Source organism: Ensifer sp. M14 (genome assembly GCF_003355565.1).
Classification (GTDB): domain Bacteria; phylum Pseudomonadota; class Alphaproteobacteria; order Rhizobiales; family Rhizobiaceae; genus Ensifer.
The window spans coordinates 2,391,988-2,445,714 of record NZ_QJNR01000004.1 but is presented as its reverse complement, the minus strand read 5'-3'; the positions used below and the strand labels follow the sequence as shown (position 1 = coordinate 2,445,714).

Below are 53,727 nucleotides of genomic sequence, written 5' to 3'. Positions count from 1 at the left end.
CTGGCTCGACGATTTCGATCGCACGCCGGATGACGAGCACCTGCTGCCCGCCTTCGTGCGCACGTCACACGCCTGGGAGCGCTGGTGCGCCGATTTCAAGCCGCCGACCGGCGACCCCGGTCAGACCGTGCCCTTCCGCCAAAGGGGCCACGGCACGCTCAACCACCGCCAGCAGTTCGGAGCTTAGGCCCTGATGGATATCGCGCTCGACAAATCAGCCCTCTTCGCCGCCATGGAAGCCTTCTGGCAAACGGAAACCGGCAACGACAAGGGCGTGGAAGCGGCGATCACAGCCTATCTCGACCGCATGGGCCTAGCCCCTTTCAACGAGATGGCCGCCCGCAAGCGCCAAGCCCTTGCCGCCTCAACCGCGCGCAAGCCGGAAAGGGCGTAGCACGGCCGTGAACGCCCTCTCGCACCGACGGCTTGAGAGCAGCGCCAAGCAATCTGCCATGGCAAAACTGGCGATCGACGCTTAAAGCTGGAAATCCCTGTACCCGCGACACGGGTGGATTTTATGCGCCTCAGCGTAATTGCATCTGGAATCGTTGATGAAAATCAGAAGTGCCACCCTTGCCGACTTCGACACGCTGGTCGCCCTCGATACGATTGCCGCTCACGATCCTGAGCGGCGGGATCATATCAGGTCGTGGATCGAGGCAGGGTGCTGCCACGCCGTCGAAACGAACGGTTCCGTCGGAGCCTATGGTGTGCTGGCCTACCATTTCTTCGGAAACGGATTTATCGAAATGATCATGGTCGCGGAGCACTTTCGTCGCCAGGGCCTTGGAATGGCGCTCGTCCGACATTTCGCAGCCGTCTGCACGACGCCCAAGCTCTTCGCGTCGACAAACCTGTCCAATCGGCAGATGCAGACGCTGTTGCGCACCGCCGGCTTTCGCACCAGCGGCTACATCGACAACCTCGATGAAAACGACCCCGAAATCGTCTTCTGTTTTCATGCGGCGCAGTTGCGCGGCTGATGCCCGATCCATGAGTTGATAGGCTCAGAGTTTGCCGTTCGCTCCGAAACTCTCTTCGCGGTTGCCAAGCGATACCCCTTTGCAAACAACAGTGTTGAACGTATCGGGATTTGTGCGGATACCTTCAGCATCCGGTCGTCAAACTGTCGGCGCACCAGGGCGGTTGCGACGTCCTTCGACGAGCGCCCTTCGCACGAGGAAGGCAGACGATGCCCACTGAAACGAACACGCCGCTGCTGAACGAAGACGATCTGCGCCAGATCGCGCGCTGGGCTGCCGCTTGCGCCGAGCGCGCCCTGCCCCTTTTCGAGGCGAAGGCCGCTGATGATACTCGTCCGCGCGCAGCGCTTTCGGCCATCGCCACCTTTGCGCAGGGCGGCGGGCGAACCTCAGTGCTGCGCAAGCTTGCCTGGGCGGCCGGTCAGTCGGCGCGCGAGGTCGGCGATCCCGCAGCCTCGGCCGCTGCCCGCGCGGCGATGGCAGCAGCCGGATCCGCCTACACGCATCCGATCGCAACCCCTCATCAGGTCAATCATATCATTGGCCCTGCGGCTTACGCCGCGCAAGCGGCAGCGCTCGCCGCCTACGACCCGGCTGGCATCCTCGAAGCGGAGATCCGCTGGGTAATCTCGCAGGCATCGCCGGAAGTCCGCCAGATCGTCCAGCGCATGCCGGCGCGCGCGCCGAGCAACGGCCAGTTCCACGCATTGCTCTACCGGCTTGATACCGCCTTGCGCGCATGACAACAGTTCCATCGGCACCTGACAGAGAAAACGGCATGGAAATTCTAGATTGCACTGTTCCCTATTTCAGCCAATGGGAAAGCCCTGAGATGACATCGGCGGTCCTGTCTGAGGGCGCCTCGGCGCTTCAGCGCGATCCGCTCTGGCGCAATTCGGGCGCCGAGACGATTGAGGAATATGCGCGCTGGGCGGTGAATGTCTGCGGCATGGCCTGCCTGAAGATGATCCTGGCCGCGCGCGGCGAGTTGCACCCGATCCTGTCGCTTGCGCGCGGCTGCACGGAGTATGGCGGCTATGTCGTCAACCAGGCCGATGCCTCGATCAAGGGCCTGATCTATGCTCCCTTCGTTACCTATGTCGGCGAGCGCTTCGGGCTTTCCGCCCAAACGCTGACGAACATCCCGACGACGGACATTCCCGAGGTTCTGTCCGAACGCCGCGTCTTCATCGCCTCCGTCAGCAGCGCCATACGCTGGCCCGAGCGCGAGCCGCCTTCCAAAGGCGGCCATCTCGTGCTGGTCACGGCCGCCTCGCGGCAGAGTGTCCGTTTTCACAATCCTTCCGGCCATGACCGTGCCAATCAAGCCGACGTCGTCATGCCGCTTTCCACCTTCGACCGGTTCTTTGCCAATCGCGGTATCGCCGTCAGCGTCTGATTTCGTGAGGCTGCCCAAGAAATACCCAATAAAGGCAGGCAGCAATCATCTGCAAAAATGCTAATAATCAAGCGGGGCAGGAACAGAGGGGGAGATACTCCATGCCGCGCCTAGCACAATTGTACTTCAAGACTGCGATCATCTTTCTGATCATCGGTATAGCCATGGGCCTGCACATGGCCATCGGCCAGGATCACAGCGCGATCGGCGCCCATGCGCATGCAAACCTTTTGGGATGGGTGACGATGGCGATCTTCGGGGGCTATCACGCGCTGAACCCGGCCAAGGCGCAAAAGCGTCTGGCGATGATCCAGTACTGCGTCTACACCGGCGGCGTCGTCCTGCTGATACCGTCGCTTTACCTGATGCTCACCGGCAGCCCGCAGCTGGAGCCGTTGGTCGCCATCGCGTCGGTCATCATCTTCATTGGCGTCCTGCTGTTCGCCGCCATCATTTTCGGCAGCAGCGAAACGGTTACCCGCTCGACGGCCGTGCCGTCGCGCTAGCAACCGGCGCGGTCATTCGCTCCATTGGCTCTGCAAGGCCGGGCGTTCTTTATTGAGCGCCCGCCTTCAGGACGCGGCGCGTCGCATTGTCGACCGCAAGGCCCGTCTCGGTGCCATCCTTCTGAAAACCGCGCATGGTATTTCCGCAGGCCGACAGGCAAAGCAGCGCCAGACACATGAACGCGATCGTGGCCTTCGACATCCTCATCTCCATCTTGGTTTCATCGTCCTGATGAGATGACGCACCTGCCGGTAAATTCCACGTATCACGCAACAAAAACAGAGACAAAGCCTGCCATGCAAAGGCGATCTGCGGCTTTGTGACCCGACGGTTTCCCGCAGATCGCCACGCGCTTCGGGCCGTTTGACGCCGATAACCTCCACTCGACACCTCCTAAAACTTGGCGCAATCTGAAGGTTGGTGTTCGAGAGGATTTCATGATCAGGTTTACGCGAAAGAGTGGAACCCCTTTGGATCTCGAGGCGAGCCAGGTGCTGCGCATCCGCAAGACGGATCCGCGCCTCGATGACGATCTCGGCAACACGCTGATCAATGCCGGCCAGACCTTTTTCGTCCAGGAAGAGTCGACGGCCGTCGCCGCCGCCGTCAAGGCCGAGCTGCCGTCGCTCTATCGCTTCACCCACCGCCTGGGCGCACCGGTCTGGATCAACGTGCATGCGGCCAAGGGGCCGATGCCGCTGGCACCCAACCACCACGTGCCCGGCCTCAGCTCGGCACTCGATATCGGCGGCAAGCGCCAATATGTCCGCGAAAGCCCGGAAGAGGTCAGAAGTGCCATCGCGGCCGCCGGCGGCGATGTCCAGCCGATCCCGGAGGAGAGCCTCTGGGTGCAGGGACGAGAGACGCTGCGGGAAATTCTCGGAAGCCTGGAAGCCTGGGACGAAGAATTGTCAACGCTGGAATAGCAGCATCCGGCACCTTCAGCCTTGCCCAGCGGCGCCCCTCTGCCGCACGGCCTGACCCCGCACCTTATTTATTTCATCAAGCGTACCGGAATCGCCGAATCGGACCTTCCCCAGCCCAAGGCCGGCATAGTATTTACCGTACCGCGCAGTACGTTCCTTTATGGACTGCGCTTCCCCGCACCTGAGCCATTTTGGGTGCTTGCTTGCCCCGCCATCGCGCGGGGCTTTTTCTTCCGTGGCTCTGCAGCCGTTCAATCGACCTTGAAGACGGCATCGCCGACGAAGACGATCACGTATTGCCCCTGCACTTCAGGCTCACGCGCCCAGCGCGAAAGCTGCTGCGAATAAGGCTCGCGGTTCCAGATATCAGGAAAGTCGGGATCGACCAGCACCGTGATCTGCGGCCCTTGCCGGTAGATCATCATGTGCGAGCGCGCCGGATCCCATTCGGATCCGAGCCGCTCGTCCGTCATCCAAAGACAGAGAAAATCCCGGCAAAGCTGCGGCCTGCGATCATAGATCCGGCAGCCCTGCCCCTCGATGCAGTTCTCGCACCAGGCGTTGGCCGGCTTTGCCAGCGCATCGATATCCGGCAGCCGGCAACAGAGCGTGCAGGCACCGCAGGCGCGATCGGCAGATGAGGTCTCGTTCATGCGCGCGTCCGTACCATCTTGCTCGCGGACGCGACAGAAGATTCGACCTTTCCGCCCGCGCGCCTTGCAGCCGCGCGTGGACGCTGCGGCAAGGTCCAGATCGCTGGCCGCGCCGCCCTCCTCGCCGTGCTGCACGCGTCAGACGACGGCGCTTCCGGCCATGAACGCCAACACCAGGAAGATCAGGAAGACGGCCAGGGCGATGTAAAAGAGGATCTTGGCGATGCCGGCCGTCGCCGCCGAAACGCCGGAAAAGCCGAGAAACCCAGCGATCAACGAAACCACGAAGAAGATGAGAGCCCATTTCAGCATCGCGATACCCCTGTTTTCAGTTGTCGCTACAAAAAGTCGTAGGCCGGCAAAAAGTTCCCGCCCGCGTGGCAGCGCCGCCATGCGCCTCCACCTCGCAATGCGGCCGAGATACCGTTCCAGTCATTGCGCTACACTGCAGACCCACACCAAGTCTCGATGATAGGCCCCCTATCATCGAGACTTGGTACTAGCCAGAAATCCGGCCCGATACTCAGATAAGGCTAATGTCCCGGCACGGCCCTGCATTGTAGGATGCGCCCGTTGGTTGCGACCTTGGGGGCGGCAATGTTTCTGCAACGAACCGAAATTCGCGAACAGACGATCGAGATCAGGGAGTTTGCGGGCGAAGGCAGGGTCGAAATCGACGAGCGCATCCTTTTCGACGACAAGGATTCGCATATCGTTGTCCTCCTGGAGATCCTGGCAGGCGACGTCACCTTCACGCTGCGCGGGCCGGAGGTCGAAAACCTCGCCAAGGGCTTGGGTGATCGCGTGCGGCTCTATGTCATGCCTCCCGCCCGGCGGGCCTATGATGCCTTTCTGGAGATCCGCGCCAAGGCCGGCAGCCGGTTTCGCGCCATTATTGCCCGCATCGGCAGCACTTTTGCCGCCGCCGCCAGTGAATTGCCCTGCCGCGCCTGCAAGCAGGTCTGCAAGCTCCTGGTGTCCACCGTGCTCGCCACCGTCGGCGTTCCCGACCTGCAAGACCTCGCCCCAGGCGACCTCTTGCAGATCACCGCCGAGCAGTCATATGAACTCGACGAGGGGCTCGGTCATGCCGGCATCCACGGCCCGCTGGCGGAGGGCCCGATCGGAACATTCCTAGCTTTGTTTGCCGACAACGTCAGAAGTGTCGTCTGGTCCACATTGCAGACCGCGCAGCAAGTCTTCCAGCCCCCCGACAGGATCTACACATTCGCCTGCAGACGCCTCGGTTGCTGCCCCTGACACCGCGTTTGACACCGCGTTCCAAGGTGACACTTGAGCCGCCCGCCGCCTGCGTCGTTCCTCCCATGCAGCCAGATTGCCCGTCCGGCAACGCGAAGGCCGCTTCCAATTCCCGGCAAGGCTGATCACCATCCGGCACCGGAGGCCGGATATATGATTCGACGTGCACGCCTGCTCCTCATTGTACCCCTCGCCCTCATCGCCTCATGCGTTACCGGCATCTCCGAGGACATGCTCGACGCCGGCTGGTGCCGCAGGATGGAGGCGGCAAAGGCTGATGCCGACGACAAGGGCCGGCGCAACCTGACCCTTGCCATGGTCAAGCACGATTGCGGGCGCAAGCTGCGCGAGGCGGGCAGGAAGGCTGCGCAGCGCGCGCCGTGATGTCAGCTTGGGCCGCTCGCGGACGGAATGCGCATCTGGGGCAAGATGGCAGGAAAAAACCTCGCCTACCGTGCCCGGTCGACGAGGCGCTGTATTTCCATCCGCGGAAGGACCCGATCCGGATGGTCGATCAGGAAGCATGCGGGCCTTCGTACTTGCGAGTGAAACGTCGGCCCGGCGCTTTGGTTCCAGCCATACGACTGCATAAGGCCTTAAAGCGGAACCGGTTTGCGGAGAATACAGCGCCCTTTGCGCGTCACGTTTGACGCGCGGTCATCCGGCGCCGCGCCGCGTATGTGCGGGATCTTTGTTGGTTCTACCGCAAGCGCAGGGCCAGGCGCCACACTCCATCGCGCATGCGGAAAAACAAGAGCTTAAAGCGCGGTCAGCGAACTCTGGCGATCACGACGCGCCTTATGTCTGCTCACCCCGGCGCGCGGCCCGCTGCCGCAGGAAGGCGGCATCGGCTGGCGAACCGGCAAGAGCGATCGCCATGGCATAGGCCCTGGCTGCGTCTTCGGCCTGCCCCATCCGCACCAGCAGTTCCGCCCGCGCCGCATGGTATGGCTGGTAGTCGCGAAGTTCGCCTGCAAGCGCGTCGAGCGAGCGCAGCGCCGGCTCCAGCCACCCCGCTTCGCAAAGCGCCACTGCCCGATTAAGGCGGATGACGGCCGTCGGCTCCAGCCGCAGCAAGCTGTCATAGAGCAGCACGATCTGCGCCCAGTCGGAGCGTTCACCCTTAACGTGGCAGGCGGCAATGGCCGCCTTGATCTGGTATGGTCCCGGCGCGCGGCGTCGCATGGCGGTTTCGATCAGTTCAAGGCCTTCGTCGATCTGCGCCCGGTTCCATTTCGCCCGGTCCTGCTCAGCCAGCGCCACGGTCGTCCCGTCCGCATCCACGCGCGCCAGGCAACGCGCATGGGTGATCAGCACGAGCGCGAGGCACCCCTCGATCTCGGGATCGCCAGGGCGAAGCCGGTTCAGCAATCGGCACAGAAACAGCGCCTCCTCGGCCAGGTCCCGGCCCTGCCCGGGCCCTGCGGCGTATCCGGCCGTAAAGATCAGATAGATGACGGCCAGCACCGATTGCAGCCTTGAGGCCCATTCCTCCTGGCCCGGCACGGCATAGGGTATGCCCGCCGCCGCGATCTTGGCCTTGGCGCGCGAAAGCCGCTGTCCCATCGTCGGCTCCGCGTCGAGAAAGACCCGTGCGATCTCCGTCGTCGACAGGCCGCCGATGGTTCGAAGCGTCAGCGCCACCTGCGACTTTGCCTCCAGCGCCGGATGGCAGCAGGTGAAGATCAGCCGCAGCCGTTCGTCCGGGATTTCATCCGGCTCGTCTGCAGCTTCGCCCTGCGTCAGCGGCCGCATGTCCACCATCTTGCGGGCTTCGGATTTGCTCTGGCGGATGCGGTCGATCGACTTGCGGTAGGCAACCTGCAAGAGCCAGCCCTGCGGCGCGTGCGGCACGCCGTTGCGGCCCCAGTGGGAAACGGCCGACACCAGCGCGTCCTGCAGCACTTCTTCGGCCAGCTGAAAGCTGCCGAGGCGGGCGATCAGGGCTGAGAGCAGCCGCCCCCGGTCGTTGCGAACCAGGCTATCGAGAGCCCTGGTCGCAGCAACGGCACCGGAGGCGGCAGAGTGCATGTTATTCGCCCCCGGGATTGTAGGTCATCAGCGGGCGAACCTCGACGGTTCCCCAGGCAACCGACGGCACCATGGCCGCGTAGCGCAAAGCACTGTCGAGATCGGGAACCTCGATGACATAATAGCCGCCCAGATGCTCCCGTGTCTCGGCAAAGGGGCCGTCCATCGTCTCCACCTTGCCGCCGCGCGTGCGCACCGACGTTGCCGTTTCGACGCCCTGCAGGCCCTCGCCCGATACGAGCACGTTGTCGGCCTTCATCCGTTCATTGAGCGCAAAAAAGCCGCCCATCATGGCTTCGAATTCCGGCGTGCCATAGGCGGGCTCTACCTTGGGGTCGTTATAGATCAAGAGCATATATTGCATTTTCGTGTCTCCTCCGGTTGCGGTTATGGCGGTTTGTGCCTGCAGCGGCAACGTCGCTGCGATGGTGAAGATGAGCATGGTCAGCAGAAAAACGCTGCGCCGGTGAAGGCGAACGGAAGCGTCCCGAAAAATCAGGGTCATGCGAGGCTCCGTACTGTTGACGAGAGCATTTCCAGAAGAAATGCGAAGCGGCACGTCGTCAGGAAATGCCGGCGGTCCTGGTTTAGAACCCGGTGAGGATCCGCAGCAGCGCGATCGCAAGCACCGCAACGGAAAGGATGTTGGTGCCGTTGCCGAGATAACGCAGCGGATGACCGGCATTGTCGATCGGCAGGCCGAAGGGATGGGCAAGCCGGCCGACCAGCAGAAGGATGCCGGCGGCATGCAGCCACAGCGCATCGGTGCCCTGGGCCTCCACGAGCACCATCAGGACAAGCGTGAACGGCACCCATTCGATGAAGTTGCCGTGCTGGCGGATCTTCTGCAGCAGCTTGGGATCGCCGCCATCGCCAATCGAGCAGCTGAGGGCGGTGCGGACGTTGCTCACCCTGATCCAGAGAACGAACCAGATCGGGATGAGCAGAAGGGCATAAAGAGAAGTCGTCGTCAGCGTCATGGGTTATCACCGGTTTGAGTTGCTTACGGCCCAAGAACGGAAGCCGCCGCTGGATTTCGACATGGCGCCGAAATATTTTTGAAAGGACTGGAGAGAAAGTCGCGCCAGACGCTGCCGCTCAGGAAGGGCACCCGCTTCGAGCAGTTGCCAATTGCCGGGCCGGCATGTCCCGGAGGGGTTCATGCACTGCATCGCTTCTGTCGAACGGGAAGCGCACCGACGAATGATTTGGTTGCAAAGGCCTCGCAGCAATAACGATATACAATAAAAATATCTCTTACAATCAAACCATTAAGGAGCTTTTACACACGGAATACGGGTTGTATGCGCAACTTTTCCAACCGCGCCCGTGAAGGAACCGGCCCGAGACGGGCGCGCTTGTGCGCCATCTCGTGCCGAAGAGATGAAAACCGGGAGCCGCAACCGGTCCCCCGGCGCCGGGCGCAGCAAAGCAACCGGCCCCCATCCCTCCGCCGAGCGGATTGCCGGGCGCGAATGAAACGCGTGCGCTGTCGTTTCGCTCTTCCGGCCGGCGGCGCCCGCCATAAAAAGACCCCACCAACCGAAAACGGCTGATGGGGCCAGACAGACCGCTTGATGGTACACGGTCTAGAAGCGTCAGTAGTAGGGCGACATGCACTGCGCCCTTACGCCCGCCCTCGGCACATAGGTGTTGTCGTAGGGCCGGTAGCTGCGGTAGCGCGACAGGCACCAGTCGACATGGGCCGAGCTGTATTCGCTCGGCTGCGGACGATACTGAGGCTCGCGATACTGGGGCTGCTGGCTGCCGATTGCCCCGCCGATGATGGCCCCGGCGCCGAAGGCTGCCAGCGGATACCACCAGCCGTCATCGCCGCGGCGATAGCCCGGACGACGATCCTCGTAGCCGCGATAACCGTTGTGCCAGCCACGTCGCCTGTCGTTCCGGTCCCACCGGCGATCGTCGCGCCGATACTGCACGGCCTGCACGTCCGCCTGGCTGAGGACCCGGTCGTTGCCGATGACAAGCGACGCGGCCTGGGCAGGCACGAGGCCGGCAACCGCTGTCGCTGCGGCGACGAATGTGACCATGATCTTCTTCATTGATATTCCTCCTGAAACCATCGTTTCGCATTTGAGCATGAAGACCAAACGCCACCGCCTGCCATTGGTTCCTGAAGGATTTTTCTTTGCGGTGCGTGCGCGGCGGCGGCAGCGAGCCTCCGCCGGATCTCCGCCGCCACGGTCGCACGACACGCGCTGCCGTCGGCGCGACGGCCTCCGGCCGCACTTTGGCAAGACGTCGAAGCGGGTTGGATTTCGGAGAAAGAGATGCGAAGGCTGATGGCTTTTGGAGCGCCCCGTGCCGTCCCGGCAGGTACGCCCAGCAGCTGACCCGGCCGTGCCGGCGATCAGTCTAGTCACGGCTCGCCCCCGCGCCGCCGGCCGCCGCCGGGCGGGAAAATCCGCAGCTTCGGTGCGTCGGCCTACTTGATGGTCACGCCCAATGTGGGAGAGCCTTCGCTCGACCAGCACGAACAGGGCTCGCCAGCCGGACCCGCGCCATAGCTGCACTGCTTTTTCGGGGTCTTGCACTGCCTTGGGCTGCGCGCATCGGCCAATGCCTGTGCCTCAGCCGCGGCTGCAGCCTTGCCCTTCCTGCCGGTGGCGGGCTTCGGCTTTGCCTTCTCGGTCAGCTGAGCTTTTTCTATTCCAGCCCGGCCATCCCCGGTCGGGCCAGTTTCGCTGCAGGACGAAACAAGCAAGAGGGCAGCAACGGCAAAGGCGATTCCGGTGACGATCTTCATGGAATACCCGGTAATCCGACGGCCGCGAACTTTCAAGATGGGAGACGCTTAGATTTGCACCCCGAACAGCACGCACCCACACGCTTTGATTGAGACTGTAGCGTGTTTGTCACGGCAATCGCGATTGTGGTGCCTAGTTGGACGAAGGCACTCCAGCAACACGACGGAATACAGACACTGACGAAATGCTGTCGGGCACTTGAGAGCACGCAAGGGTTGATTTGGCCACAATTGAGCAGCCTGTAAACGCAGTCACATGATAAGCGTCAGCGTATTGCCGTAAGAGCTTCGAAATGCAATCAACGCGCCATAGGAAAGGCTTTGATATTACAAGCCTCTCCGTACTTGGCAGCGCGCTGAACACAGTCACAAGCCGTCTCCCATTGCGCTACGAACCTGTATTGGCTTTCACCTGCGCCAAACATGTCAGTGCATTCAGGCTGCTCTGTGGGTCCAAAGAATCGTAGGCTCCCCGTCGCATAGTCACGATCGACAGCGCCCATATAGCGCCACGTAGCGGAATCGGTACGCGCGACGTCCGCATCGGTGACGTCAAATGGCTTGCCGTCTTCCGGCATCGCGATAAACGCGGCAGCGCCACCTGCTCCCAAGGCAGCAATCCAGCCTTCCGACGTCACGTACAGACCCGTACGCTGAGCGGGTCCCCAATCGGTCCACATCCACTTTTCGAAGCTTCCATTTGGCGTGGTGACGCTGACATAATAGTCATCACCGTCTCGACTGACGCGAACGTGGCCAGCCTTCTCCGGCAAAGGCACATCCACGACGTCGCAACTGGGTATGAACGACAGCGTGACGCATACAACGATCGTACTTGTTATTTTATTCCGGCGGATCAGCTTGACGGAAATCCCAGCGGTCACGATGTCTCCTGCAGCCGAGCGACGGCCAAGCCGGACGGTGAATTGAGTACCGTTTCCAGCTTGGTGAAACCGCCAGCATCATGCAAATGTAAATTTTTGGAAACAAATCAGCGACTTAAAGAAGTTTTGGTGGGTGATCACGGGCTCGAACCGTGGACCCGCTGATTAAGAGTCAGCTGCTCTACCAACTGAGCTAATCACCCATCCAGACCGCTTCGGTGTGTGTCGCCAAGGACCGTTACAAGAAGTCGATCTTGAAGTTAATGCGAGGCTGATATAAGTCCCGCCAAGTCGTTGTTTTGGTGGGTGATCACGGGCTCGAACCGTGGACCCGCTGATTAAGAGTCAGCTGCTCTACCAACTGAGCTAATCACCCATCCGAACCGCCTCGGCGTTTGCCGCTGCGGTCTGGAGGGGCGTATAAAGGCGTTCCCTCACCTTGTCTAGCGTCGATTGCAAAATTTCTGAGAAAAAATTCCAGCGGCCCGGAAAGCCGGCATTTCCACAGGCGCCTGCCGCACCCTTGGCGCGTTGCGCCTGGGACGCTGACGGCCAACTCACTGAATCGACACGTCCTCCTTGCCAAAATTTGTCCGCCGCGCCGCAGCCAGGCTGTTATCTGCCTGCGGCCGCATGCGCTGCGTCAGAGCAAAAGCTCGCCTGCGGCGATCTTCACCGCATGGCCGCCGATGCGCGCCGAGTTGATCTGGCCGCCCGCCACATCGAGATGAAGATGGATGTAGGACGGCCGGCCCATTTCCACCCCCTGCTCGATCAGGAAGGGATGGTGGCCGTCGACCAGCTGGTCAAAATGGTGGATGGCGCCGGAAAGGGCCGCGGCCGCAGCCCCCGTTGCCGGATCTTCGACGATGCCCATTTCAGGCGCGAACATGCGGGTGTGGAACCGCGCCGTGTGATTGATGCCGCCGCGACAGTAGAGATAGGCCGAGGCCAGCCGACCTTCGGCAAGCGGCGCCAGTTGCTCCCAGCGCTGCGGGTCGAACTCGACGTTGGCGGCCGCCGAGACATCGTGCAGCGGCACCATGACAAAGGGAACGCCGGCGCTCCAGAACGACGGCGCATGATTCTCGAAGCCGATCTGCGACGTCTTCAGGCTCAGCGCATCGGCCAGCGCCTGTTTGTCGAAGCGCGCGTCGAGCCGTGCCGATTTGCGCGGCAGGTCGAATTCGGCAAAGCTCGCCTCGCCGGGCTTGATGCGCACGGCGCAGCGCACCGGCCCCACCTTCTCCTCCAGCACCTGCACCAGATCGGCGCTCTCGTCTGCCGCGCCGTGGGCGGCTTCGGCAATCGCCACCGCCGCACCGACGGTCGGGTGTCCGGCAAAGGGAAGCTCGCGCCCCGGCGTGAAGATGCGCAGCCGCGCCGTGTGCGCAGCGCCCCCCGGCCGGCGGATGAACACGGTCTCCGAAAGGTTGAACTCCTGCGCGATCGTCTGCATCGCCTGATCGTCGAGCGCATCGGCCCCGAAGACGACGGCCAGCGGATTGCCCTCCAGCCGGTTCTGCGTGAAGACATCGTAGATCGCGTAGCTGAGCGGCATTTATTTCCCCTTGCGCATATACTCCGGCCACGAACTTGCAATGTCATCGGCCGGGCGGCAAGCGCAAAAACGCCATCACGCGCAGCACTCACCGTTATCGGGGTACTCCCTCCCCATCGCGCCAAAAGTCGACCCGAGCCTTTGCCACCATCGACTTGCCGCCGCGTGGCGGCAAACACAATTGTGTGCGTACGCCCAACGAATGCCGGAGAAATGACCGGCGCGACCGACAAGCCTCGACGGCGCACCCGATTTGGTGTTGATCTCCTGCAGATCGCACGAAAGCATGGAGTGGTCTTTGGTCGCGGCATCGATCATGCGAGAAGGCGAAACGTTTCCGGGACAAGCGCCAGGCGCCTCTCCGTCGAGAAACACTTGAAAACTAAGGGACAGTGTTCCCGCGGCACCGTCGCAACGGGAAACACGGAAAAAAGGCAGAGCGCAGGAAACCGGTCTTGAACCACGTGATCGAGCGGATGCGGCATGGCGCGCGCCCGGCGGATGACAGGACGATCCGGTGGGCAGTGGCGCTCGCGCTGGCGCTGCATGCCTTCGCCTTCACCGCACTCTCGCGCCTGCCACAAAAGGAGATGCCCCCGCTGGGCGACGTCGACAGCATCGAAGTCGAGATCCTGGCGGGCGTGCCGGAAAAACCGAAACAGGCCCTGCCCGCGGTTGAAGCGCGCCAGCCGAAGGCAGAACCGCAGCGCGAGGATCTGACTGCACCGGAAAAGTCGACCGCGGAGCGCCCCGCGCTGGCCAGGCGCGCGCCGCAGACCCCGCCCATGGTGCGCGCTCAAAAGCTCTATTCCGCCGGCATTCTTGCGTCGCCGCGCAGCCGCCAGGTGCGCAAGGGTTTGACGCAGCTGGATCCGGAAGAACGCGTGGTGCAGCTCTGCAATCTTGAAGCGATGGAGCAGGTCCACCGTTGGAAGCCCGATTTCAATCCAGACTTCCTCGTCGCCTATGCATTTTCGGGCGTGCGGTTTTCCGGCGAAACACTGAAAGCCAATGGCGGCGCGTTTCGCAGCAGGCGGAAATGGTTTCGCATCGCCTATTCCTGCACGGCCACACCGGATCGCAACACGATCGTTGGCTTCGATTTCAAGGTCGGCGATGCTATCCCACGGGATCAGTGGCAGGAGCTCGGCCTTCCCATCGCCGACATCGCCGCGCACTGAAGACCGCAATTGCACGTTCTCTCCTATCGCGAGCAAAGAGACTGCAGCGCGCCTACCCGACGGGGACGGCTCATGCCAGACCGTTATGCCGGCGCGGCCATCCGCCACGCAGCAGGATATTGCTGCACATTAAGTACACCGTGCAATTCCTTGAATCGATTCAGGCATTTACGACATCGCAGAAGCGCTCCTGATGCATTCTTGCGACCAAGCCTTGCGCTGCCCGGCCGCTTCCAGGAACACCAACCCCACCGTCACACAGCATTGTCATCGCTTCCCAAGCCGGCGCCAAAACCCGTTGGAATTCAGAGACATTGACGAATACCAACCGTATGGTATGTTTTCAGCATGCCCAGACCGACCAAACAATCCCCCGAACGCGGCAACGCCCGGCTCCGGCTTCTCGAGGCGGCGCGCGACATCATCCGCGCAAAAGGCTTCGCCGCCACCAGCGTCGATGATCTCTGCCGCGCGGCCGATGTCACCAAGGGCGCGTTCTTCCACCATTTCGCCAGCAAGGACGCGCTCGGCGTCGCAGCCGCCGATTTCTGGGCGGAAACGACGACCGACTTTTTCGCCGCAGCCCCCTATCACGCGCCGCCCGATCCGCTGGCGCGTGTTCTTGCCTATGTCGCGTTCCGCAAGGCAATCATCCTCGGCGAGATTGCCCAATTCACCTGCCTCGTCGGAACCCTGGCGCAGGAGGTCTATTCAAGCACACCCGAGATCCGTGAGGCTTGCGCCCGCAGCATCTTCAGTCACACCGCCACACTCGAGGCCGATATCGAGGCCGCGCGCAGCGACCGCGGCATTGCCGATGACTGGACGGCCGAAAGCCTCGCCCGGCACACGCAGGCCGTCATCCAGGGCGGCTTCGTGCTCGCCAAGGCCGGCAACGATCCCGCGCTTGCACGTGAAAGCCTCGACCATCTCGACCGGTACATCCGGCACCTGTTTCACGTCACGTAAGGAGGATGCGACATGAGCGATACCACCCATATCGGATGCGCCTGCGGACAGACGCGGCTCAAGGTGCAGGGAGCGCCGATCCTCGTCTCCGAATGCCTGTGCGACAGCTGCCGGGCGGCAGCCAGCCGTCTCTCGGCCCTGCCCGGCGCCCGCAACATCCTGACGTCCTATGGAGCCACCCCAACAGCGGAGTATCGCAAGGACCGGATCACCATCGTCTCCGGCGAGGAAACCTTAAGCGAATTCCGGCTGTCCCCCGGGGCCGGCTCACGCCGCGTCGTCGCCACCTGCTGCAACACGCCGGTCTTCCTGGAGATGAAGGGCGCCCACTGGCTGAGCCTCTACTTGCACCTCTGGCCCGCCGACACGCGGCCGAAGGCCGAGCTGCGCACCATGGTCGGCGACCTGCCCGATGCTTCGAGGCTGCCGAAGGACATTCCCAACCTGAAGACCCACACAGTGTCGTTCTACGCCAAGCTTCTCTGGGCCTGGATCGCCATGGGTTTTCGCAATCCGAAGATCGCGATTGTGCGCAAGATCGAGGCCTGACGGCGAAGGGCGGATGCGTCGGCGGCTTGCTGACCACCCGCCGGACGCCGCCGTGGCGCTGGAGGAATTTCGGAGCTTTCCGCCCGGACGAACCGAGGCCGACAAGTTCGTCTTCGGATTGAAGTCCGCCACCGGCGAACTCGTCGGCATGCTCGCCTGCGACCGCAATTACCCGCAGGCGAGATCCTGGTGGATTGCATTGCTGCTGATCGACCCGGCCCATCGCGGGCAAGGCGTCGCGAAAACCCTGTGCGCCGGCTTTTTCAGCTGGCTGAAGACACAAGGCGCCGACCGCGTGGAACTCGCTGTCTTCGCCGAGAACAAGGCCGGACTTCGTTTCTGGGAGGGGCAAGGCTTCATGCTGGTTCGAACCGCAGGGCCAGTCAGCATCGGCACGAAACAGCACAGCCTGCAGGTTTTGGCCCGGGCGTTGTGAATGGCCGAACGCCGCAAGGCTCGACTGGAATACTAGTCGTACGCTTGAAAAGCAGCTCGCTTGACCGAAACAGCGCCTACGGTTTGCGTCTATTGGCCGACATCCGCGCGTCGCATGCGCATGGCAGTGACCTTTACGCCCTGCCGAAAGCGCCGCGAAGCCCACGGCCACGTTTCCAGAGCGCGGCAGGGGCCGCAGCAATGCGCTGCGTCCACGTTCCCCGCCCATCCCGCGCTTCCCCGAGGATCAGCGCTTGCCGTCAAACAGCCAGGTGAGGATCGGCAAAATGAACGGCGGATAGTTGTGTGCGCCCGGATCCGGCCCCCAGATGGCGATCGCCTCGTCGATCTCCGGTTCTGGATCCGCAGCGATATGGGCCGCCACCTTTTCGACCAGCGCTTCCGCCGTTTCCGCCACCCGGTAGAGCCGGAACACCGTCACCGCTCGCCCCATATGCAGCACGTGGTAGCCGGGCTCGGCTGTCGCCGCATCGAGGTCGATGCCGGTTTCCTCCAGCGCCTCGCGGCGGATATTGCCGGCGATATCGCAGGATCCGTCGACGATGTCATCAGGCTCCAGCGAGCCTGACGGGCTGTAGACCCGGGCGGGATTGGCCGTGTGCGACCCCATGCGCACCAGGATCAGGGCGCCGTCGGAAGACACGATCACCGGCATGGCGAACAGGTGGAAGGCCGCGTCCGTGCGCGTCTTGCGCCACCACAAAAAGGTCGAATAGGGCACCACATGCCCCTCCCCCACCACGCGGCCGTTCTCGATGCGAAGCGCCCGCTGCAGGACCATGCGCCCGTCGAAGAGATGCGGGTTGGCGGCGATCTCCGCCCGCCAGTTTTCCTGCGCCTGATCCAGCTGGTCCAGATGGAAGGGATGCGGGCCCTGGTCGACCCGGATATCGACGCCCGAGATCGGCAGGATCTCGCCTTCGTCGGGCCAATGGGCAAGGTTGCTTTCAAGAGCGTCCATCGTCACACGTCCAGCGTCATGACAACAGGGCAATGGTCCGATGCCTTCGGCCGGTCCCAGCCGGTGCGCGGGTAGCGCTCCACCTCCTGCCCCGGCGGAAAGATCGTGCGGAAAGGCTGGCCGCCGCGGATGATTTCCGGAACCTGGGCCGCGTTGCGCCGGGCAAGCGCGGGCGACAGCCAGATATAGTCGAGCTGGCAGAGGTGCCGCTCCTGCGGCCCGCGGCTGTGAAACAGCGTCCAGCGGTCAAGCACCGGCCGGCGCAGCATCGGGTTTTCGACAAACCCATCCGCCGTCAGCGCATCGAGCGCGCTTTCCTCTTCCTCGCGCGGCACGAACTCGTAGCCGTTGCGCCGGTCGCCGAGAATGTCGACCTTCTCCTGATAGTCGTTCAAGTCGCCGCAGATTGCGAACATCTTGTCGGCCGTGTGCCCGCGGCCAAAGCGGCTTTCGATGATGTGGCGCACAGCTTTCGCCTCGGCCATGCGCACCGGCATCGTCGCCTGGCGCCCGTCGAGCCCGTCGCGCGCCGGCCCCATGGATTTGAAGTGCACCACATAGAGCGTCAGCGGCCGCCCGCCGATCCTCAGGTCCAGCTCCAGGCAGTCGCGCTTGAAGATCCGGTCGTTCGGCCGGTTGGAGGAAGCGAGCGCATCGTTGAAGATATCGAGATCCGCATAGGTCAGCCCCGCATGGCTCTTCACCTCAAGGCACTCGATCGGCTGTCCGTCGCGCGTTTCCTCGCGCATCAGCACCGCCACGTCGATCCCGCGCGAATCGTTGCCCTCGATCAGGTATTTCTGGCGATAGCCGTTACCGACCATGCGGAAGAGATAGTTGTATTCGAAGGCCTGCAACGACGCCATGTTGTCGGCCTCCTGCAAACACAGGATATCCGCATCGCAATCGGCAATCGCCAAGGCCGACATCTGCCGCGTATCGTCGGTATGCGCGATCGTGCGCGCCTCCTCCAGCCGCTGATACTCCGCCTCCGTCTTTACCTCGAAGAGCCTCAGCACCCGATCCTGCTTGAGCTGGTTGCGAAAGCCGGAAAAATCGAAGCGGCTCATGAGATTTTCAATATTGAAGGTGGCAAGTCGAAGCGACATCAAGCAATTCCATGACTGAATTGCCGCGGAGATTAGGCATTGAGCCGCAAATGTCGAGGATGATTTGGGCGGGGGCGGCGTGAGGAGGATCGCTTCGCCGAATGCTGGCGTTGACGCCTCGGCGAAACGCTCATCGTCCGCGATGTCGATTACATGCGGCCGCGCCGCCCCTGCGCTATACTGCGGCAGAGTGTTGTTGAGCCGTAGCTCAAGAGCTTCACGAGGCCGGCAACACCTGCTGCACCATGGCCCTCCCGAACGCGCACCTGGTTTCGATGCGCACCCGCCATCTGCATGACGATGGTGCGAGTGGCAGCTTTGCGCCAAAAAGCGGACGTGGGCCGGTCGATCTTGCCATGGTGAAGTTGCGCCCGAGCGACGCCACGTCTCTTCGGTTGACATATGAGGGACAGCCCATAAGCTGCGCGCACGCCTTTGAGATCGACACCTTTTCCGGAGACAGGGATCATGCAGGTGCCCCTCAGACACGCATGGCCAAGCGCATGAGACAGTTTCTGCTCGTGAGCCTCGCCCTTTGCCTTTCGGCCTCGGCGACCGCCGCCGCAACGCTCGACACCATTACGGAGCGTGGCACCGTGCGTATCGGTTACATCTCCGATCAAGCGCCATTTTCCTCCGTCCAGCCAGGGGCCGAACCGGTGGGATATGCCATCGACCTGTGCCGCAAGATTGCTGACGAGATCGAACACCAGTCTCCGCAACTTAAGCGAGAGTTTGTCGAGATGACGCTCGCCGGCGGCTTCGATGCAGTTGAGAATGAAGATATCGACTTGCTTTGCGGTTCCATCACCGTGAATTTGAAGAGGCGGGAAATCGTCGATTTCTCACAACCGATCTTCCTCACCGGCGCGAGCGCGCTGCTCCGCAAGGATTCGCCCAACTACCTGCAGGCGCTCTTCCGCACCGGACCGGCCGTTCACGCCGTCAGCGAGCGCGCTGCCACAAACGTCATCGGCATGCGCGCCAACACGACGACGGCAGGGACGCTTCGCGACCAACTCGCAGTCCAGGAATCGACGACAAGGCTTGCCGATTTCAACACGCATGAGGACGGGCTCAGGGCGCTGGAGGACCGTAGGATCGATGCCTACATCGCCGATCAGGTGCTGCTCATCAACCTTGCCAAGCGGGCGCGCGATCCATCCTCGCTCGCGGTCGGCGATCGCCTGATCACGCATGAACCCTATGCGATCGCGTTGCGCCGCAACGACGCCGACTTCCGTCTGCTAGCAGACCGCGCGCTGACAGATTTCTACCTTTCGGACGAGTTTCTGCCGCTGCTGGAGACCTATTTCGGAGGCGAAGCGCCGATGCTGCACACGCAAATCATCATGCAACACGTTCCATAGATCGTGTGCGGCGGGTACATACCACGCCATTCGGAGAGCGTCCGGTGAGCTGAAAGCGAACCGCCTGAATTCGGTAACCGTTATCTCTTCGCGTGCCCGTAACGGCCGGGCCAACGCCGCCGATGCGTGCGTAAGCCTTGCAAGCGGCGCGAAGGATGATGGCAACGGGTTGAGCCGACTAAACGACCCCGCACTCACGCAATCGCGGTTATTTCGAGCTCCTGCCCGCCGACTGTCGCCACATCGCCGACACCCTTGCCCATCAGCATCCGGGCCACCGGCGACACATACGAGATCGATCCGGCCTTCGGGTCCGCCTCGTCCTCGCCGACGATGCGGTAGGTCTGCACCCGGCCGTCGTCGCGACTGAAGGTCACTGTGCTGCCGAAGGCAACGACATCGGTCGAGGTGGGTGCGGCGACGAGTTCGGCGGTGCGCAGGCGCTCGGCCAGGTAGCGCAGGTCGCGCAAGGGGCCGGCCGCCTGGCGCCGGCGCTCGTTCACATCGTCGATCCCGCTGGTCGCCTCATAGGCCTCGCGCGCCTTGCGCTGCTGCTCTTCGAGCGCGTTTAGCCCCGCTTGCGTCACAAGGTTCGGATGCGGCGAAACCGGTCGGTCGGGCAGCAGCGTTTCCGCAGCGGTTTCGGCACTTTCTTCCTTGGTGAAGGCAACACTCACGATCGAACTCCGTTTGGACGCGGCACGCTCTTACAAAACATCCGGACGAAAGCCTATCGTCAGTTGGACCCATACTGGGGATGCCGCAGAGCAAACCTCGATATTGCCTGATCCGAACGGTCGGGTCACCCCGGTTTATCCGGTGTTGTCGCGCAGTTGGGAGCAAAAGGGCCGGAGCGGCGTCGGACACGTCGCGCGATCAAGATTGGCCGCATTCCCGGCCTCCGCCCTGGATCATCCAAGTCCGCTGACCTCGTTCGGCGCCCGGGAGACCGAGGACACGCTCTCGCCTCCAACTGCCGCCAGAGCAGCGACACCGCCAACACAGAACAGCCGGCTGCATGCAAGAGATGCCGCCGGCGCGCGCAATGCAGCGCCACCAGCGTGGCACCCGACGCTTCGCAACGGCACGCCCATGAATACCCGTGAATCGTTCGCGCTCCTGACATTCTCCTGACAGAACGGTGTCAGGAGCCCCGTTGTAGTGTCGTGGCCGACGTGAGGGGCAGGCAGCCCCCACGCGAACACAGGCAATCAATCCGGAAAGAATAGAAATGACAGACAATAACGAACTCATCGCCCTGTTCGATCGCTGGGAGAAGGTGTGGCACGAGGGCCAATACGACCTCGTGGCGGACTGTGTGTGCGAACATTACATCCGGCACGGAGAAGGAAGTTCCCGCACCGTGGCGCGCGACGCCTACGCAGCCGAGCTTGCCAGTATCCGGTTTGAGCGGCCCGATATCCGCGTCGCCGTCTACGATCACGCGTTTCAGGGCAACAGCGCCTGGTTTCGCTTCACCTTCAAATGGACCGATGTCGCAACCGGCGAGCCTATCAGTCGCGCCGGCATGCAATCCTACAGGGTCGAAGGCGGCAAACTCGCCGAAACCTGGCTGTCGATGCAGCCGCTCGGCTCGACATGGCCCGATGCCGTGGCGCAAGAGCGCTGGACGAGCCGCGTCATGGTCGCGTAAACCGCCTGCATGCGCCGCGCTGACCGCCTTTTCGAGATCATCCAGATTTTACGCCGCAAGAAGGCGACGAGAGCGGCTGACCTTGCCGCCCTTCTGGAAGTGTCCGAGCGGACGGTCTATCGCGACATCGCCGACATGATCGCCCGTGGCGTTCCGATCGAGGGAGAGGCCGGCGTCGGATACATTCTGCGCCCCGGCTTCGATCTGCCGCCGCTGATGTTCAACGAGAACGAAATCGAAGCGCTGCTTCTCGGCACCCGCATCGTTCAGTCCTGGGCCGATCCGCAATTGGCCGAGGCCGCAGCCAGCGCCCTCTCCAAGATCGGGGAAGTGGTGCCCGACGCGCTCGGCCGGCAACTCGATCTCGTCAATCTCTGGACGCCCGTCGAGCCTGCGCGCCAACCGATCAGCATCGATCAGGCCGCATTGCGGCGCGCCATCCGGCAAAAGCGCAAAGTGCAATTCGCCTATCTCGACCTTGAGGGCAGGACGAGCGACCGGCGGGTTCGCCCGCTCATCATGGCATTTTACGGTCACGTCTGGCTGCTGGCCGCATGGTGCGAGACCCGCAACGGCTTTCGTGTCTTCCGGATTGATCGGATGTCGGATTTCAACACGCTGGATGAAGGTTTCACCGCCGAGCCCGGGCGAACCGCCGAGGACTTCTTGAAGCAGGATGGGAAGTCCGGCGAGAAGCGGTGAGCCGGTCTGCACGTGTGTCAGCGTCCGGCGCGCAAAACTTCGTCCGATATGGCCTGCGCGCGCGATCAGCGCTCAGCCAGCCGTCAAAGGCCTGAAGGTCAGAGCCCCGTTGCTGCCCTTGACAAAAACCGGGCCGACGCACGATTTTCCGAGAAAAGCGCGGAACGTCCTTCCGCATAGAATTGTTCACAAACAAATAGATACGGAACATCCCTGACTCAATCTGGGATGCGACGGCGGAGGTCCGCCAACGGCGTTTCAAGCTACCCTGATTTCCGCGACGATAGCGTCGAAAAGGGAAAAATACCGCTCTTCCAGCTCGTCCGAAGGAAACGAGAACGCCGCTGTCGTGTGAGGCAGGCCGACCCCGAGGGCAGCCGCCTTTGCGTCTCCCAGAAACGGGGGGGGGCACATCGGCGGCGGCCTTGAGATCACCCGCATTGCGCATGCCGTAGTCGACCACCCAAACGCAATAGATCAGACGCTCAAGCGGCCACAGCGACGCGTAGCCAACCAAGGCTTTCGTTTCGATGACGCTGCAACCCGCTTCCACTAGCCACGTTTCATTGTCATCTTCCATGGCGGGCCGCCGCCTTGCCCTGAATTGACGCGCCGCTCTCGCTGGAAAGTCCGCCCGGCCGTCGCGCTGCCGGCGGCGCATCTCGGCGGTCGCCGTCGAACAGCCGCCCTCCCTGGCGTCCGAGCTCATCCTCAGCCAGCGCCACCAACGCATCCGCCTGCCCCTCGCCGGCAAGGCGGAAGGCATCGTCGAAGCGTTGCGCCAGTTCGGGGTCGAGACGCTGAAGCAGCCGCGGCAGCCATTTGCCTTTGCCCGACCAGTGGCCGCGTCCGAGAAGCGCCAGGTCGCAAAGCGGCTGGTGAAGGGCAATGGTGATCCCGCGTATCTCCTCCGCCGGCCGCTCGTCCTTCAGGTCGTCAAGCAGGTCGGTGATGTGATAGCGCAGCGCGTCACGGCGTTCTGCCGCCAGCTCGTCCGGCCCGCATGACAGCCTTGCCCTTGCCTGCGCCTGCAAGGCCTCGCCACGACCAATGTTCCTGCCGATCACCGTGCCGCCGGCCACCATGTCGAGCAGTACGGGGTAGCCGCCAGCAACATCCTGATCGACGAACCAGTTCAGCGTCTCGAAATCGTGGACGAATGCCTCCACGGGAAACCCGCCAGTCGTGAAACTTTCCCGCCAGGCGCCATCCAACTGCTCATGGAGCACGACAAGATCGATATCGGACGATGGCGTGCCCTCGCCGCGCAGGATCGACCCGGCAGCGATGGCAAAAAGTGCGTCGGGGTAGCGCTCGACGAGGATCGTTTCGGCCGCAGCAACGGCCTGAATCCGCTGCTCTGCCCTTGCCTCGCCTACGGGCAAGCCCATCTTTCGGTTGCCTACCGCGTCCGTCATATCCGTCTCCGCATAAAAAATCCTCCCGGCGGCTGTCATCGCACGGGAGGATTTTCAACGAAAGAGAGAAGACACCGACACCGCAACAACCTGCGGCGCGTGGCGCCGAACCGTTACTGCAGTGTGCGCGTCGGCGCCTGGCCGGGCTGGCCGGCGGTTGCCGCGGCACCGGCCGGGTCTGCCGCCGAGCGCTGGCCGTCGAGGCCGGTTGCCACCACCGAGACGCGAAAAGTGCCGTCGAGCGTGCGGTCGAAGATCGAACCGACGACGATGTCGGCCTCGTCGTAGACTTCCTCGCGAATGCGGGTGGCTGCTTCGTCGACTTCGAACAGCGTCATGTCCATGCCGCCGGAGATCGAGATCAGCACGCCCTTGGCGCCGCGCATCGACACTTCGTCGAGCAGCGGGTTGGCGATTGCCGCTTCGGCCGCCATCAGCGCGCGGCCCTCGCCGGTCGCCTCACCGGTGCCCATCATCGCCCGGCCCATGCCCTTCATGACCGACTTCACGTCGGCGAAGTCGAGGTTGATCAGGCCTTCCTTGACGATCAGGTCGGTGATGCAGCCGACGCCCGAATAGAGCACGCGGTCGGCGATCACGAAGGCATCGGCAAAGGTGGTCTTGGCGTCGGCGATGCGGAAGAGGTTCTGGTTGGGGATGACGATCACCGTATCGGCCGCCTCGCGCAGGCGCTCGACGCCCTCTTCGGCCATCTGCATGCGGCGCTTGCCTTCAAAGCTGAACGGCTTGGTGACGACGCCGACCGTCAGGATGCCGGCCTTGCGGGCCGCAGCCGCAATCACCGGGGCAGCCCCGGTACCGGTGCCGCCGCCCATGCCGGCGGTGACGAAACACATATGCGTGCCGCCGAGGTGATCCATGATCTCGTCGATCGATTCTTCCGCGGCCGCCCGCCCGACTTCCGGCAGCGAGCCGGCGCCCAGTCCCTCGGTCACCTGCGCGCCGAGCTGGATCAGCCGCGATGCCTTCGACATCGCCAGCGCCTGCGCATCGGTGTTGGCCACGATGAAATCTACGCCTTGAAGCCCTTCGGCGATCATGTTGTTGATGGCGTTGCCGCCGCCGCCGCCGACACCGATCACGGTGATCTTCGGGCGCATCTCGGTGATCGGGGGCTTCTTGAAATCGTTCATGGCTTTGTCTCCTAGGGCGAACGCCGCCAAAACAACGGATCGGGGCGAATCGGGCAGCTGTTATTTTAGGAATTGAAAAAAGCCACGGAGAAGGCAAGCGAAAAGGCAAAGGCCACTTTCCACACATGAATTGTCATTTGTCGTTCGGGCCGGATTTCGGTCTTTCGCCCAGACTGCGACGACGGCCCAATTAAGTCATTTTATCAAAGACTTGTTTCAGCTCCACCGCAGCAGCCTCGTTCACCCCAGATCGAGCCGGAAGCACTCTCTTCTGGGTTCGACAGACCGAAACGGCGCGGCGCATCACTTCCCGCTTCATATCAATTGGGCAAACCGGGTCATCGCAGCACTCAAATGGAGCAAATGCGAACTGCGAAATTGCGGCGAGGTTTTGCCCCTCACCCTAACCCTCTCCCCGCCTGCGGGGAGAGGGAGAACCGAGATTGCGGCAGCCTCCAGTTCTTCCGCACACGTTCCAGTTCCAGTTCCTCCTCAAGAATGTATCTGGGAGGGCGCCCCAACGTCCCTTCTCCCCGTCTGCGGGGAGAAGGTCGCGGCAGCGGGATGAGGGGCGGATCGCATGGGTCGCAACAAGCAAATGCTCTCCATGCGGAGGCAGCTGCGCATGGTCGCGCCAATCTCCTGCCTAAGCCTCGAAACTCGACCGTGCCCTTACCCTTTCCAGCCAGCGCTGGACGTTTGCAAGATCGCCCGGCACCTCCATGCCGAAGACGTCGCCAAGCCAGGCGCAGACGCCGGCGGTGATATCGGCGATCGAGAATGCATCGCCGGCCAGATACGGCCGGCCATCGGCAAGCTCCCGGTCGAGCCATGCCCATTTCTTCGGCACCGCCTGCCGCTCGGTCTCGGCGAAATCAGGAAACTGCGTCAGCCTCTCCTTGAAGAAGGCATCGGAATGCAGCGCGACATTGCCGATCGTACCGAAGATCACCAGCTCGGCGCGTCGGTTCCACATCTCCACCTTGGCACGGCTGACCGCGTCGCTGCCGAAAAGCTGCGGCTCGCGGTGCGTCTCCTCGAGATAGCGGCAGATGGCGACGCTCTCGGTGATAACGGTGCCATCATCCAGTTCCAGCACCGGGATCTGGCCGAGCGAATTGAGCGCCAGGAACGCCGGTGCCCGGTGTTCCGCCTTGGAGAAATCGACATCCACCATCGGCAGCTCGGTCCCCTTTTCCGCCATGAAGATGCGCACCCGGTACGAATTCGGTCCCATGCCGTGATAGAGTTTCATCGCTTCCTCCCTTCAGCTTGCGCGGCACCCTCGCCGCATCTCTCATGCGATCAATATGGCATACCAGTTGTTTTTAGCAACCAGTTTTATTTAACGCATCGGTTTATTTCGACGTTGATGGCGCAGGCGACGACGGCCGATGTGGCCGGACACGATGGCAATCCACCTTGCGGATCGCTTAACCCCATGATCTGTTGCGGGAAACAGGAGCCAATTCATGCAAATCAGAGCCCTCGCCTTTGCCGCGATCATACTTTTCAGCGCCGGCGCTTCCCACGCCGCACTTGCGCCGAACTACCAGCGCGCCAACGAGCTGACCGCCATCATCACCGCGGTCGCAGACGCCGTGCCGAAATATCCGATCGACAAGGTCATCAGCCAGGGGCGAGACCGCTACACAGTTGTTGCCGGCAAGTGCACGGTCCTTGCCCGCATCGTCGACCTGCCGGCAAAGCCCGGGCTGGTCGGGCCAAGACAGTTCAAGGTGGAGCTCGACAAGCCCCGTTGCGATTGATGTATCTAGCGGCCGATTGAACCAGTGCCGATCGTGCGGACCTACGAGTGCGATCGGCGTTTGCCCTATGGCGTCAAAGCCGCCAGCCGCTCACGATCGCAAAGGCCGCCTTCTGCCCGACCGGCATCGCCGTATCGCCATAGGCCTTCAGCACTTGGCCGTCCGGCAGCGCCAGCGTCAGCGCAAAGCGTTCACCCTCATAGACGCACGCCTTGACCTCGAGCGGGATGCCGTCGGCGTCAGGGCGCACATGTTCTGGCCGCACCAGCACGTCGCGGCGAAGGCCGCCGCCGCCCGAGCCGGTCGCATCACGAAGCTGCGGCCAGGCGAGCGCCCGCGGCGCTTGCTCGGCGACAGGCAGACGCAGGATCGAGCCACGGCCGATCAGCCCGCCCACAACAGCGCCTTCCGGCCGGGCGTAGATTTCCGTCGGCGCCGCCATCTGCACCAGCCGCCCCTCCGACATCACGGCGACGTCGGTCGCCAGCGCCATCGCCTCCGACTGGTCGTGCGTCACGTAGACCATCGTCGCGCCGGAGCGTTCGTGGAAGATGCGAAACGTCTCCTCCATCGACTTGCGCAGATGCTGGTCGAGATTGGCGAGCGGTTCGTCGAGCAGCACCACGTCGGGCGACGTCACCAGGCAGCGCGCCAGCGCCACCCGCTGCCTTTGCCCACCGGAAAGAGCGGCCGGCCGGCGTTCTGCATAATCGGTGAGTTTCACCAGAGCCAACGCCTCGCCCACCTTTCGCCGCCAGGTCTCACCGGAAATGCCGCGCACCTTCAAGGGATAGCCGACATTTTCCGCCACCGTCATGTGCGGCCACAGCGCATAGGACTGGAACACCATCGCCATGTTGCGCTTTTCCGGCGGCAGCGCCCGCGCGGCATCGGAAAGCCGGCGCTCGCCATAGTCGATCGAGCCATCCGTCGGCTGCTCGAATCCGGCGATCATGCGCAGCACCGTGGTCTTGCCGCAGCCAGATGGCCCGAGCAACGCCAGAAACCCGCCTTCGCGCACCGTCAGCGACACGTCGGAGACGGCAGGACGGCCGCCGCCGAAATCCTTGGTGAGGTGATTGAGGATCAATTGCGCCACGGCAGCACGCCTTCCGGAAGATAGTTTGCAAGAGTTTCGAGCGCCGCCATCAATGCCATCACCATGATGACGACCAGCACCGACAGCGCCGAGGCGAGATCGGACGAGCCGCTGTCGTCGAGATTGAAGATCGCCACCCCCAGCGTCTGCGTGCCCGCCGACCAGAGCAGCGCCGAAACCGTCAACTCGTTGGCGGCGATGAGAAAGACGAGGATGATCGAAGCGCCGGCCGCCGGGGCCACCAGCGGCAGGATTACATCGCGCATGCGCCGGAAGAAGCCGGCGCCGGACAGCCTTGCCGCCTCCTCCAGCGACGGATCCATCTGCAGGAAGGCGCTCATCACCGGCTTGAGGCTGACGGCGAGGAACGAGGAGAAATAGGCGATCAGGATGATCCAGATGGTGCCGTAGAGCGAGACGTTGAGGATCGGTAGCGGCGCCGCAAAGGTGAGAATGAAGGCGACCGCCAGCACGATGCCGGGCAGCGCATAGGGGATCTCGATCAGGATCCCGAGCGCGCTTGCCACCGCGCCCTTGCGCCGGTTCATCAGATAGGCGGCCGGCACGGCAACGACCAGCAGCCCGAGCGCGGCCGTGCTTGCAAGGAACAGCGAATTGGTAAAGGCGCTGAGCGTCATCGTCTGGCGAAAGAGGATTTCTTCGTATGCGCGCAGCGACACGGTCTGGAGAGTGAGCGGCACGCCATAGGCCGGCACCAGCGAACTGGCGATCAGCGCCGCCAGCGGCGCCACCAGCACCAGGAACAGGATTGCCGCCAGGCTGAGTTCGACCACCACGCGGAACCGCCCGAGCGAAAAGGCGGCACTCGCCCCGGAAAGGCCGATGATGCGGTAGTCCCTGCCCGAAAGCGCCCGCTGCTGCAGGATCAGCCCGGCAGCGGCAATTGCAGCGATCAGGCTGGAAAGCAACGCGATCTCGCCAAAAGTGCCCGAGCCGAAGCTGGCAAGCCGCGTATAGATCAGCGTCGGCAGCACCGAGATCCCGGCGGGAATGCCGAGGATCGCCGGAATGCCGAAATTGCCGACGCCGGAGACGAAGGCGATCGCAGCACCGGCGATCAGCCCGGGGGCTGCCAGCGGCGCGACAATATCGAGGAAGACGCGAAACGGCGACGCGCCGGAAAGCCTTGCCGCCTCCACCCCGTCGCGCGGCGAGGCAGCCAGCCCCGCCTTCAGCGCCAGGAACACCAGCGGTGCGTGCTGCACACCGAGAAGCAGCGAGATGCCGAAGAGCGAATAGAGCGGCTGCGGGCTGCCGAGCGGCGGTGCGATCCCCAGTGTTTTCAGAAGCGGGCTTGCCGGCCCGGTCATCTCGACCCAGGCAAGGGCCGTCACCTGCGGCGGAATCATCATCGGCAGCATGAAGGCGAAACTCAAGGTGAGCTTGCCCCTGATATCGGTCAGCGCCACGGCAAAGGCAAAGAGCGCACCGATCACGACCGAAATCAGCATGCCACCGGTCGCCGTCAGCAGCGTGTTGCGGATGGCCGCATAGGTCGCAGGCTCGGTGAGCACGCCGATGGAATGGCCACTGGCAAGTCCGGCAAAGCCGGCTTTGACGAGGCTGATCAGCGGCAGAGCACAGAGAAGGAAAAGGCAGGCGAGCACGAAGGGCACGAGCCAGCGCGGCTCGCCGGCGGGCGATGCGCCCGGCTTCACCCGACGCGCGCAAGCGACCCCAGCATTGGAAAAGCGCAGCCAGCGGTGCCGGCTGCGCATGGTTTCATCCTGTTTCGACATTCAGGCGATCAGTTCGTGCCGAAGATGCCGGAGAAGGTCTTGAGGTCGGTGTCGGAGTTCTTCACGGCCGAAGCCGCGTCGATCGGCAGGACCTTGATCGTCTCGCGCGCCGGGTAGCCCTCGGGCAGCGCCACGCCGTTGCGCGCCGGGATATAGCCCATCTTCACGGCCGTCTTCTGTCCTTCCTCCGAAATCAGGAAGTCGACGAACTTCTTGGCAGCGTCGGGGTTCTTGGCGGTCTTCAAGATACCGACCGGCTCGGTGACGGCGGAAACGCCTTCGGCCGGGAAGACGAACTCGACCGGCGCGCCCTTGGCCTTCTCGCGGATCGCCATGAAGTCGACGATCATGCCGTAGGCCTTCTCGCCGGTGGCGACAGCCTTCAGCACGCCGCCATTGCCGCCCGCAGCCGTCGCGCCGTTTTCAGCCAGCGCCTTGTAATAGTCCCAGCCGAGGCCGTCGATGCCGGCAAGCGTCTGCGCGTGGATGAGGGCTGCACCCGAGGTCAGCGGGCTCGGCATCGTCACCAGGCCCTTGGCGTCGGCCTTGGCCAGATCCTGCCAGCCCTCAGGCGTCGTCGAAGCCGAGGTGTTGTAGATGATGCCGGTGGTGATCATCTTGGTGGAGTAATAGGCGCCGTCGGCATCATAGAGTGCTGCGTCGTAGCTCGCCGCTTCCGGCGACTTGTAGGCGAGAAGCTGGCCTGCTTCCTTCAGCCGCTGCATCGTCACGGTATCGGCGATCAGCAGCACGTCGGCGACCGGGTTGCCGGCTTCGATCTCGGCCATCAGCTTGGCCATCAACTTGGTCGTGCCTTCGCGCACCCACTCCACTTCGACGCCGGGATTGGCCGCCTTGAAGGCATCGACCGTCGCCTGCGCATCCTCGTTCGGCTGGCTGGTGTAGAGCACCAGGCTCTCGGCAAAGGCGGCGGTGGAAAGCAGCGAGGCGACAAGCGCACCGGCAACGACGGAGACAAACGATTTCATCGACATATCCTCGGTTCAAGATGGCGCCGAGGCTTAGTGCGGATGTTTTACAGCGGTGTGACACCGCATGGTGGGGCGCAACACGGAAGATGCTTCTTGGCTTGCGCGCTCCGGCAGGTCCGGGCGTGGCTGCCGAACAGAGACCCTCGGTTGCGTTCATCATCGCCGGCCATCAACGACACGGAGCAACCAAAGATTTCATGACGCGACGACACCTCAGGAGGACGAACGGAAGCACGATTGATATCTTTGATGAATTTCACCGAACTGGCACGATTCTCTGCAACCTGTTAACCGACTGTAAGGCATTAAGGCGATTAATTGCTGAGATCCCGCCACGCTCATGACGAGCAGTTCACCTTCATATTTTGGCTCTCATGACCAGTATTCATACGAATTCTGGCGCAATCTCTGCGCTACATACGCTCCGTGGCATCACTTCGTCTCTGAATGAGACACAGGTGCAGATTTCGTCGGGCATGCGGGTAAACAACGCATCCGACAATGCCGCATACTGGTCCATCGCAACGACGATGCGATCTGAAACAAAGGCTCTGTCGGCGGTCGAAGACAGCATCGGCCTGGCGCGGGCCATCGTGGACGTGACCTATTCGGGCCTGGACAATGTCCGTGAGTCCCTCGTCCGCATCCGCAACCTCGTGATCACTGCAAGAACGCTCCCCGCAGCCACAGCGAACAACTTCGAGAACCTCTCGCCGAACCCGGTCAACTCCGATTCAAAGTTTGCCCAGACCCAGCTCGCCAAGGTCGATTCCGAAATCAACCAGTTGCTCGCCAGCATGTACAGCACGATCAAGTCATCCTCCTTTGGCGGGGTCAATCTGCTCTGGAACAAGGAAAATGGCCGGGGCATCGACGATTTCACCCACGATTTCGTGGTCGACTACAACAGTGGCCGCGTCGAGACGCTTAAAATTGACCAATACGCGCTAACGCTTTTCAACGAAGACTATCAAAACCACCAGAGCGGCCCGACTTTTCTTGAGACCGGAATTCTCGATTCGAGCGATGTGGTGTACCTGGAGGGTACATCGGCGAGCCATGGTCTGAATTTGTTCAACGCGGCTTATGGGATCGGGATCGTCTATTTTCAGGAGCAGCACCCGCTGACCTCGCCGGCGCAGCCCAACATCCTGTTGCAATTGGAGAAATCTATCGTCAGGCACGGCGCCGAGCGGGAGGCCACATATGCGAACTTCTTGGATGTCTTCGAGGAGAAGATCAACAAGATCCAGGACGGCCTGGCCTATCTCGGCAGCACACAGTCATCTCTGACGCGGTATGCCGAGCTCGTCACCAGCAGGGGTGAAACCTACGAGAAGGGCGTCGGAAGGCTCGTCGACGCAGATATGGACGCGAGTTCAACCCGGCTGAAGGCGCTGCAGGCACAACAGCAGCTCGCAAGTCAGTCCCTGCAGATTGCGAACAACAACGCCAGCACGATCCTGCAATTGTTCAGATAGGCGGCAATCGACAATCTAAAAAAAATCGGCCCCCATGTCACACCGGCCGATCCTGTCTCGTCATGATATCGGAACCAACAGAAGGAAACGGAACCATGACTGCCAAGATCGACCTTTTCGCCGCTGCCCCGCAACTGATGAAGAGCTGGACCAGCGTCTCGATGGCCATCGCCGCCAGCCTCGAGCCCGATCTCATCGAGCTCGTCAAGATCCGCGCATCGCAGATCAATGCCTGCGCCAACTGCATCAACATGCACACGCAGGAAGCCCGCGCCAAAGGCGAGACCGAACAGCGCATCTACCTGCTTTCGGCCTGGCGCGAAGCGCCGTGCTATTCCGAACGCGAGCGCGCAGCACTTGGCTGGACTGAAGCGCTGACTCGCCTTTCGGAAGGCCATACCCACGAAAACGCCCGTCAGGCGCTGGCCGAACAGTTCACCGAGGAGGAACAGGTGAAGCTCACGCTCATGATCAACGTCATCAACGGCTGGAATCGCCTCGCCGTCGGCTTCGGCCTGTGGATCGAGCCGGCAGCAGCCAAGTCCGCGCAGGCGGCCGCCTGATGGCGAGCAATGCACAGGAGGATGCAGCGGCGGGTTTCGACCCGCTGCGTCCCAAACTCATCCGCGTCGCCTATCGCATGCTCGGCTCGGTCGCCGACGCCGAAGACATGGTGCAGGAGGCCTTCATCCGCTGGATGGGGGCCGACCGCTCTGAGGTACGCGAACCGGAAGCGTTCCTGCGCCGCACCGTCACCCGGCTCTGCCTCGACCAGCTGAAGTCGGCGCGGCGTCAGCGAGAGACCTATGTCGGCCCCTGGCTGCCCGACCCGATCGTCGAGGAAGAGCCGGAAGAGGACGTCACCCTGCCCCTGATGCTCGCCTTGGAGCGCCTGTCGCCGCTCGAGCGCGCCGCCTTTCTGCTGCATGACGTCTTTGGTCTCGGGTTCGAGGAAGTCGCCGCAACCATCGACCGCGATCCGGCCGCCTGCCGCCAACTCGCCGCCCGCGCCCGCACCCATGTGCGCGAGGGGCGACCCCGTTTCCAGGTCGAACAACAGCGCGGCGTCGAACTGGCGCAAGCCTTCTTCAACGCCTCGCGCAGTGGCGATCTGAAGGCGCTCGGCGCCATGCTCGCCTCCGATGTCAGCATCCACGCCGACGGCGGCGGCAAGCGCTCGGCCGCCATGCACCCGATCCTCGGCTTCGACGCGGTCATCAAGGTGCACGAGCAACTGGCCGCCCTCTTCCGCAAGCACGGCTCGGATCTCGTGCGCGCCGGCTTCATCAACGGGCTGCCCGGCTTCGTCACCCGCGAGGCCGACGGTGAGTTGCAGTCGACCGCACTTGAGATCGTCGATGGCAAGGTCGTGGCGATCTACATCGTGCGCAACCCGGACAAGCTGGGGCATCTGCATTAGAGCATTTCCGGAAAATGTGCGAAGCGACCTGCCGACAGGAAATGGCGTAAGATCAAAGCGATAGAGCGTTTCGATCTTGATCGGGAACGCTCCGGGAGGTGTTGATTTCATGCTCGGGCGCGGTCACAGCGGGCGATAAATCTGCGCCACCGAGCCCCCCGGAAAGGCTCTTGAGCTGATCAGCTCGAGGCGTCTTGGCGAGGTGACGCCGGAGAAGATCGGCAAGCCTTTGCCGAGGACCACCGGATGCACCAGCAGGGCATATTGATCGACCAGTACCTCGGCGATAAGGCTGCGCGCAAAGGCGGCGCCGCCGTGAGCGAGGATCGGCTTGCCGTCCCCGGCCTTCAGTCTGGCGATTTCGCCGGCCAGATCGCCGCTGGCCACATAGGCTTCGCTCCAGCTTTCCGCGCCCGGCTGCAGCGTCTCCGGGTACGTCACTCCCGCGTCGGTTCGGGCATCTTCGAGCGCCTTGGTCGCTCCAGCCACCTTCAGGACCGCCGACCCCTGCCTTGAAAAGACGGCCTTCGGAATCCGGTTCATCGGCGGCGCGAAGACCTGTGTCGAGGTTGGCCAAAAGGCCGCCATGTCCTTGAAGGTACGGCTGCCCATGATGTGCAGGCTGGCATTCCCCACGGTCTCCACCGACCAGGCAATGGCCTCCTGATCGCCGCTGAACACCCAGTCGATTTCACCCTGTGGGCCACCGACGAAGCCATCGAGCGACACGGACATCTTCAGGATCAACTCTCTCATCGCTTTCTCCTCTCGCTGGTCAGCCCCTAGGACGGGCCAGATCGGTCGATCCCGACAATCCGCATTCGCCGAAGACAAAATACCACTGCCTGCTCCTCTCCGGTCCACTTGAGCGGTCCGTTCAGGGCGATCGGAATTGCTGGGCAGCGAGACAGAATTTGCCACCTCCCATGATCGACCTATGTCCGATTTTCGCGATCTGGTATCTTCGTGCGCAAGAGCTTTGCCCGCTCGGCGTTCGCCACCAGCCCGGCAACGTCGATTTCGATGGACCAGAACAGCATCGGTTTTCAGGCATTCAGGTTCGTCGACCCGTTAAAGAGGTCGAGTTTCCGGCCATCTGCAGAAGGACATCGCTTGCCCTGGGCGGCGGCGCCAAAAAATCAGCACAAGGCTACTTCGATGCCATCGCCATCCTCTGCAACACTCGACATCATCAGCCTCAGGCAGCATTCCGACGAACTCCTCAGTCGCTGCCAATGGTCGAGGGAGAGGTTGCTGTCGCATCAACGGCAAGAGCTGCAATCCACGTTGCAACATGCCGTCCATTCATCGCCCTATTATCGCGACGCCATTGGGACGCTCCTGGCGCGCGGGGCCGCGCTGGAAGAGCTTCCCGTGCTGACCAAACACGCCCTCATGGAAAACTTCGACCGGATCGTGACTGACGATAGGCTGAAGCGGCTCCTGGTGGAGCGACACCTCGACGGCGCCAACCCCGGAAGCCTGCTGCTCGGCGAGTTTAACGTCGCAGCCACGGGCGGAACGACGGGCGAGCGCGGGATCACCGCGTTCGATGGCGCAGCCTGGCTGACTGCGATCGCCAACATGGTGCGCTTTCAGAAAATCGTCGGCATCGACGAGACGACACGGAGCATGGCGGTCTTTGCCTCCTCACCCGTTCACATCTCCCATCGCATTGGCGCCGAGTTGCGGGCGATACGGCCGAAAGCGCCCGGGCTGAACGTGCTGATGCCGATCGAGGCGATCGTTGAGGCGCTCAATGCCTATCAACCCGAGGTCATTTCGACTTACCCATCATTTGTGCGCGTGCTGGCCGCAGAGCAGCGGGCCGGACGGTTGCGGATCAAGCCGAGGCTGTTTCGCACCAGTGCAGAAACGCTGACGCAGGATGTGCGCGACGTCGCCGTCGAGACCTGGCAGGCGACCGTCGCCAACAGCTATGTCTGCACAGAGGCCGGGCCGATGGGGCACGAATGCCTGCACGCCGATGGCCTGCATCTGGCCGAGGACGCCTTCGTCTTCGAAGTGGTCGACGCCGACAATCGCCCGGTGCCGGACGGAACCCAGGGCTCAAAACTGCTGGTGACGACGCTGACCAACTGCACGCTGCCGCTGGTGCGCTACGAGATCTCCGACATCGTCACGATGGCGACCGAACCGTGTCCGTGCGGCCTTCCCTTCTGGCGCATCGCCTCCATCGCCGGGCGCCGAGAGGAAATGCTTCGCTTCGCCAGACGCGGAGGCGGCACAGTCGATGTCCATGCCCATCGCCTGCGCTCGCCGCTGACGAGCACCACGGGCGTGCGCCAGTTCCAGTTCGCGCCGCTGACGGACGGGCTGGTGATCACGATCTCCGTCTTCCCGGGCGTCGATGCCGATGCCGTCAGCCGAAAGATCGAAAGCGCCGTACGCGCGGCACTGAACGCGGTCGACGCCCAACCTTCTCGGATTCTGGTCACAGTGGTCGACACCATCGAGCGCTCTGGTTCCGGCGCGAAGGAAAGGTTGGTGGCGGTATCGACCGCGCATGGCTTGGATGAGAAGTAGCAGCCCGGCTGCGTTGGCTGCTTTCAAAGTTCGGGGTGAACGTCGGTTTCGGCGACGCAATCGCAACGGCACGCTTGACGCCGATGCCGCGAAACAGGCGCCGCTCGACCAACTCCAGCCTCCGGCTGCGGCTGCCCGCTCCTTCCATGCGTCAGCGCGTGCCCGCGTCGTCGCGCCGTTTACGGCCCGGCAATGCCGAGACGTCAGGCTGCGCCGGTTGCAAAACGATTGGTGTCAGACTTGCGAGTCGATCGGCAGGAGTTTGACGAGGTCGGCGACGAGCCGCCGGCGGAATCCCGTTTCGGGCTCGTCGTCGTAGCTGACGATCTCGCCGTCCCGCATCGTCTTCCAGACGATCCCGCCACCAGGATCAAGGGAGACACGGTAGCTGTTGGCGGGCGCGACGCCGGTCGCCATGTAGGCCGTCAGCCTCGCGGCAAGCTCCGGACTCTCGATATACAGGCCGGCTTCCGTATTGATGACGGCGGATCGCGGGTCGAGGTTGAAACTGCCGATGAACACGGCCTTGCCGTCAAAGACCATGGCCTTGGTGTGCAAGGCCGCCCGCGACCGCCCGGAACGGTGCGACCAGCCCGACCGGAAGGCGTCGGTGTCCGGGCGCAGCTCGTAGAGCTCCAGGCCGTTCTCGAGAAGGCGCCTGCGGGTCTTGGCATAGACCGAATGCGCGGCGATCTGGTTGTTCGAAGCGAGCGAATTGGTCAGCACGCGCACCCGAACATTGCGCGCGTGCAGCGCCTTGACGAGCGCCTGCGCCCCGGCGGGCAAGGCGAAATAGGGCGCCTCGACGAGCAACTCCTCCTTCAACTCGGTGACCCGTTCACGGATGAAGGCGGTCACGTCGTCTGCCGCCTTGCCGCTGGCGATTGCTTCCGGGTCGTCGGCGATGATCCGCCCTGGCGCCCACACGAGACTGTCGCGCAGCTCGGCGCTCCGGGTCGCCAGTTCGCCGAGGTCCTGATCGATCGGATAGGGGTAGTCGGCGGCGGCAATCTCCTGACGCAAGCGGCTCAGGATGGCATCGAGATCGGCGGCGCCATAGGTGCGCTCGACGATGTTTGCGATCGGCCTCGTCGAGGCGCTGTTCCAGTACCGTTCGAACACCCCAGACAGATCGTCCACAACAGGCCCGACCGCCAGCGCATCCAGATCGCGAAAATTGGCGACGGCGTTCACGCCATAGTAGTCGTCGCCGATATTGCGGCCACCAACGATCGCCGCCGAATTGTCGGCCACCATCAGCTTGTTGTGCATGCGGCGGTTGAGCCGGCGGAAGTCGAAAAGGAAGTCCAGCCTGGACCACCTTCGGTTCTTGGTCGGGTTGAACAGACGGATTTCGACGTTGGGGTGGGCGTCGAGGGCAGCTTTGACCTGATCGCTCGCCTTGTAATAGGGATCGTCGACCAGGAGCCGAACCCTGACCCCGCGCTCGGCCGCCCTCATCACCCGGTCGACGATGATCCGGCCGGTTGTATCGCCGTCCCACACATAATACTGCATGTCGAGATGCTTCTCGGCCAGGTCGGCCAGCGCCAGACGCGTGATGAAGGCCTGCCGCGCCTCGCTCAGGAGGCTAAAGCCGGAGAGACCAGGATGCGCGGCGGCGGCCGGGCTGAAGAACTGGCCCAACCGGGTCAACGCGGTATGCTCGAACCCCGTCATGGCCTTCGTCTCTGGTTAGCGGCGGCGGTACCTGAAGCATATCTGGCAAAAGTGTGCCGCGGTTTTGCGATACATGCGTGAAAACAAGACCTTGAAGCGCGGCAAGCGAACCCTTGAGATCGCGATACGCTTTAGTCCTCTTCGGGAAGCTTCACGATCTCCGCCTTCATCGTCGCGTCGTCTCGGAAGGCGAGAATTGGTTGAGGTCGCCGGTCTTTGCGCAGATCCAGTTCGCCCAATCCACGGCTCCGAAGTTGACCGATCTCGGGTTCGACACGTCGACCGAGTCATCGGCCTCGACGCACCCAAGTCGGCGTTAGGCAAAATGCGCCAATGGACAGTGAGCGGGGCATGTTTCCCCGTCTATCTCCGGCTGAAACCATAACAGGGTTCACATGCAATGTCGTCACCGTTCAATGTGGAGGTGCGAGCGAAGGTGCTGACTGGGGGATGATGGCGATTGCGGCTGGCGATCGTCGGTGGAGCGAAGGTGGCGAGATCAATGGCGCGACCTGAGAGAGGCCCAGGCCTCTGCACACCCTTCCAGGCGAACTCAATGACTGCGATCGGCGCAAGGCGCCGTCGGCAGGTGGCTGGCGACTCGTCCACTCGATGCCGTAAAGGCGCGGGACTGAAATTGTCGCAAGCCGTCGACAGCCAGGCGGCCGAAATTGACTGTCACGCCAAGACATCCGCAGGCGCGGACGCCGCCACAATCTCCTCCTCGCGATCCAGCGGATAGATCGGCCGCCGTACGCGCTTGAATGCCCGCGCGCCGATATTGGCGGTACTCAGCCCATCGGCATCGACCTCGATAATCTCGGACGCGATCGGCCCGAAGGCGGCGCGGAAGTGTTGCTGTGATTTGACGACGACGATGTCGTAGTTCGCCGGCTCGATGCCGACGGCGCGAAAGAGGTTCTGGTCGAGCATCTGCTGCCGTTCGCTCGAAATCAGGATGTCGATGCCCGAGACATGGAAGCGCACGCTCGGGCCGAGCGATGCCGGCAGGCCCTGGAACATCGGCCCTTCGAAGATGATCCGGCCATCGGAGATCGCCTGCACCGTGCCCCTCACCCGGATCGGCCCACCGCCGACGGCGGGGTCGATCTTGCAGCCGAGCGTCACCTCGCGCTCGGCGCCGAGGCCCGCCTCGATCAGCTCGGCAACCACGGCCGGGTCGCACATCGCACCGAAGGCGGCGTTTTCGACACCCGCCTGCAGCAGGCCACCGAGCAGGCAGGTGGAATCGCTATAGGCGCCGCAGCCGGGGTTGTCGGAGAAATCTGCGATCACCAGCGGCCCGGGCTTGCGCTTGGTAGCGAAATGTTTCGCGATGGCGCCCGGCAGTGCCGTCAGCGGCAATTGCTCGTCCTGATGTTCGCGCCGCTGCCAGATCTCGTCGCAGAGCCGTTCCGCATGCACGACCGCCTCAGTGTCGGCCACCTTCGCCTTGTCGTAGCAGATGACGGCCGAAGGCCCGGTGTTGTGGATGTCGGCATCGTAGAAGCCGGCATTGATGGAGGTCGCAAGAATCCCCGCCTCGCCCGCGATGGCATCGGCGATATCCAGCAGCTCGGTCATGGCGCAGGCATGGGTCGTCCGGCCGTCGTTGCAGCCATTGATCATCGGCGGCTGGCGAATGGCGATGGCGGGCGTGATCTCGCCACGCATCGCCGCATCCAGCAGCGCGCCTGCCTTATGGGCGCATTCGGCCATGTCGACATGCGGATAGGTGCGGAACGACACGGCGATATCGAGAAGAGCGGCCATGTCAGGCGCCGAATTGGCGTGCAGGTCGAAGGTGGCGGCGATGGGCAGGTCCGGCCCGACGATGCCCCTCACCGTCTCCAGCAACTGGATCTGCGCGTCGTCGGCGGTCTCGGTGCACATGGCGCCGTGAAAGACGATGAAGACGCCGTCGAGCTTTTCGCCTTCAAGCGCGGCCATCACATCGGCAACGAAGCGCAGCCGCGTTTCCTCGTCGATCCGGCCGCCGGGCTCGGCCCGCGCCGCTACCGTATAGACCGGCTGCCAGCCGTAGCGGTCGCAACAGTCGATGAAGCCACCGATTTCCGAATTGGTGCCGCGGCAATTGCCCTCGATATCAGCGCCCTTGAAGTAGTGGCACATCTCGAAGTCCTTGAAGCCGGTCTTCAGCTTCGAGAACGTGTTGGTTTCCTGGTTGAACTCGAGAACGGCGACCTTGAAGCTCATGGCATGCACTTTCATTCGGGGAATGGAGAAGATCGAAGAGACGGGCGCCGGGGAAGCGCGAACACCCCGGCGCCGCGCCCGTCGCATGTTGCGTCCTGCGTCGAAGGCAGTGCGCAACACGCGAATTTCTTGGAAGAGGCCCCCTCACAAGTTCCTTGTGTGGCTAGCCCCTCACCCTCTCCCCGCAGGCGGGGAGAGGGAACGAGGTCCATCTCGAACACATCACCTTGCGCGCCGCTGGTGAGAATGTTGGGAGCGTGGCTGAGCTCATCCGTCACTTGGTCGCGACAGGAAAGAACGTTGAGAGGACTGACGGCTATCAGGGTTGCGAGCGGCTGCCGCGATGTCCCTTCTCCCCGCGCGCGGGGAGAAGGTGGCCGGCAGGCCGGATGAGGGGCTTCGATGAACCCCCAACGTCCTGGCTAGCCAGCCACCCTCGCCTCAGCGAAAATATTCGCTCGTGCTCTTCGGCCGGGCCATGATGTCGAAGTCAAAATATTGCTTGCGGATCTTGTCGTAGGTGCCGTTGGCCATGATCGCCTCCAGCCCACCGTTGAGCTTGCCGAGCAGCCCTTCGTTGCCCTTGCGCACCGCCATGGCGTTGCCCTGCGCCGTATCGAGGATGAAGCTGTCGCCGACGAAATCGCAGCAGCCGCTGTCGTCCTTGGCCAGCCAGTCCGTCAGCGCCATCTGGCCCTCGAGGATCAGGTCGAGCCGGCCATTGGCCATGTCGAGGAACACTTCGCTGAGCGTCGGATAGAGCTTCACTTCGCTGTCGGGGAAAAACTCCTGCAGCGCCTCGACCGCCACCGAGCCGGACTGCGTGCCGATAACCTTGCCCTTCAGCGCCTCGGGCGAAACGTCGGTCAGGCCCAGGTCCTTGCGGGCGATGAAGCGCATGGCGTTGAAATAATAGGGCTTGGTGAAGTCGACTTCCTTCTTGCGGTCTTCGTTGATCGCCATCGAAGCGATCATCACGTCGAATTTCTTGGCCTGAAGTGCCGGAATGATGCCGGACCACTCGTTGGTGCTCCAAACGCATTCCACCTTGATCTCAGCACAGACCGCCTGGCCGATATCGTAGTCGAAACCTTTGATCTCGCCGCTCGCCGTCACATAGTTGAAGGGCGCATAATCGCCTTCGGTGCCGATCGAAAGCTTGTCCGCCGCAAGGCTGGTGCCGGCCATGGCGCAGGCGAAGAAAAGTGCTGACGCACGCATGAACTTCTTTTGCATGTCGTTCCCTTTGTTATCAGTCTCGGCGCCTTCCGGGTGATCGCCCGCAAAGCCACGCATCGGGCCGAACCCAATGCCGATTTCGCGTGCTATTCCCTGATTTTACAGCCGATCGTTGTTGCGTTTTCGCTTTATTATTCGTCGACAATGGGCGACGCGACCACGCTTCGCAATGCCAAAGAAATAATCCCAGCCATCTAAAAAATTCATATATGGTGCAGAGGATAGACCCGCCTTCCGGAGAACCCCATGCGCGACCTGCCGAGCCTCAAATCCCTGCGCGCCTTCGAGGCGGCGGCGCGCAATGGCAGCCTGACGGCAGCGGCAAACGAGCTTTGCATCGGCCAGGGCGCCATCAGCCACCAGATCCGCATTCTCGAAGACAATCTCGGCCTCAGCGTGTTCGTCCGCAAACAGCACGGCGTCGAGCTGACGCCCGAGGGCGCCCTGCTCTTTGCCTCCTGCAACCGCGCCTTTGACGATCTGGAAGGCGTCGTCCAGCATATCCGCCCGCGCAACACCCAGAAGATCCTGCGCGTCAAGGTCGGGCCGTTCTTCTCGATGAAGCTGATCGCGCCGCGCATTTCCGGGTTTCTGGGCGAAAACCCGGGTCTGCAGATCCACCTCTCCCACCTCGAAACCAACACGCCCGCCACCGGCACCGCCGATGTGATCATCGACTATTGCCTGCACCCGCCGCCTGCCCGCTTTTCGCAGCGGCTGCTGCGCGAGCGCCTGGTGCCAGTCTGCGGCCGCGCCACCTGGGAGGCGCAGGCAGACAAGCACGACCTGCTCTGCGGCAACCGCCTGCACTATCGCGGCCTTCAGGAATGGCAGAGCTGGATCGCCTCCTCCGGCCTCAGGCTCCCCCCCAGCCGCCAGGACCTGATCTTCGACGACCAGCACATCATTCTGGAAGCGGTGAAGGAAGGACAGGGCGTCGCCCTGATCGACCGCACCATGGTGGAATACGAACTCAGATCCGGCCAGGTCTGCCTCGTGCACGACCATTTTTACGAACCCAACGAGACCTATCAATTCGTCTGCCAGGAAGAGCTTTTCCGCACCAAGCCGGTGACCAAAAGCTTTCTCGGCTGGCTCCTGCAGGAAATCGGCGACCGCCAGCGCCGGTATGCCGAGATTGCTGCGGTCCACATCGGCGGCTGAGGCGCCAGGACAGTGACGGGAACCGCCGATAGCGAGCGTAGACGTACTCGCGCCTGAGTGGTATTGACGGCATTGCTCGCCTCGCGAAAAGGTTGGATCTTGAGAAACGTCTTGTTCGTCTGCAGTCAAAACAAGCTTCGCAGCCCCACCGCCGAACAGATATTCGCCGACAGGGACGATATCGAGGTTTCCTCGGCCGGCACGAACAACGATGCCGAGAACCCACTTTCGGAAGAACTGATCCAGTGGGCCGATATCGTGTTCGTGATGGAGAGGACCCACCGCGCGAAGGTCCAAGGCAAGTATCGATCGGCACTCAAAGGCAAGCGGCTGATCTGTCTGCATATCCCGGACGATTACGCGTTCATGGATCCTGCCTTGGTCGCGTTGTTGATGAGGAAAGTGCCTCTGCATCTCTAGCGCGAGGCAGGCGATCGCATAAAGAAATAGATGGCAACCGGAAGTGATCGAGCATCATCGATGAAGTGGACAAAGTTGAAGCAGCGTATTGAAGCCCGCTTCGCATCGGAGGCGAATGGTCGGGTGCACGTTCACACGACACGCTATCGCTATGCCAACGATCACGAGGGCGAGTTCCTTGTCACGCTGGACGGAAACAAAATCTACGGAACCGCCTATTACCAATACTGGAAGGCGCGTGTTGCGTTGTGCGCCAAGCATGGGGACGAGCCGTCCGACGCTGAACAACAGGAAATCGACCGGACCCTTCGGGCACAGGGAATAGCGGATCATATCGATTTGCATCGAGCGATGTTCGAGTCTCTGAACCAATCCATTGAACAGATGCTCGATAATTCAAGACCATTGATCAGGGCGCTTGGCATCCTCGATAGCCGTTGCGGCAAACGACGGCTAGTCAAACTGGAGGACACCAATGAGCACGAATTCGTTCGCAATGTTCTCCACTTGCGGCAGCCACCCTGCCAGATCGGATATGGGAGTTAGGCTCCATCTCCTCTTCGTTTCCAGCGCGGCTACCCCACCGCCGCTGGCTTCTGCCCCAACCGCAGGCCGAAAATCAACGGCACGGCCATAGCATAGACAACGACGACCGAAAGCCAGATCGCTCCGGGCCATTGCTCGCGCACGACGAAATAGAAGCTTGAAAACGCCAGCGGGCTGACGATCGAGGCGAGGCTGACAACCGACGCCAGTACGCCCTGGAACTGACCTTGCTGGCTGTCGTCGACCTGCCCGGTCGCCAGAGCCTGCAGCGCCGGCACGCCGATGCCGCCGAGCGCGAAGACCGGCATGATCGCGAAGACCATCCAGCTCTCGGTCGCAAGCGCCATGACGACGAGTGCGGTGCAGACGCTGGCGACACCGGCCAGAATGGCCGCGCGCTCGCCGAGCAGCTTTACGGCCGGCCCCGGAAGGAAGGCCTGGGCAAGGGTCTGGCAGACGCCGAAGGTGCCAAGCGAAAGGCCGACCCAAAGGCCGTTCCACTGGAACGTATCACCGCCCCAGAGCGCCCAGCAGGTGCCATAGGCCTCGCCGGTGGCGCTGAAGATGAAGACGATGACCACGATTGGCAGCAGGCTCCTCACCGACAACACCGAGCGGAGCGGCGCAAGCGGGTTCAGCGCCGAGAGGTCGAGCTTTTCGCGGCTGGGCGTGCGCGACTCCGGCAGGATGAAGAATGCGAGCAGCAGGTTGCAGCCATTGAGGACGGCCGCAGCGATGAAAGGCAACCGCAGCCAATGGTCACCAAGAGCGCCGCCAAGAACGGGGCCAATGATGAAGCCGATGCCGAACATGGCGTTTAACAGCCCGAAGCGGCGGGCGCGTTTGTCTGCGGGTGAAATGTCGGTGATGTAGGCCATCGCCACAGAGATGTTGGCGCTCGTCAGGCCCGCGATCGCCCGACCGATGAACAGCAGGAAGAGATTGGGCGCAAAGGCCAGGAACAGGTAGTTGATGGCCGCGCCGCCAAGCGAAATCAGAAGCACAGGCCGACGCCCGAGCCGATCGCTCAGCGCACCGAGCACCGGCGCAAAGACGAACTGCATGGCTGCATAAAGAGCCGTCATCGTGCCGATATAGGGCGCGACGTTGTCGGCGTGGGTCACCTCCTTCAGCAGTGAGGGCAGGATTGGAAAGATCAGGCCGATGCCGACGGCATCGAGCACGATGGCAATGAAAATGACGATAAGAGGTCTGGTCATGGCACGCTCCGGCGCAAGCATGCGGGCGCCGTCAGGCGCCGAACGCTCGCGATAAGGCTGCGCACAACTCCCCGCATCGGTTCGATTTCGGCGGGAATAGTGCAGCGGGTTTAAAGGCTTGCAGCGAATTGTGCGCGATAGGTGAAGCGCCACGCTGCAAGGTGTGTCAGGTATTGATTTTGGGAGCCGCTGGCCGATCCATGCTCAAGAGCGCACGGATGACATGTGCTTGACCGCCTGGACGCCAATTCGTCCACCTGTTTACTCCGCCACTGAGCGGATCAAGGGAAGCGGTCGCTTTTCGCGACCGGCGATAAATACGCCGATCGGCCACGCGCGACAAGTGTCTTTTTGACGACCGATCGAGGTGTCTCGGCCGCGTTCCGCGCGCCGTGATGCATCGCAAATGCGCGTGATGCAACAGGTGTGTCGCCAGACCTCTGCAACAGAAATCAGCCAAATCGCGGCGGGAGCCGGCAGCACCAGGCCCGTTCGGCACGGTGCGGTGCGGTTGAGGAGCATAGGCTCTCCAACCGCACCGCACCGTATCGGCGGCTCCCGACAGCGGACGTCGATGCGGGTTTACTGCCCGTTCTGCTTGCGCATCGCCTCGGCGATCTGTGCCTTGACGCCGTCTATTCCGAAACTTGCGCCTTTCTGCATTGGCGGAAATTCTATCGCCGACTTTGCCAGTTCCTCAACTTTTTGCTGGACGAGGACAAAGCGCCAGAACTCGAACTTGTACCATTCAAAGTATGATTGCGAACCGACGTTGCCCTTGAAGAAAGCCGTCCGCTCGAACGGATCGAGGCGCAGGTTCACAACGGTCGGCACATCCAGCTTGATGGTGTTGCCTATCCAGCCATCGGGCTGTTCCATGAAGGTGTATTTGTAGTCATCGATGCGGGCCGCGCCGAGCACGCTTTCGGCGAAATACCAGATTTCGTGGCGGTTCGACGGGCCGGTTGCAGCGAGCAGGCTGGTCTGGTCATAGCCATCAAGGTGAACCTTGTAGGTCTGGCCATCAAGTTCTTTGCCCGCCCTCAGTTCGACGGCGATGTTGGTACTCCCGGCCGCGGCCACAAGCGTCGGGAACCAGTCGAGGCCGGACATCAACCCGTTGCAAATCGAACCCGGAGGAACATGCCCTGGCCAGCGGATCATTGCCGGGGCGCGGAAGCCGCCTTCGTAGGTGGTGCCTTTTCCGCCGAAGAACGGTGTCTGTCCGCCATCCGGCCAGGTGAAGTTTTCCGTGCCGTTGTCGGTGGTGAATATGACGATGGTGTTGTCATCGTCGCCCATGTCCTTCAGCTTCTGCAGGGTGTCGCCGACAATGTCGTCCAGCTGCGCCATTCCCGCTTCATGGATAGTCCAGCCATTCTCCGAGTTGCGCATCTTCTCGTATTTTTCCGACAGATGCGTGACGATGTGCATGCGGGTCGGGTTCAGCCAGAGGAAGAACGGCTTGCCGTCGGCCTTGGCCTTGTCGATGAACTTGAAGGAAAGGTCCCGAATTTCGTCATCGACCGTCTCCATGCGTTTCGGGAAGAGCGTCCCGGCATCCTCGATCTTCTGTTTGCCGATCTTGCCCCATCGCGGCATTTCCGTCGGGTCGTCCACGTCGGTGGCCCAGGAGTGGACCATATTGCGCGGACCGACAACGTTTAGCAGTTCCTGCGGATAACCCGGGTGCGCAGGGTCTTCCATCGCGTCCAGGTGGTAGAGGTAGCCGAAGAATTCATCGAACCCATGAACGGTCGGCAGGAATTCATTGAGATCGCCGAGATGGTTCTTGCCAAACTGTCCGGTGGCATAGCCCATCGACTTCAGCACCGTTGCGATTGTGGGCGCCGCAGCAGGCAGGCCAATGGGAGAGCCCGCCTGGCCAACCGTGGTCATGCCGGTTCGAACCGGAAGTTGTCCGGTAATGAAGTTGGCGCGCCCCGCCGTGCAACTGGCCTCGGCGTAGTAATCGGTAAAGAGCATCCCCTCTGCGGCAAGCTTGTCGAGATGGGGCGTGCGGCCCGCCATCATGCCGCGATTGTAGGCACCGATATTCCAGATGCCGACATCGTCCCCCATGATGACCACGATGTTTGGTTTCTTGCCGGCTGTCTGCGCCATCGCGCTGCGGCTCAAGGCGACGCTCGCGGTGGTGCCGATTGCCGACATCGCCAGCAGCGACCCGCCGGTCAAAAGTATATCTCGTCGTGTTGGAGTTGCATCGATTGCCATGCTCATTCCTCCGTTTTGTCAGGCGAAAGGCAAAGCAATGCGCGCTGCGACGGGAATTGTAATGGGGAGGTCGTGGCTTCGGATTGCTCTGTCGTGATAGCCGCGCGAAATCGCGTGCATTGTCGATCCTGACAAGACCTGTCGGCTGGCCTGATCCAACACTAAGCGACCCAAAATGAGCCGATTGCAAGTCACGGCAGGCAATGAATGCGATTAAAGTAACGAAGACTGGTCTATATAAAGGGTTACAAGCACCATCCCGGCACGAAAAGATACATTTATTTAACGTAATGAGGTCTTCTTTCTTAATAACCTCGGCACTATGACGTTCACTTTATTCAATTCAATTCAAACAATTTCATAACCATACCATTATTATAGCGAAATTTCACACCAATTATAGTACTTCCGGGTTAAGCACATCTACGGATAGCCAAGATGATGCCCTAACCCACAGCGAGGCTGGGCTCGTTTCTGAGACACGCCCCTGGTTTTCCGGGTATAGGGAGCCGTCGACAACGATCTCGCCTTCCAGCTCTCCTGGCGAAGACGATGACGTTCAGTGCTGTCTACACGCTGGCGACGAGACTGCGGCTCAGCCGCGCCGTGCGGCTTTGATCGCGGCAACGTCGATCTTCCTCATCGTCATCATCGCGTCGAACGCACGCTTTGCCTCAGCGCCGCCGATTGCCATCGCTTCGGTCAGGACGCGCGGTGTGATCTGCCAGGAAATGCCCCACTTGTCCTTGCACCAGCCGCAATCGCTCTCCTTGCCGCCGTTACCGACGATGGCGTTCCAGTACCGGTCGGTCTCCTCCTGATCGTCGGTTGCGATCTGGAAGGAGAAGGCCTCGTTGTGGGTAAAGGCCGTGCCGCCGTTCAGCCCGATGCAGGCAACGCCGGCAACGGTGAACTCGACGACCAGAACATCCCCCTCCTTGCCGGACGGATAGTCTCCAGGCGCACGGATGACGGCACCCACGGCGCTGTCGGGAAAGGTCTGGGCGTAGAAGCGGGCGGCCTCCTCGGCGTCCTTGTCGTACCATACGCAGATCGTATTCTTGGCCATTGCGTCGTCCTTTCGCTGTTCGCGTCCGGTTGAGATAAGGCGCGCGCCGCACTTCTCCAGCCAGGGCAAGCGATTTGGCGGGAAATGGGCCGCTGCAGGCCCTTGTCGAAGGGACTATCCGGTGTCCTCGAACACCGCACCCGACGCGAATGCCATAGGTCTGGGCGCCTACCCCGCCTGTGCCGTCCCATGGGCGTGGATCACGGCGTCGGCCTCCTTGCCGTAGAGCTCCTCGAAATGGTCGAAGCTCTTGGAGAAGTAGCCGATCCCTTGCGTTGCCGAGCGCAGCGCCCGCGCCAGCTCGTCGAGTGCCGACCCCGGCACCAAGGCGCGAAAAACGTCCCAGCCCTTGGCCGCCTCGTCGCGGTCGAAACCCAGCACCTGCCCCTTGTAGGTGGAAACGATCGGCACCAGGCTGCCGGAATAGATCGACGGAATATGGATCTCGACGCGCACCACCGGCTGCATCAGCACGGCGGAGGCCTGCGACAGCGCCTGGCGCACGCCCATCTTGGCAGCGGCCCGGAAGGCGAATTCGGAGCTGTCGACCTGATGGTGCTGGCCGTCCGTCAGCGTCACGCCGACATCGATCACCTGAAAACCGAGCGGCCCCTTCTCCATCGCCTCGCGCGCACCCGCCTCGATCGCCGGGATGAAATTGCGCGGCACCGCCCCGCCCTTCACCGTCTCGTTGAAGCTGAAGCCGCCGCCGCGCTCGTTGGGGTGGACGCTGAGCTTGACGTCGGCAAATTGCCCGGCGCCACCGGTCTGCTTGCGGTGGCGGTAATGCACGTCGGAGGGTTTCAGTACGGTCTCGCGATAGGTCGGGCTCGGTGGCCTGTCGGTGACGCCGACATGGAAGACATCGGCCAGCGTCTTGCACAGATCGCGCAGGTGCACCGGCCCCTGCACGCAGATCAGCTGCGCGCCCGTGCCTTCCTCCTGCATCACCTTCAGGCTGCGGTCGGTCTCGGCGAGCTTGGCAAGCGTGCCGGAAAGCTTGGTCTCGTCGCGTTCGCTGTCGGGCACCAGAATGCGCTCCAGCATCGGCGTCGGCGGCGCCGTCCAGTCCGGCGCTTCGGATGCGGCGGTGGTTGTCAGAAGCGCCGGCACCGGCAGGTGATCGGATTTGACCGCGGCAAAGATCGTGCCGGGCTCCGGTATCCCTGTCGCAAGCGGCTTGCCGGTTGCCGGGTCCTGCAGCGAGCCGACACCGCCGCCGCCGAGCGCTGCCCCCTGCTTGATGCCAGCGGAAAGGGCGCGCACCAGCACGGTCTTGCCGACATTCTGGCGGTGGTAGGCGTGGAAGCTGACGGCGGCAATGCTCGTCTCAGTGATCTTGCTTGCCTCACCCAGCCTTTTTCGCAGCATATCGACCGGCGGCGTCTCATGCCTCAGCGCCTTCATCAGCCGCAGGATGCCGTTGCTGTGGCTCGCCGCGCCGACAAGAACGGGAATGATCCGGTTTTCCCTGAGGAGCCGCGATGAGATGGCATAGATCGTGTCGCTTGCCGGCTCGCGATCCTCGATCAGCTCCTCGAGCAGCCAGTCGTCGAACTCGGAGAGATGTTCGAGCAGCTCGGCGCGCGCTTCCTTCTCGCGCTCCAGCGTCGTGTCCGGAATTTCGATCAGCGCCGAGGTCTGCCCCTCGCGATAGCGCCAGGCGCGTTCGGAGATCAGGTCGCAGCTGCCGACGATCCTGTCTCCTTCGCGGATCGGCACCTGGCGCAGGATCAGCATGTGGCTGGAATAATCCTGCAGCGCGGCAATGACGTCGCGCAAGCGGCCCCGCGGCTCGTCCATGCGGTTGACGAAGATGATGCAGGGCGTGCCCGATGCCTCGATCACCTTGAGATAGGGTGCCGCCAGCACCGCCTCCTCCGGCGCCGGCGAGACACAGAGCACGCAGGCGTCGCTTGCCAGAAGCGCATGCTGCGCATGGGCCAGCGCTTCGGTGGCGCCGGGCGCGTCGAGCGCGCACCAGGCCTCCTTGCCGATCTCGAATTCGGTGACGTTCAATCCGTAAGGTGACATGACCTTTCTGGAGCTTTCCCCCAGCGCAGCCAGTTTTTCCACCAGCGTGGATTTTCCGGTCTGCGAAGGCCCAACTACCGTGAAGCAGCGCATCGGCGATCCTCCCCTGTCGAGATCGCGAGAGCGCCGTGCGTTGCAACGCTCCGCCTCCCCTTAAGTCTAGGGCAGCTTTCTGACTTTCAAAGGCATTGCGCAAAAACGCAGCCGAACAGGGCCACGAAACAGACAGAAAGCCGCCACGCCAGACCATAAACTGATTGCAAAAGCGCATCAGTTTTGCAATAACCTCACGCGTGAAACCAGACCCATGGGCGTTGTGCGGCGCTGCCGGACACAACGCAACGCCGAAACGTCAGCATCGGAGGCTGCCCGCATGTCGCTCACGCTTTATCTGCATCCACTCGCCTCTTTCTGCCACAAGGTGCTCGTCGCGCTCTACGAGAACGACACGCCCTTCGATGCGAGCCTGGTCGACCTTCTCGACCCCGCGGAGGCGGCGCGCTTCGCTAAGCTTTGGCCGGTCGGCAAGATGCCGGTTCTCAGCGACAGCGCCCGCGACGTGACCATCCCGGAGACGTCCATCATCATCGAATATCTCGACCGCCACTATCCCGGCAGCCAGCCGCTGATCCCTGTGGGCGCGGACGACGCGCTGCAGGCGCGGCTCTGGGATCGCTTCTTCGATCTCTACATCCATGTGCCAATGCAGAAGATCGTCACCGACACGCTGCGCGGAAGCGGCGAGAACGACCCTCGCGGCGTTTCTGATGCCCGCGCCACGCTTGGCACAGCCTATGCCATGGCCGACCGGCATTTCGCCACCAACGCCTTTGCCGGCGGCGCCGCCTTCAGCCTTGCCGATTGCGCCGCGGCCCCCGCTCTCTTCTATGCTGGAATTGTCGAGCCCTTTGCGGACAAGCACCCGCATCTCCAGGCCTATTTCGAGCGGCTGCTAGAGCGTGCTTCGATGCGCCGCGTGCTCGCCGAGGCGCAGCCCTACTTCCACATGTTTCCCTATAGGGATCTCATGCCCGCGCGGTTCCTTGCCGGAGCCTGAAACGGCTCCGGACGCGACGCCAGGCGAAATTACTCGACCTGCTTTGGCGGCGTGCCGATCGGGAAGGACACGGTCACGAAACCGGCCGTGCCTTCTGCGCGGTTCTTCGCCGCAAATTCCTGGAACACCTTCAGCCGCAGCGAGACAGGGGTCTCGCCCATCTTGAAGTTGTAGCCGACCGTGCCGCCGAGTGATGCCACCCGACCCTTGAAGTCGCCGAGCCGCGCGCCGGGGCCGCTGTCGCCCGTCACCTGCTGGTAGAAGTAGCCGATGAAACCGGCGGAAAACTGCGGCGTGAACTGCTTGGAGAGCGCCCATTCCGTGTGGAACTCGGTGCCGGTGCGGTAGTCCGTCGCCGGGTTCTCGCCGTTGAAGGTAAAGCCCGCGGCGCCTGAGAGGTCGATGCCGGTTTCAGGGTTGAACCAGGTTCCGGCGAAGGTCAGGTCAGCCGCCCAGCGGTTGAACGAAAGATTGGCGATCTCGCCCTTGTGATAATCGCCGATCGGAATGTTGACGCTGAGATTGGTCGACCAGTGGAAGTCGCCCTCGTGCCAGCCGAGCGAGGCGCCGACGACAGGGTCGCCGATGGTGAAGATCGAATCCTCGACGCCGCGGCTAAGCCCGCCGGGCAGCGAAACCGACGCGTCCACCTTCGGCCCGCCGAAGGGAACAATCGCGCTAAAGCCGAGGTTGCCGCCCATCACGTCCTCGGGCAGAACCCAGAGGCCGGTGACGAAGTCCGCAATCAGCTTGACGTCGACGTCGGCCACCACCTGTCCGCCGACAGGCAGCTGGCGACTGCCGCCAAGCTCGCCGAAATAGAAGTAAGTGTCGTTCTGGATATAGGTGCCGGGAGGGGCGAGCAGGCCAGCCATCGGGCCGCGCGCGCCGAGCAGGTAGAAGCCCGCACCGTTTTCCGCCGCCTGCACCGCCTCTGCCCCCAGCAGGACCGATGAAAAGACACCGGCGCCAAGGCCGACCGTGGCAAGCAGACGTGCAGCTGATCTCATGTGATTCCCCTCTTTCACGAGAGGGAAGATATCACTTTAACGTGTGCGAGCGACCCCTAAGACAGGGGAGCAGGATGTGATTGCCGACGCGAACATGCCTCGACGTCGCGCTCGAAACGTTCGGCGTGGAAAACTATTGGCGCAATCTGCGCGGCCCGCACCCCGCCCGCAAACGCGATGCCGATACCGTTTAGCGGCTCCCGGCAACACACTGCCGATACGGCGCGTTACGTGCCCTGCCAACGCTTCCTCAAGCACCAATATGCAAGGCGTGATTGAATCGGGAGGTGTCACCTTGCTCGGCATCGCCATGCCCCTAGTTTGTCATCGACGGCAATGGACCGACACCAGGGGAAGAGGACAGCGACATGGAATACCGACTGCTTGGCCGCTCCGGCCTGAAGATCTCGACGATCACCATGGGCACGATGACGATCGGCGGTGGCGGCAAGTTCGCGCAGGTCGGCAATGTCGGCCTCGACGAGGCGCGCCGCTATGTCGACATGTGCCTCGATGCCGGCGTCAACCTGATCGATACCGCCGATATCTATTCCACCGGCGGCTCGGAGGAGATCATCGGCGATATCCTCGGCGGCAAGCGCAAGAACGGCGTGCTCGTCGCCACCAAGGCGCGCTTCAACATGGGACCGGGACCGAACGACGGCGGCCTCTCCCGCCACCACCTGATTGCCGCCTGCGACGCGAGCCTGAAGCGGTTGAAGACCGATGTCATCGATCTCTACCAGGTGCACGAATGGGACGGCCAGACGCCGCTCGAAGAAACGATGGAGGCGCTCGATACGCTCGTTCGCCACGGCAAGGTGCGCTATATTGGCTGCTCCAACTATTCCGGCTGGCACATCATGAAAGCGCTCGGCATCAGCGCGCTCGACCGCCGCCACCGCTTCGTCAGCCAACAGATCCACTACACGCTCGAGGCCCGCGAGGCGGAATACGAGCTGCTGCCGATCAGCCTCGACCAGGGCCTCGGCGTGCTCGTTTGGAGCCCGCTTGCCGGCGGTCTTCTTTCGGGCAAGCACCGGCGCAACCAGACGCCGGATGGCACCCGCCAGCTTGCCGGCTGGAACGAGCCGCCGATCCGAGACGAGGAGCGGCTGTGGAAGATCGTCGACATGCTCACGGCGATCTCAGGCGAGCGCGGCGTCTCGCCCGCCCAGGTCGCGCTTGCCTGGCTGATCGACCGCAAGGGCGTGACCTCCGTCATCATCGGCGGCCGCAAGGAGGAGCAGTTCCGCGACAACCTTGCGGCAGCCAGCCTCAAACTGACCGACGAGGAACGCGAACTGCTCGACGCCGTCAGCCTGCCGCCGGTGCTCTATCCCTACTGGCACCAGCTGCGCAGCGCCAAGGACAGGCTCGGCGAGGCCGACCTGTCGCTGTTGGGTCCGCATGTTTGAGAGCTGCGCAAGCAGTCGGGCACCGGGCTCCGCCACCTGAAACGTTTGCGCGTCCGCGCCTCACGCAGCCCTTGCCGCCCCTCATCCGGCCTGCCGGCCACCTTCTCCCCGCATGCGGGGAGAAGGATACCCGCTGCACCCGCCCGTTCCAAAAAAATGCTTTTTAAGTCGCGTCCCGCGTTGACCACAGATCCAGGTGGCGACCAAGCTGGTATCCACGTCCCCTCTCCCCGCTTGCGGGGAGAGGGCTAGGGTGAGGGGCACGCCGCAGAGGTGCGGGCCAGAGATAAACCTGCCAAGTGCCGGAACCGATGCCGTTACCGGAAAAGTTACCGCCTCTTGACTTCCCGCCGAAACGATCCAATTTATATCATATGATACGGAAAGAGCATTCATAGGAGACACTCATGCCCAGTGCCCAACAGGCTCTTGCGCCCGACCGCGACGCGGCCAGACAGGAGGAAGCGGTCATCGTCAAGGCGGTGGTGAAGGCCTGCGACCTGTGGAAGCTGACCAACAGGGAAGCATCGCAGCTCTTCGACGTGCCGATCGCTACCTGGAACCGGATGAAGGCCGGCGATTTCAAAGGCCGGCTCGACCAGGACAAGCGAATGCGCGCCAGCCTGATCGTCGGCATCTTCAAGAGCCTGCGGCTCTATTTCAACGGGCCGTTGACCTACCAATGGCCGAAGGCGGTCAATACCGGTCCGGTGTTTGACGGCCAGTCGCCGATCGACCTGATGATCGAGGGCGGCATACCGGCGATGATGAAGGTGCGCCGCTATCTCGATGGCCTGCGCGGCGGCCTATGATCCCTGAGATCGATTTCACCGATCCGGCCACCATCCGGCTGATC

57 protein-coding genes and 2 tRNA genes (2 of these 59 cut by a window edge) are annotated in these 53,727 nt (G+C 62.6%); 29 read left to right on the top strand and 30 right to left on the bottom strand.

Features of this window, described 5'->3' with window-relative positions; translation table 11 throughout:
- The 6 genes from BLJAPNOD_RS11715 to BLJAPNOD_RS11690 all read left to right on the top strand — a co-directional run.
- Window positions 1-187, top strand: partial view of a hypothetical protein gene (locus tag BLJAPNOD_RS11715; protein WP_115419927.1) — the end only. The gene continues 245 nt to the left of window position 1, outside the view; the window shows 187 of its 432 coding nt (coding positions 246-432); its start codon lies off the left edge, out of view; its stop codon occupies window positions 185-187.
- Window positions 188-193: 6 nt separating this feature from the next.
- Window positions 194-394, top strand: coding sequence for a hypothetical protein (locus BLJAPNOD_RS11710; protein WP_115419926.1), 201 nt, complete (start codon window positions 194-196; stop codon window positions 392-394).
- 157 nt (window positions 395-551) lie between these two features.
- Window positions 552-983: a GNAT family N-acetyltransferase gene (locus BLJAPNOD_RS11705; RefSeq protein WP_115419925.1), complete on the top strand. Its 432-nt coding sequence runs from the start codon at window positions 552-554 to the stop codon at window positions 981-983.
- A 209-nt stretch (window positions 984-1,192) separates the two neighbouring features.
- The gene (locus tag BLJAPNOD_RS11700; protein ID WP_115419924.1) at window positions 1,193-1,726 is read left to right on the top strand and encodes a putative immunity protein; all 534 of its coding nucleotides are present in this window, start codon (window positions 1,193-1,195) and stop codon (window positions 1,724-1,726) included.
- A gap of 35 nt (window positions 1,727-1,761) precedes the next feature.
- The gene (locus BLJAPNOD_RS11695) at window positions 1,762-2,382 is read left to right on the top strand and encodes a C39 family peptidase (protein WP_115419923.1); all 621 of its coding nucleotides are present in this window, start codon (window positions 1,762-1,764) and stop codon (window positions 2,380-2,382) included.
- A gap of 101 nt (window positions 2,383-2,483) precedes the next feature.
- The gene (locus BLJAPNOD_RS11690) at window positions 2,484-2,888 is read left to right on the top strand and encodes a hypothetical protein (protein WP_115419922.1); all 405 of its coding nucleotides are present in this window, start codon (window positions 2,484-2,486) and stop codon (window positions 2,886-2,888) included.
- 49 nt (window positions 2,889-2,937) lie between these two features.
- Here BLJAPNOD_RS11690 and BLJAPNOD_RS11685 read toward each other — a convergent pair whose 3' ends face one another.
- The gene (locus tag BLJAPNOD_RS11685) at window positions 2,938-3,090 is read right to left on the bottom strand and encodes an entericidin (RefSeq protein WP_115421261.1); all 153 of its coding nucleotides are present in this window, start codon (window positions 3,088-3,090) and stop codon (window positions 2,938-2,940) included.
- A 236-nt stretch (window positions 3,091-3,326) separates the two neighbouring features.
- Between BLJAPNOD_RS11685 and BLJAPNOD_RS11680 the strand changes: the two genes are divergently transcribed.
- The gene (locus BLJAPNOD_RS11680) at window positions 3,327-3,815 is read left to right on the top strand and encodes a hypothetical protein (RefSeq protein WP_139354082.1); all 489 of its coding nucleotides are present in this window, start codon (window positions 3,327-3,329) and stop codon (window positions 3,813-3,815) included.
- A 251-nt stretch (window positions 3,816-4,066) separates the two neighbouring features.
- Here BLJAPNOD_RS11680 and BLJAPNOD_RS11675 read toward each other — a convergent pair whose 3' ends face one another.
- Together BLJAPNOD_RS11675 and BLJAPNOD_RS11670 are read right to left on the bottom strand one after the other, a co-directional pair.
- Window positions 4,067-4,468 carry a hypothetical protein gene (locus BLJAPNOD_RS11675; protein WP_115421260.1) on the bottom strand — a complete coding sequence of 134 codons (402 nt, stop codon included), beginning with the start codon at window positions 4,466-4,468 and terminating at the stop codon, window positions 4,067-4,069.
- Between the two features lie 138 nt (window positions 4,469-4,606).
- Window positions 4,607-4,780: a DUF1328 domain-containing protein gene (locus tag BLJAPNOD_RS11670; RefSeq protein ID WP_115419921.1), complete on the bottom strand. Its 174-nt coding sequence runs from the start codon at window positions 4,778-4,780 to the stop codon at window positions 4,607-4,609.
- A gap of 285 nt (window positions 4,781-5,065) precedes the next feature.
- Between BLJAPNOD_RS11670 and BLJAPNOD_RS11665 the strand changes: the two genes are divergently transcribed.
- Both BLJAPNOD_RS11665 and BLJAPNOD_RS11660 read left to right on the top strand, forming a co-directional pair.
- Window positions 5,066-5,728, top strand: coding sequence for a hypothetical protein (locus BLJAPNOD_RS11665; RefSeq protein WP_115419920.1), 663 nt, complete (start codon window positions 5,066-5,068; stop codon window positions 5,726-5,728).
- Window positions 5,729-5,881: 153 nt separating this feature from the next.
- The gene (locus tag BLJAPNOD_RS11660; protein ID WP_115419919.1) at window positions 5,882-6,112 is read left to right on the top strand and encodes a hypothetical protein; all 231 of its coding nucleotides are present in this window, start codon (window positions 5,882-5,884) and stop codon (window positions 6,110-6,112) included.
- A gap of 414 nt (window positions 6,113-6,526) precedes the next feature.
- On the opposite strand, the gene BLJAPNOD_RS11655 is transcribed toward BLJAPNOD_RS11660, so the two are convergent.
- From BLJAPNOD_RS11655 to BLJAPNOD_RS11615, 9 genes are all read right to left on the bottom strand, one after another.
- Window positions 6,527-7,759: a DUF6596 domain-containing protein gene (locus BLJAPNOD_RS11655; RefSeq protein ID WP_115419918.1), complete on the bottom strand. Its 1,233-nt coding sequence runs from the start codon at window positions 7,757-7,759 to the stop codon at window positions 6,527-6,529.
- A gap of 1 nt (window position 7,760) precedes the next feature.
- Complete coding sequence (locus tag BLJAPNOD_RS11650) at window positions 7,761-8,264, bottom strand: YciI family protein (RefSeq protein WP_244610925.1); 504 nt, start codon at window positions 8,262-8,264, stop codon at window positions 7,761-7,763.
- Window positions 8,265-8,346: 82 nt separating this feature from the next.
- On the bottom strand, window positions 8,347-8,739 hold the full coding sequence (locus BLJAPNOD_RS11645) for an MAPEG family protein (RefSeq protein WP_115419917.1): 393 nt from the start codon (window positions 8,737-8,739) through the stop codon (window positions 8,347-8,349).
- Between the two features lie 618 nt (window positions 8,740-9,357).
- On the bottom strand, window positions 9,358-9,822 hold the full coding sequence (locus tag BLJAPNOD_RS11640) for a BA14K family protein (protein ID WP_115419916.1): 465 nt from the start codon (window positions 9,820-9,822) through the stop codon (window positions 9,358-9,360).
- 383 nt (window positions 9,823-10,205) lie between these two features.
- Window positions 10,206-10,526, bottom strand: coding sequence for a hypothetical protein (locus BLJAPNOD_RS11635; RefSeq protein ID WP_077504985.1), 321 nt, complete (start codon window positions 10,524-10,526; stop codon window positions 10,206-10,208).
- 299 nt (window positions 10,527-10,825) lie between these two features.
- On the bottom strand, window positions 10,826-11,410 hold the full coding sequence (locus BLJAPNOD_RS11630) for a hypothetical protein (RefSeq protein WP_115419915.1): 585 nt from the start codon (window positions 11,408-11,410) through the stop codon (window positions 10,826-10,828).
- A 127-nt stretch (window positions 11,411-11,537) separates the two neighbouring features.
- Window positions 11,538-11,613, bottom strand: a tRNA-Lys gene (locus BLJAPNOD_RS11625).
- A gap of 97 nt (window positions 11,614-11,710) precedes the next feature.
- A tRNA-Lys gene (locus BLJAPNOD_RS11620) sits at window positions 11,711-11,786 on the bottom strand.
- 267 nt (window positions 11,787-12,053) lie between these two features.
- Entirely contained in the window at window positions 12,054-12,971 is a 918-nt protein-coding gene (locus tag BLJAPNOD_RS11615) for a PhzF family phenazine biosynthesis protein (RefSeq protein WP_077504983.1), read from the bottom strand.
- 464 nt (window positions 12,972-13,435) lie between these two features.
- On the opposite strand from BLJAPNOD_RS11615, the gene BLJAPNOD_RS11610 reads away from it, so the two are divergent.
- The 4 genes from BLJAPNOD_RS11610 (at window position 13,436) to BLJAPNOD_RS11595 (ending at window position 16,106) form a co-directional block, all read left to right on the top strand.
- Window positions 13,436-14,152: a DUF930 domain-containing protein gene (locus BLJAPNOD_RS11610; RefSeq protein WP_244611014.1), complete on the top strand. Its 717-nt coding sequence runs from the start codon at window positions 13,436-13,438 to the stop codon at window positions 14,150-14,152.
- Between the two features lie 348 nt (window positions 14,153-14,500).
- Window positions 14,501-15,121 carry a TetR/AcrR family transcriptional regulator gene (locus BLJAPNOD_RS11605; protein ID WP_115419913.1) on the top strand — a complete coding sequence of 207 codons (621 nt, stop codon included), beginning with the start codon at window positions 14,501-14,503 and terminating at the stop codon, window positions 15,119-15,121.
- A 12-nt stretch (window positions 15,122-15,133) separates the two neighbouring features.
- The gene (locus BLJAPNOD_RS11600) at window positions 15,134-15,670 is read left to right on the top strand and encodes a DUF6151 family protein (protein WP_115419912.1); all 537 of its coding nucleotides are present in this window, start codon (window positions 15,134-15,136) and stop codon (window positions 15,668-15,670) included.
- 13 nt (window positions 15,671-15,683) lie between these two features.
- The gene (locus tag BLJAPNOD_RS11595; RefSeq protein WP_115419911.1) at window positions 15,684-16,106 is read left to right on the top strand and encodes a GNAT family N-acetyltransferase; all 423 of its coding nucleotides are present in this window, start codon (window positions 15,684-15,686) and stop codon (window positions 16,104-16,106) included.
- A 246-nt stretch (window positions 16,107-16,352) separates the two neighbouring features.
- Here BLJAPNOD_RS11595 and BLJAPNOD_RS11590 read toward each other — a convergent pair whose 3' ends face one another.
- Together BLJAPNOD_RS11590 and BLJAPNOD_RS11585 are read right to left on the bottom strand one after the other, a co-directional pair.
- Window positions 16,353-17,087: an NUDIX hydrolase gene (locus BLJAPNOD_RS11590; RefSeq protein WP_115419910.1), complete on the bottom strand. Its 735-nt coding sequence runs from the start codon at window positions 17,085-17,087 to the stop codon at window positions 16,353-16,355.
- A 2-nt stretch (window positions 17,088-17,089) separates the two neighbouring features.
- Window positions 17,090-18,196 carry an endonuclease/exonuclease/phosphatase family protein gene (locus BLJAPNOD_RS11585; protein ID WP_115419909.1) on the bottom strand — a complete coding sequence of 369 codons (1,107 nt, stop codon included), beginning with the start codon at window positions 18,194-18,196 and terminating at the stop codon, window positions 17,090-17,092.
- A 503-nt stretch (window positions 18,197-18,699) separates the two neighbouring features.
- On the opposite strand from BLJAPNOD_RS11585, the gene BLJAPNOD_RS11580 reads away from it, so the two are divergent.
- Window positions 18,700-19,566 (top strand): amino acid ABC transporter substrate-binding protein, encoded by an 867-nt coding sequence (locus BLJAPNOD_RS11580; protein ID WP_244610924.1) that lies wholly within the window; start codon window positions 18,700-18,702, stop codon window positions 19,564-19,566.
- Window positions 19,567-19,760: 194 nt separating this feature from the next.
- Here BLJAPNOD_RS11580 and greA read toward each other — a convergent pair whose 3' ends face one another.
- The gene (gene greA, locus BLJAPNOD_RS11575; protein ID WP_115419908.1) at window positions 19,761-20,243 is read right to left on the bottom strand and encodes a transcription elongation factor GreA; all 483 of its coding nucleotides are present in this window, start codon (window positions 20,241-20,243) and stop codon (window positions 19,761-19,763) included.
- A 554-nt stretch (window positions 20,244-20,797) separates the two neighbouring features.
- Here greA and BLJAPNOD_RS11570 point away from each other — a divergent pair.
- Both BLJAPNOD_RS11570 and BLJAPNOD_RS11565 read left to right on the top strand, forming a co-directional pair.
- On the top strand, window positions 20,798-21,220 hold the full coding sequence (locus BLJAPNOD_RS11570) for an ester cyclase (RefSeq protein ID WP_115419907.1): 423 nt from the start codon (window positions 20,798-20,800) through the stop codon (window positions 21,218-21,220).
- Between the two features lie 9 nt (window positions 21,221-21,229).
- Window positions 21,230-21,922: a YafY family protein gene (locus BLJAPNOD_RS11565; RefSeq protein ID WP_115419906.1), complete on the top strand. Its 693-nt coding sequence runs from the start codon at window positions 21,230-21,232 to the stop codon at window positions 21,920-21,922.
- A gap of 569 nt (window positions 21,923-22,491) precedes the next feature.
- On the opposite strand, the gene BLJAPNOD_RS11555 is transcribed toward BLJAPNOD_RS11565, so the two are convergent.
- From BLJAPNOD_RS11555 to BLJAPNOD_RS11540, 3 genes are all read right to left on the bottom strand, one after another.
- On the bottom strand, window positions 22,492-23,340 hold the full coding sequence (locus tag BLJAPNOD_RS11555; protein ID WP_343215799.1) for a nucleotidyltransferase domain-containing protein: 849 nt from the start codon (window positions 23,338-23,340) through the stop codon (window positions 22,492-22,494).
- 113 nt (window positions 23,341-23,453) lie between these two features.
- The gene (gene ftsZ / locus BLJAPNOD_RS11550) at window positions 23,454-24,494 is read right to left on the bottom strand and encodes a cell division protein FtsZ (RefSeq protein WP_077504972.1); all 1,041 of its coding nucleotides are present in this window, start codon (window positions 24,492-24,494) and stop codon (window positions 23,454-23,456) included.
- Between the two features lie 646 nt (window positions 24,495-25,140).
- A complete protein-coding gene (locus BLJAPNOD_RS11540) occupies window positions 25,141-25,749 on the bottom strand; it encodes a glutathione S-transferase family protein (RefSeq protein ID WP_115419903.1) in 609 nt (202 codons plus the stop codon).
- Between the two features lie 217 nt (window positions 25,750-25,966).
- Here BLJAPNOD_RS11540 and BLJAPNOD_RS11535 point away from each other — a divergent pair, with 217 nt between their 5' ends.
- Window positions 25,967-26,263, top strand: a complete 297-nt coding sequence (locus BLJAPNOD_RS11535) for a hypothetical protein (protein ID WP_115419902.1) — start codon at window positions 25,967-25,969, stop codon at window positions 26,261-26,263.
- A gap of 73 nt (window positions 26,264-26,336) precedes the next feature.
- On the opposite strand, the gene BLJAPNOD_RS11530 is transcribed toward BLJAPNOD_RS11535, so the two are convergent.
- Genes BLJAPNOD_RS11530 through BLJAPNOD_RS11520 form a run of 3 tightly spaced genes read right to left on the bottom strand, consistent with a single transcriptional unit; the run spans window position 26,337 to window position 30,111 of the window.
- Entirely contained in the window at window positions 26,337-27,362 is a 1,026-nt protein-coding gene (locus BLJAPNOD_RS11530) for an ABC transporter ATP-binding protein (RefSeq protein WP_115419901.1), read from the bottom strand.
- Window positions 27,350-29,101 (bottom strand): iron ABC transporter permease, encoded by a 1,752-nt coding sequence (locus BLJAPNOD_RS11525; RefSeq protein ID WP_115421256.1) that lies wholly within the window; start codon window positions 29,099-29,101, stop codon window positions 27,350-27,352. Before BLJAPNOD_RS11525 ends, BLJAPNOD_RS11530 begins: the two co-directional genes overlap by 13 nt.
- Before the next feature lie 29 nt (window positions 29,102-29,130).
- A complete protein-coding gene (locus tag BLJAPNOD_RS11520; RefSeq protein ID WP_115421255.1) occupies window positions 29,131-30,111 on the bottom strand; it encodes an ABC transporter substrate-binding protein in 981 nt (326 codons plus the stop codon).
- 377 nt (window positions 30,112-30,488) lie between these two features.
- Here BLJAPNOD_RS11520 and BLJAPNOD_RS11515 point away from each other — a divergent pair, with 377 nt between their 5' ends.
- The 3 genes from BLJAPNOD_RS11515 (at window position 30,489) to BLJAPNOD_RS11505 (ending at window position 33,015) form a co-directional block, all read left to right on the top strand.
- Entirely contained in the window at window positions 30,489-31,595 is a 1,107-nt protein-coding gene (locus tag BLJAPNOD_RS11515) for a flagellin (protein ID WP_115419900.1), read from the top strand.
- Between the two features lie 95 nt (window positions 31,596-31,690).
- Window positions 31,691-32,158: a carboxymuconolactone decarboxylase family protein gene (locus tag BLJAPNOD_RS11510; protein ID WP_115419899.1), complete on the top strand. Its 468-nt coding sequence runs from the start codon at window positions 31,691-31,693 to the stop codon at window positions 32,156-32,158.
- Entirely contained in the window at window positions 32,158-33,015 is an 858-nt protein-coding gene (locus BLJAPNOD_RS11505; protein ID WP_115419898.1) for a sigma-70 family RNA polymerase sigma factor, read from the top strand. Before BLJAPNOD_RS11510 ends, BLJAPNOD_RS11505 begins: the two co-directional genes overlap by 1 nt.
- A gap of 123 nt (window positions 33,016-33,138) precedes the next feature.
- Here the strand turns inward: BLJAPNOD_RS11505 and BLJAPNOD_RS11500 are convergent, their stop codons facing one another.
- The gene (locus BLJAPNOD_RS11500) at window positions 33,139-33,771 is read right to left on the bottom strand and encodes a dihydrofolate reductase family protein (protein WP_115419897.1); all 633 of its coding nucleotides are present in this window, start codon (window positions 33,769-33,771) and stop codon (window positions 33,139-33,141) included.
- 210 nt (window positions 33,772-33,981) lie between these two features.
- Here BLJAPNOD_RS11500 and BLJAPNOD_RS11495 point away from each other — a divergent pair, with 210 nt between their 5' ends.
- Window positions 33,982-35,562 carry a phenylacetate--CoA ligase family protein gene (locus BLJAPNOD_RS11495; protein WP_244610923.1) on the top strand — a complete coding sequence of 527 codons (1,581 nt, stop codon included), beginning with the start codon at window positions 33,982-33,984 and terminating at the stop codon, window positions 35,560-35,562.
- A 234-nt stretch (window positions 35,563-35,796) separates the two neighbouring features.
- On the opposite strand, the gene BLJAPNOD_RS11490 is transcribed toward BLJAPNOD_RS11495, so the two are convergent.
- The 3 genes from BLJAPNOD_RS11490 to BLJAPNOD_RS11480 form a co-directional block, all read right to left on the bottom strand.
- A complete protein-coding gene (locus BLJAPNOD_RS11490; RefSeq protein ID WP_115419895.1) occupies window positions 35,797-37,242 on the bottom strand; it encodes a phospholipase D family protein in 1,446 nt (481 codons plus the stop codon).
- A 678-nt stretch (window positions 37,243-37,920) separates the two neighbouring features.
- The gene (locus BLJAPNOD_RS11485) at window positions 37,921-39,459 is read right to left on the bottom strand and encodes a M81 family metallopeptidase (protein WP_115419894.1); all 1,539 of its coding nucleotides are present in this window, start codon (window positions 39,457-39,459) and stop codon (window positions 37,921-37,923) included.
- A gap of 441 nt (window positions 39,460-39,900) precedes the next feature.
- Window positions 39,901-40,695: a transporter substrate-binding domain-containing protein gene (locus tag BLJAPNOD_RS11480; protein WP_244610922.1), complete on the bottom strand. Its 795-nt coding sequence runs from the start codon at window positions 40,693-40,695 to the stop codon at window positions 39,901-39,903.
- On the opposite strand from BLJAPNOD_RS11480, the gene BLJAPNOD_RS11475 reads away from it, so the two are divergent.
- The 4 genes from BLJAPNOD_RS11475 to BLJAPNOD_RS11460 all read left to right on the top strand — a co-directional run bounded on the left by BLJAPNOD_RS11475 (window position 40,690) and on the right by BLJAPNOD_RS11460 (window position 42,828).
- Complete coding sequence (locus BLJAPNOD_RS11475) at window positions 40,690-40,896, top strand: hypothetical protein (RefSeq protein WP_115419893.1); 207 nt, start codon at window positions 40,690-40,692, stop codon at window positions 40,894-40,896. The genes BLJAPNOD_RS11480 and BLJAPNOD_RS11475 overlap by 6 nt on opposite strands.
- Window positions 40,897-40,944: 48 nt before the next feature.
- Entirely contained in the window at window positions 40,945-41,862 is a 918-nt protein-coding gene (locus BLJAPNOD_RS11470; protein ID WP_077504959.1) for a LysR family transcriptional regulator, read from the top strand.
- A gap of 99 nt (window positions 41,863-41,961) precedes the next feature.
- On the top strand, window positions 41,962-42,282 hold the full coding sequence (locus BLJAPNOD_RS11465) for a low molecular weight protein tyrosine phosphatase family protein (protein WP_077504958.1): 321 nt from the start codon (window positions 41,962-41,964) through the stop codon (window positions 42,280-42,282).
- A 60-nt stretch (window positions 42,283-42,342) separates the two neighbouring features.
- Window positions 42,343-42,828: a hypothetical protein gene (locus BLJAPNOD_RS11460; RefSeq protein WP_077504957.1), complete on the top strand. Its 486-nt coding sequence runs from the start codon at window positions 42,343-42,345 to the stop codon at window positions 42,826-42,828.
- A gap of 29 nt (window positions 42,829-42,857) precedes the next feature.
- Here the strand turns inward: BLJAPNOD_RS11460 and BLJAPNOD_RS11455 are convergent, their stop codons facing one another.
- The 4 genes from BLJAPNOD_RS11455 to BLJAPNOD_RS11435 form a co-directional block, all read right to left on the bottom strand.
- Window positions 42,858-44,048, bottom strand: coding sequence for a TCR/Tet family MFS transporter (locus BLJAPNOD_RS11455; protein ID WP_115421254.1), 1,191 nt, complete (start codon window positions 44,046-44,048; stop codon window positions 42,858-42,860).
- A 582-nt stretch (window positions 44,049-44,630) separates the two neighbouring features.
- Window positions 44,631-46,289, bottom strand: a complete 1,659-nt coding sequence (locus BLJAPNOD_RS11445) for an arylsulfatase (protein ID WP_077504956.1) — start codon at window positions 46,287-46,289, stop codon at window positions 44,631-44,633.
- 589 nt (window positions 46,290-46,878) lie between these two features.
- Window positions 46,879-47,352: a VOC family protein gene (locus BLJAPNOD_RS11440; protein ID WP_115419891.1), complete on the bottom strand. Its 474-nt coding sequence runs from the start codon at window positions 47,350-47,352 to the stop codon at window positions 46,879-46,881.
- 168 nt (window positions 47,353-47,520) lie between these two features.
- Window positions 47,521-49,479 (bottom strand): elongation factor G, encoded by a 1,959-nt coding sequence (locus BLJAPNOD_RS11435; RefSeq protein WP_115419890.1) that lies wholly within the window; start codon window positions 49,477-49,479, stop codon window positions 47,521-47,523.
- A 280-nt stretch (window positions 49,480-49,759) separates the two neighbouring features.
- Between BLJAPNOD_RS11435 and BLJAPNOD_RS11430 the strand changes: the two genes are divergently transcribed.
- A complete protein-coding gene (locus BLJAPNOD_RS11430) occupies window positions 49,760-50,443 on the top strand; it encodes a glutathione S-transferase family protein (protein WP_115421253.1) in 684 nt (227 codons plus the stop codon).
- Window positions 50,444-50,472: 29 nt separating this feature from the next.
- Here the strand turns inward: BLJAPNOD_RS11430 and BLJAPNOD_RS11425 are convergent, their stop codons facing one another.
- Entirely contained in the window at window positions 50,473-51,453 is a 981-nt protein-coding gene (locus BLJAPNOD_RS11425) for a transporter (protein WP_115419889.1), read from the bottom strand.
- Window positions 51,454-51,821: 368 nt separating this feature from the next.
- On the opposite strand from BLJAPNOD_RS11425, the gene BLJAPNOD_RS11420 reads away from it, so the two are divergent.
- The 3 genes from BLJAPNOD_RS11420 to BLJAPNOD_RS11405 all read left to right on the top strand — a co-directional run.
- Window positions 51,822-52,871 (top strand): aldo/keto reductase, encoded by a 1,050-nt coding sequence (locus BLJAPNOD_RS11420; protein ID WP_077504951.1) that lies wholly within the window; start codon window positions 51,822-51,824, stop codon window positions 52,869-52,871.
- A 407-nt stretch (window positions 52,872-53,278) separates the two neighbouring features.
- Entirely contained in the window at window positions 53,279-53,683 is a 405-nt protein-coding gene (locus BLJAPNOD_RS35930) for an antitoxin Xre-like helix-turn-helix domain-containing protein (protein WP_115419887.1), read from the top strand.
- Window positions 53,680-53,727, top strand: the start of a protein-coding gene (locus BLJAPNOD_RS11405; RefSeq protein ID WP_115419886.1) for an RES family NAD+ phosphorylase. It continues 642 nt past the right edge of the window; 48 of the gene's 690 nt are visible here — the first part of the coding sequence; the start codon lies at window positions 53,680-53,682; its stop codon lies beyond the right edge, outside the window. The genes BLJAPNOD_RS35930 and BLJAPNOD_RS11405 overlap by 4 nt, the downstream gene beginning before the upstream one ends.

Bases quoted from the DNA above. Each gene is read 5' to 3' on its own strand.
- BLJAPNOD_RS11525 (WP_115421256.1), bottom strand. From the start codon at position 29,101: ATGCGCAGCCGGCACCGCTGGCTGCGCTTTTCCAATGCTGGGGTCGCT.
- BLJAPNOD_RS11665 (WP_115419920.1), top strand. From the start codon at position 5,066: ATGTTTCTGCAACGAACCGAAATTCGCGAACAGACGATCGAGATCAGG.
- BLJAPNOD_RS11660 (WP_115419919.1), top strand. From the start codon at position 5,882: ATGATTCGACGTGCACGCCTGCTCCTCATTGTACCCCTCGCCCTCATC.
- BLJAPNOD_RS11460 (WP_077504957.1), top strand. From the start codon at position 42,343: ATGAAGTGGACAAAGTTGAAGCAGCGTATTGAAGCCCGCTTCGCATCG.
- BLJAPNOD_RS11605 (WP_115419913.1), top strand. From the start codon at position 14,501: ATGCCCAGACCGACCAAACAATCCCCCGAACGCGGCAACGCCCGGCTC.
- BLJAPNOD_RS35930 (WP_115419887.1), top strand. From the start codon at position 53,279: ATGCCCAGTGCCCAACAGGCTCTTGCGCCCGACCGCGACGCGGCCAGA.
- BLJAPNOD_RS11535 (WP_115419902.1), top strand. From the start codon at position 25,967: ATGCAAATCAGAGCCCTCGCCTTTGCCGCGATCATACTTTTCAGCGCC.
- BLJAPNOD_RS11635 (WP_077504985.1), bottom strand. From the start codon at position 10,526: ATGAAGATCGTCACCGGAATCGCCTTTGCCGTTGCTGCCCTCTTGCTT.
- BLJAPNOD_RS11490 (WP_115419895.1), bottom strand. From the start codon at position 37,242: ATGACGGGGTTCGAGCATACCGCGTTGACCCGGTTGGGCCAGTTCTTC.
- BLJAPNOD_RS11425 (WP_115419889.1), bottom strand. From the start codon at position 51,453: ATGAGATCAGCTGCACGTCTGCTTGCCACGGTCGGCCTTGGCGCCGGT.
- BLJAPNOD_RS11595 (WP_115419911.1), top strand. From the start codon at position 15,684: ATGCGTCGGCGGCTTGCTGACCACCCGCCGGACGCCGCCGTGGCGCTG.
- ftsZ (WP_077504972.1), bottom strand. From the start codon at position 24,494: ATGAACGATTTCAAGAAGCCCCCGATCACCGAGATGCGCCCGAAGATC.
- BLJAPNOD_RS11655 (WP_115419918.1), bottom strand. From the start codon at position 7,759: ATGCACTCTGCCGCCTCCGGTGCCGTTGCTGCGACCAGGGCTCTCGAT.
- BLJAPNOD_RS11675 (WP_115421260.1), bottom strand. From the start codon at position 4,468: ATGAACGAGACCTCATCTGCCGATCGCGCCTGCGGTGCCTGCACGCTC.
- BLJAPNOD_RS11510 (WP_115419899.1), top strand. From the start codon at position 31,691: ATGACTGCCAAGATCGACCTTTTCGCCGCTGCCCCGCAACTGATGAAG.
- BLJAPNOD_RS11445 (WP_077504956.1), bottom strand. From the start codon at position 46,289: ATGAGCATGGCAATCGATGCAACTCCAACACGACGAGATATACTTTTG.
- BLJAPNOD_RS11570 (WP_115419907.1), top strand. From the start codon at position 20,798: ATGACAGACAATAACGAACTCATCGCCCTGTTCGATCGCTGGGAGAAG.
- BLJAPNOD_RS11645 (WP_115419917.1), bottom strand. From the start codon at position 8,739: ATGACGCTGACGACGACTTCTCTTTATGCCCTTCTGCTCATCCCGATC.
- BLJAPNOD_RS11705 (WP_115419925.1), top strand. From the start codon at position 552: ATGAAAATCAGAAGTGCCACCCTTGCCGACTTCGACACGCTGGTCGCC.
- BLJAPNOD_RS11515 (WP_115419900.1), top strand. From the start codon at position 30,489: ATGACCAGTATTCATACGAATTCTGGCGCAATCTCTGCGCTACATACG.
- BLJAPNOD_RS11700 (WP_115419924.1), top strand. From the start codon at position 1,193: ATGCCCACTGAAACGAACACGCCGCTGCTGAACGAAGACGATCTGCGC.
- BLJAPNOD_RS11650 (WP_244610925.1), bottom strand. From the start codon at position 8,264: ATGACCCTGATTTTTCGGGACGCTTCCGTTCGCCTTCACCGGCGCAGC.
- BLJAPNOD_RS11505 (WP_115419898.1), top strand. From the start codon at position 32,158: ATGGCGAGCAATGCACAGGAGGATGCAGCGGCGGGTTTCGACCCGCTG.
- BLJAPNOD_RS11485 (WP_115419894.1), bottom strand. From the start codon at position 39,459: ATGAGCTTCAAGGTCGCCGTTCTCGAGTTCAACCAGGAAACCAACACG.
- BLJAPNOD_RS11565 (WP_115419906.1), top strand. From the start codon at position 21,230: ATGCGCCGCGCTGACCGCCTTTTCGAGATCATCCAGATTTTACGCCGC.
- BLJAPNOD_RS11580 (WP_244610924.1), top strand. From the start codon at position 18,700: ATGAGACAGTTTCTGCTCGTGAGCCTCGCCCTTTGCCTTTCGGCCTCG.
- BLJAPNOD_RS11585 (WP_115419909.1), bottom strand. From the start codon at position 18,196: ATGTCGCTTCGACTTGCCACCTTCAATATTGAAAATCTCATGAGCCGC.
- BLJAPNOD_RS11520 (WP_115421255.1), bottom strand. From the start codon at position 30,111: ATGAAATCGTTTGTCTCCGTCGTTGCCGGTGCGCTTGTCGCCTCGCTG.
- BLJAPNOD_RS11540 (WP_115419903.1), bottom strand. From the start codon at position 25,749: ATGAAACTCTATCACGGCATGGGACCGAATTCGTACCGGGTGCGCATC.
- BLJAPNOD_RS11695 (WP_115419923.1), top strand. From the start codon at position 1,762: ATGGAAATTCTAGATTGCACTGTTCCCTATTTCAGCCAATGGGAAAGC.
- BLJAPNOD_RS11430 (WP_115421253.1), top strand. From the start codon at position 49,760: ATGTCGCTCACGCTTTATCTGCATCCACTCGCCTCTTTCTGCCACAAG.
- BLJAPNOD_RS11555 (WP_343215799.1), bottom strand. From the start codon at position 23,340: ATGACGGACGCGGTAGGCAACCGAAAGATGGGCTTGCCCGTAGGCGAG.
- BLJAPNOD_RS11640 (WP_115419916.1), bottom strand. From the start codon at position 9,822: ATGAAGAAGATCATGGTCACATTCGTCGCCGCAGCGACAGCGGTTGCC.
- BLJAPNOD_RS11590 (WP_115419910.1), bottom strand. From the start codon at position 17,087: ATGGACGCTCTTGAAAGCAACCTTGCCCATTGGCCCGACGAAGGCGAG.
- BLJAPNOD_RS11680 (WP_139354082.1), top strand. From the start codon at position 3,327: ATGATCAGGTTTACGCGAAAGAGTGGAACCCCTTTGGATCTCGAGGCG.
- BLJAPNOD_RS11455 (WP_115421254.1), bottom strand. From the start codon at position 44,048: ATGACCAGACCTCTTATCGTCATTTTCATTGCCATCGTGCTCGATGCC.
- BLJAPNOD_RS11500 (WP_115419897.1), bottom strand. From the start codon at position 33,771: ATGAGAGAGTTGATCCTGAAGATGTCCGTGTCGCTCGATGGCTTCGTC.
- BLJAPNOD_RS11710 (WP_115419926.1), top strand. From the start codon at position 194: ATGGATATCGCGCTCGACAAATCAGCCCTCTTCGCCGCCATGGAAGCC.
- BLJAPNOD_RS11685 (WP_115421261.1), bottom strand. From the start codon at position 3,090: ATGTCGAAGGCCACGATCGCGTTCATGTGTCTGGCGCTGCTTTGCCTG.
- BLJAPNOD_RS11670 (WP_115419921.1), bottom strand. From the start codon at position 4,780: ATGCTGAAATGGGCTCTCATCTTCTTCGTGGTTTCGTTGATCGCTGGG.
- BLJAPNOD_RS11435 (WP_115419890.1), bottom strand. From the start codon at position 49,479: ATGCGCTGCTTCACGGTAGTTGGGCCTTCGCAGACCGGAAAATCCACG.
- BLJAPNOD_RS11420 (WP_077504951.1), top strand. From the start codon at position 51,822: ATGGAATACCGACTGCTTGGCCGCTCCGGCCTGAAGATCTCGACGATC.
- BLJAPNOD_RS11480 (WP_244610922.1), bottom strand. From the start codon at position 40,695: ATGCAAAAGAAGTTCATGCGTGCGTCAGCACTTTTCTTCGCCTGCGCC.
- BLJAPNOD_RS11690 (WP_115419922.1), top strand. From the start codon at position 2,484: ATGCCGCGCCTAGCACAATTGTACTTCAAGACTGCGATCATCTTTCTG.
- BLJAPNOD_RS11470 (WP_077504959.1), top strand. From the start codon at position 40,945: ATGCGCGACCTGCCGAGCCTCAAATCCCTGCGCGCCTTCGAGGCGGCG.
- BLJAPNOD_RS11440 (WP_115419891.1), bottom strand. From the start codon at position 47,352: ATGGCCAAGAATACGATCTGCGTATGGTACGACAAGGACGCCGAGGAG.
- BLJAPNOD_RS11615 (WP_077504983.1), bottom strand. From the start codon at position 12,971: ATGCCGCTCAGCTACGCGATCTACGATGTCTTCACGCAGAACCGGCTG.
- BLJAPNOD_RS11600 (WP_115419912.1), top strand. From the start codon at position 15,134: ATGAGCGATACCACCCATATCGGATGCGCCTGCGGACAGACGCGGCTC.